The 56,130-nt window shown below is 44.8% G+C and carries 59 protein-coding genes, 1 rRNA gene and 5 riboswitches; of the genes, 48 read left to right on the top strand and 12 right to left on the bottom strand.

Annotation, left to right across the window (positions count from 1 at the left end; genetic code table 11):
* Positions 1–133: 133 nt before the first annotated feature.
* The 7 genes from rrf (at position 134) to SCJ97_10340 (ending at position 6,359) form a co-directional block, all read left to right on the top strand.
* Positions 134–250, top strand: a 5S ribosomal RNA gene (gene rrf / locus SCJ97_10370).
* Positions 251–444: 194 nt separating this feature from the next.
* Positions 445–1,095 (top strand): LysE family transporter, encoded by a 651-nt coding sequence (locus SCJ97_10365; GenBank protein MDW7740439.1) that lies wholly within the window; start codon positions 445–447, stop codon positions 1,093–1,095.
* Between the two features lie 279 nt (positions 1,096–1,374).
* Positions 1,375–2,649 (top strand): ABC transporter substrate-binding protein, encoded by a 1,275-nt coding sequence (locus SCJ97_10360; GenBank protein ID MDW7740438.1) that lies wholly within the window; start codon positions 1,375–1,377, stop codon positions 2,647–2,649.
* Positions 2,650–2,729: 80 nt separating this feature from the next.
* Complete coding sequence (locus SCJ97_10355; GenBank protein ID MDW7740437.1) at positions 2,730–3,491, top strand: ABC transporter ATP-binding protein; 762 nt, start codon at positions 2,730–2,732, stop codon at positions 3,489–3,491.
* Positions 3,485–4,249 carry an ABC transporter ATP-binding protein gene (locus tag SCJ97_10350; GenBank protein ID MDW7740436.1) on the top strand — a complete coding sequence of 255 codons (765 nt, stop codon included), beginning with the start codon at positions 3,485–3,487 and terminating at the stop codon, positions 4,247–4,249. The genes SCJ97_10355 and SCJ97_10350 overlap by 7 nt, the downstream gene beginning before the upstream one ends.
* Before the next feature lie 5 nt (positions 4,250–4,254).
* Positions 4,255–5,190 (top strand): branched-chain amino acid ABC transporter permease, encoded by a 936-nt coding sequence (locus SCJ97_10345; GenBank protein ID MDW7740435.1) that lies wholly within the window; start codon positions 4,255–4,257, stop codon positions 5,188–5,190.
* Entirely contained in the window at positions 5,187–6,359 is a 1,173-nt protein-coding gene (locus SCJ97_10340) for a branched-chain amino acid ABC transporter permease (GenBank protein ID MDW7740434.1), read from the top strand. The genes SCJ97_10345 and SCJ97_10340 overlap by 4 nt, the downstream gene beginning before the upstream one ends.
* A gap of 187 nt (positions 6,360–6,546) precedes the next feature.
* Here the strand turns inward: SCJ97_10340 and SCJ97_10335 are convergent, their stop codons facing one another.
* Positions 6,547–7,428: an EamA family transporter gene (locus SCJ97_10335; GenBank protein ID MDW7740433.1), complete on the bottom strand. Its 882-nt coding sequence runs from the start codon at positions 7,426–7,428 to the stop codon at positions 6,547–6,549.
* 118 nt (positions 7,429–7,546) lie between these two features.
* Here SCJ97_10335 and SCJ97_10330 point away from each other — a divergent pair, with 118 nt between their 5' ends.
* Positions 7,547–7,804 carry a hypothetical protein gene (locus tag SCJ97_10330; GenBank protein ID MDW7740432.1) on the top strand — a complete coding sequence of 86 codons (258 nt, stop codon included), beginning with the start codon at positions 7,547–7,549 and terminating at the stop codon, positions 7,802–7,804.
* A 2-nt stretch (positions 7,805–7,806) separates the two neighbouring features.
* Here SCJ97_10330 and yedF read toward each other — a convergent pair whose 3' ends face one another.
* The 5 genes from yedF to yedE all read right to left on the bottom strand — a co-directional run bounded on the left by yedF (position 7,807) and on the right by yedE (position 11,349).
* Positions 7,807–8,403: a sulfurtransferase-like selenium metabolism protein YedF gene (yedF, locus tag SCJ97_10325; protein ID MDW7740431.1), complete on the bottom strand. Its 597-nt coding sequence runs from the start codon at positions 8,401–8,403 to the stop codon at positions 7,807–7,809.
* A gap of 25 nt (positions 8,404–8,428) precedes the next feature.
* Complete coding sequence (locus tag SCJ97_10320; protein ID MDW7740430.1) at positions 8,429–9,598, bottom strand: aminotransferase class V-fold PLP-dependent enzyme; 1,170 nt, start codon at positions 9,596–9,598, stop codon at positions 8,429–8,431.
* A gap of 7 nt (positions 9,599–9,605) precedes the next feature.
* Positions 9,606–9,884: a DUF3343 domain-containing protein gene (locus tag SCJ97_10315; protein MDW7740429.1), complete on the bottom strand. Its 279-nt coding sequence runs from the start codon at positions 9,882–9,884 to the stop codon at positions 9,606–9,608.
* Positions 9,885–10,031: 147 nt separating this feature from the next.
* Positions 10,032–10,244, bottom strand: a complete 213-nt coding sequence (locus SCJ97_10310) for a sulfurtransferase TusA family protein (GenBank protein MDW7740428.1) — start codon at positions 10,242–10,244, stop codon at positions 10,032–10,034.
* A 52-nt stretch (positions 10,245–10,296) separates the two neighbouring features.
* The gene (gene yedE / locus SCJ97_10305; protein ID MDW7740427.1) at positions 10,297–11,349 is read right to left on the bottom strand and encodes a YedE family putative selenium transporter; all 1,053 of its coding nucleotides are present in this window, start codon (positions 11,347–11,349) and stop codon (positions 10,297–10,299) included.
* A gap of 225 nt (positions 11,350–11,574) precedes the next feature.
* On the opposite strand from yedE, the gene SCJ97_10300 reads away from it, so the two are divergent.
* The 24 genes from SCJ97_10300 to SCJ97_10185 all read left to right on the top strand — a co-directional run bounded on the left by SCJ97_10300 (position 11,575) and on the right by SCJ97_10185 (position 33,135).
* A complete protein-coding gene (locus SCJ97_10300; GenBank protein MDW7740426.1) occupies positions 11,575–12,483 on the top strand; it encodes a selenium metabolism-associated LysR family transcriptional regulator in 909 nt (302 codons plus the stop codon).
* A 97-nt stretch (positions 12,484–12,580) separates the two neighbouring features.
* A complete protein-coding gene (locus SCJ97_10295) occupies positions 12,581–13,057 on the top strand; it encodes a QueT transporter family protein (protein ID MDW7740425.1) in 477 nt (158 codons plus the stop codon).
* An 18-nt stretch (positions 13,058–13,075) separates the two neighbouring features.
* Positions 13,076–13,831, top strand: a complete 756-nt coding sequence (locus SCJ97_10290; protein MDW7740424.1) for a YebC/PmpR family DNA-binding transcriptional regulator — start codon at positions 13,076–13,078, stop codon at positions 13,829–13,831.
* Between the two features lie 28 nt (positions 13,832–13,859).
* Complete coding sequence (gene ruvC / locus SCJ97_10285) at positions 13,860–14,366, top strand: crossover junction endodeoxyribonuclease RuvC (GenBank protein ID MDW7740423.1); 507 nt, start codon at positions 13,860–13,862, stop codon at positions 14,364–14,366.
* A complete protein-coding gene (gene ruvA, locus SCJ97_10280; GenBank protein MDW7740422.1) occupies positions 14,363–14,968 on the top strand; it encodes a Holliday junction branch migration protein RuvA in 606 nt (201 codons plus the stop codon). The genes ruvC and ruvA overlap by 4 nt, the downstream gene beginning before the upstream one ends.
* A gap of 51 nt (positions 14,969–15,019) precedes the next feature.
* On the top strand, positions 15,020–16,042 hold the full coding sequence (gene ruvB, locus SCJ97_10275; GenBank protein MDW7740421.1) for a Holliday junction branch migration DNA helicase RuvB: 1,023 nt from the start codon (positions 15,020–15,022) through the stop codon (positions 16,040–16,042).
* 69 nt (positions 16,043–16,111) lie between these two features.
* Complete coding sequence (locus tag SCJ97_10270; protein MDW7740420.1) at positions 16,112–16,330, top strand: DUF2905 domain-containing protein; 219 nt, start codon at positions 16,112–16,114, stop codon at positions 16,328–16,330.
* A gap of 30 nt (positions 16,331–16,360) precedes the next feature.
* Positions 16,361–17,395 carry a tRNA preQ1(34) S-adenosylmethionine ribosyltransferase-isomerase QueA gene (gene queA / locus SCJ97_10265; GenBank protein ID MDW7740419.1) on the top strand — a complete coding sequence of 345 codons (1,035 nt, stop codon included), beginning with the start codon at positions 16,361–16,363 and terminating at the stop codon, positions 17,393–17,395.
* A 58-nt stretch (positions 17,396–17,453) separates the two neighbouring features.
* Positions 17,454–18,584 carry a tRNA guanosine(34) transglycosylase Tgt gene (gene tgt / locus SCJ97_10260; GenBank protein ID MDW7740418.1) on the top strand — a complete coding sequence of 377 codons (1,131 nt, stop codon included), beginning with the start codon at positions 17,454–17,456 and terminating at the stop codon, positions 18,582–18,584.
* Complete coding sequence (yajC, locus tag SCJ97_10255) at positions 18,581–18,856, top strand: preprotein translocase subunit YajC (protein MDW7740417.1); 276 nt, start codon at positions 18,581–18,583, stop codon at positions 18,854–18,856. Before tgt ends, yajC begins: the two co-directional genes overlap by 4 nt.
* 119 nt (positions 18,857–18,975) lie before the next feature.
* Positions 18,976–20,325 carry a replication-associated recombination protein A gene (locus SCJ97_10250; protein ID MDW7740416.1) on the top strand — a complete coding sequence of 450 codons (1,350 nt, stop codon included), beginning with the start codon at positions 18,976–18,978 and terminating at the stop codon, positions 20,323–20,325.
* Positions 20,318–20,950 (top strand): YigZ family protein, encoded by a 633-nt coding sequence (locus tag SCJ97_10245; protein ID MDW7740415.1) that lies wholly within the window; start codon positions 20,318–20,320, stop codon positions 20,948–20,950. Before SCJ97_10250 ends, SCJ97_10245 begins: the two co-directional genes overlap by 8 nt.
* A gap of 79 nt (positions 20,951–21,029) precedes the next feature.
* Complete coding sequence (gene alaS, locus SCJ97_10240; GenBank protein MDW7740414.1) at positions 21,030–23,648, top strand: alanine--tRNA ligase; 2,619 nt, start codon at positions 21,030–21,032, stop codon at positions 23,646–23,648.
* 39 nt (positions 23,649–23,687) lie between these two features.
* Entirely contained in the window at positions 23,688–23,963 is a 276-nt protein-coding gene (locus SCJ97_10235; protein ID MDW7740413.1) for an IreB family regulatory phosphoprotein, read from the top strand.
* A gap of 16 nt (positions 23,964–23,979) precedes the next feature.
* On the top strand, positions 23,980–24,390 hold the full coding sequence (gene ruvX, locus SCJ97_10230; GenBank protein ID MDW7740412.1) for a Holliday junction resolvase RuvX: 411 nt from the start codon (positions 23,980–23,982) through the stop codon (positions 24,388–24,390).
* A gap of 43 nt (positions 24,391–24,433) precedes the next feature.
* Positions 24,434–24,631, top strand: a complete 198-nt coding sequence (locus tag SCJ97_10225) for a DUF1292 domain-containing protein (protein ID MDW7740411.1) — start codon at positions 24,434–24,436, stop codon at positions 24,629–24,631.
* Positions 24,597–24,767 carry a hypothetical protein gene (locus SCJ97_10220; protein MDW7740410.1) on the top strand — a complete coding sequence of 57 codons (171 nt, stop codon included), beginning with the start codon at positions 24,597–24,599 and terminating at the stop codon, positions 24,765–24,767. The genes SCJ97_10225 and SCJ97_10220 overlap by 35 nt, the downstream gene beginning before the upstream one ends.
* Before the next feature lie 14 nt (positions 24,768–24,781).
* Entirely contained in the window at positions 24,782–25,837 is a 1,056-nt protein-coding gene (gene mltG / locus SCJ97_10215; protein ID MDW7740409.1) for an endolytic transglycosylase MltG, read from the top strand.
* 115 nt (positions 25,838–25,952) lie between these two features.
* The gene (locus tag SCJ97_10210; protein ID MDW7740408.1) at positions 25,953–27,200 is read left to right on the top strand and encodes a BTAD domain-containing putative transcriptional regulator; all 1,248 of its coding nucleotides are present in this window, start codon (positions 25,953–25,955) and stop codon (positions 27,198–27,200) included.
* Positions 27,201–27,300: 100 nt separating this feature from the next.
* The gene (locus SCJ97_10205) at positions 27,301–27,552 is read left to right on the top strand and encodes a hypothetical protein (protein MDW7740407.1); all 252 of its coding nucleotides are present in this window, start codon (positions 27,301–27,303) and stop codon (positions 27,550–27,552) included.
* 2 nt (positions 27,553–27,554) lie between these two features.
* On the top strand, positions 27,555–27,800 hold the full coding sequence (locus SCJ97_10200; protein MDW7740406.1) for a hypothetical protein: 246 nt from the start codon (positions 27,555–27,557) through the stop codon (positions 27,798–27,800).
* Positions 27,801–27,889: 89 nt separating this feature from the next.
* A riboswitch (cyclic di-GMP riboswitch) is annotated at positions 27,890–27,977 on the top strand.
* Positions 27,978–28,029: 52 nt separating this feature from the next.
* A complete protein-coding gene (locus SCJ97_10195) occupies positions 28,030–29,517 on the top strand; it encodes a response regulator (GenBank protein ID MDW7740405.1) in 1,488 nt (495 codons plus the stop codon).
* A 131-nt stretch (positions 29,518–29,648) separates the two neighbouring features.
* A riboswitch (cyclic di-GMP riboswitch) is annotated at positions 29,649–29,738 on the top strand.
* Between the two features lie 51 nt (positions 29,739–29,789).
* The gene (locus SCJ97_10190; protein ID MDW7740404.1) at positions 29,790–30,938 is read left to right on the top strand and encodes a transglutaminase domain-containing protein; all 1,149 of its coding nucleotides are present in this window, start codon (positions 29,790–29,792) and stop codon (positions 30,936–30,938) included.
* Positions 30,939–31,152: 214 nt separating this feature from the next.
* On the top strand, positions 31,153–33,135 hold the full coding sequence (locus tag SCJ97_10185) for a signal peptidase I (GenBank protein ID MDW7740403.1): 1,983 nt from the start codon (positions 31,153–31,155) through the stop codon (positions 33,133–33,135).
* 106 nt (positions 33,136–33,241) lie between these two features.
* On the opposite strand, the gene SCJ97_10180 is transcribed toward SCJ97_10185, so the two are convergent.
* From SCJ97_10180 to SCJ97_10160, 5 genes are read right to left on the bottom strand one after another with little or no spacing between them, the layout of a single operon-like run.
* Positions 33,242–33,721, bottom strand: a complete 480-nt coding sequence (locus SCJ97_10180; protein MDW7740402.1) for a Zn-ribbon domain-containing OB-fold protein — start codon at positions 33,719–33,721, stop codon at positions 33,242–33,244.
* A 12-nt stretch (positions 33,722–33,733) separates the two neighbouring features.
* Complete coding sequence (locus tag SCJ97_10175) at positions 33,734–34,249, bottom strand: Zn-ribbon domain-containing OB-fold protein (protein MDW7740401.1); 516 nt, start codon at positions 34,247–34,249, stop codon at positions 33,734–33,736.
* A gap of 44 nt (positions 34,250–34,293) precedes the next feature.
* Entirely contained in the window at positions 34,294–35,457 is a 1,164-nt protein-coding gene (locus SCJ97_10170) for a thiolase domain-containing protein (protein MDW7740400.1), read from the bottom strand.
* A gap of 20 nt (positions 35,458–35,477) precedes the next feature.
* Positions 35,478–36,641 (bottom strand): acetyl-CoA acetyltransferase, encoded by a 1,164-nt coding sequence (locus SCJ97_10165; GenBank protein ID MDW7740399.1) that lies wholly within the window; start codon positions 36,639–36,641, stop codon positions 35,478–35,480.
* 37 nt (positions 36,642–36,678) lie between these two features.
* Positions 36,679–37,818 carry an acyl-CoA dehydrogenase gene (locus tag SCJ97_10160; protein MDW7740398.1) on the bottom strand — a complete coding sequence of 380 codons (1,140 nt, stop codon included), beginning with the start codon at positions 37,816–37,818 and terminating at the stop codon, positions 36,679–36,681.
* Between the two features lie 286 nt (positions 37,819–38,104).
* Between SCJ97_10160 and SCJ97_10155 the strand changes: the two genes are divergently transcribed.
* Positions 38,105–38,992: a PhzF family phenazine biosynthesis protein gene (locus SCJ97_10155; GenBank protein ID MDW7740397.1), complete on the top strand. Its 888-nt coding sequence runs from the start codon at positions 38,105–38,107 to the stop codon at positions 38,990–38,992.
* A 3-nt stretch (positions 38,993–38,995) separates the two neighbouring features.
* Here the strand turns inward: SCJ97_10155 and SCJ97_10150 are convergent, their stop codons facing one another.
* Positions 38,996–40,045, bottom strand: coding sequence for a 3-isopropylmalate dehydrogenase (locus SCJ97_10150; GenBank protein MDW7740396.1), 1,050 nt, complete (start codon positions 40,043–40,045; stop codon positions 38,996–38,998).
* A 148-nt stretch (positions 40,046–40,193) separates the two neighbouring features.
* Between SCJ97_10150 and SCJ97_10145 the strand changes: the two genes are divergently transcribed.
* The 15 genes from SCJ97_10145 to SCJ97_10075 form a co-directional block, all read left to right on the top strand.
* Entirely contained in the window at positions 40,194–40,700 is a 507-nt protein-coding gene (locus tag SCJ97_10145) for a YqeG family HAD IIIA-type phosphatase (protein ID MDW7740395.1), read from the top strand.
* Positions 40,701–40,784: 84 nt separating this feature from the next.
* Positions 40,785–40,867, top strand: a riboswitch (cyclic di-GMP riboswitch).
* A gap of 114 nt (positions 40,868–40,981) precedes the next feature.
* On the top strand, positions 40,982–42,205 hold the full coding sequence (locus SCJ97_10140) for a hypothetical protein (GenBank protein ID MDW7740394.1): 1,224 nt from the start codon (positions 40,982–40,984) through the stop codon (positions 42,203–42,205).
* A 23-nt stretch (positions 42,206–42,228) separates the two neighbouring features.
* A complete protein-coding gene (locus tag SCJ97_10135; protein ID MDW7740393.1) occupies positions 42,229–43,956 on the top strand; it encodes a type II secretion system protein in 1,728 nt (575 codons plus the stop codon).
* The gene (locus SCJ97_10130; protein ID MDW7740392.1) at positions 43,941–44,558 is read left to right on the top strand and encodes a prepilin-type N-terminal cleavage/methylation domain-containing protein; all 618 of its coding nucleotides are present in this window, start codon (positions 43,941–43,943) and stop codon (positions 44,556–44,558) included. The genes SCJ97_10135 and SCJ97_10130 overlap by 16 nt, the downstream gene beginning before the upstream one ends.
* Before the next feature lie 373 nt (positions 44,559–44,931).
* Positions 44,932–45,501 carry a hypothetical protein gene (locus tag SCJ97_10125; GenBank protein MDW7740391.1) on the top strand — a complete coding sequence of 190 codons (570 nt, stop codon included), beginning with the start codon at positions 44,932–44,934 and terminating at the stop codon, positions 45,499–45,501.
* Complete coding sequence (locus SCJ97_10120; protein ID MDW7740390.1) at positions 45,498–46,913, top strand: hypothetical protein; 1,416 nt, start codon at positions 45,498–45,500, stop codon at positions 46,911–46,913. The genes SCJ97_10125 and SCJ97_10120 overlap by 4 nt, the downstream gene beginning before the upstream one ends.
* Before the next feature lie 33 nt (positions 46,914–46,946).
* Positions 46,947–48,041: a type IV pilus twitching motility protein PilT gene (locus tag SCJ97_10115; GenBank protein MDW7740389.1), complete on the top strand. Its 1,095-nt coding sequence runs from the start codon at positions 46,947–46,949 to the stop codon at positions 48,039–48,041.
* 38 nt (positions 48,042–48,079) lie between these two features.
* Positions 48,080–49,285: a type II secretion system F family protein gene (locus SCJ97_10110; GenBank protein MDW7740388.1), complete on the top strand. Its 1,206-nt coding sequence runs from the start codon at positions 48,080–48,082 to the stop codon at positions 49,283–49,285.
* An 18-nt stretch (positions 49,286–49,303) separates the two neighbouring features.
* Positions 49,304–50,323 (top strand): type IV pilus assembly protein PilM, encoded by a 1,020-nt coding sequence (gene pilM, locus SCJ97_10105; protein MDW7740387.1) that lies wholly within the window; start codon positions 49,304–49,306, stop codon positions 50,321–50,323.
* A 2-nt stretch (positions 50,324–50,325) separates the two neighbouring features.
* Positions 50,326–50,928 carry a hypothetical protein gene (locus tag SCJ97_10100; GenBank protein ID MDW7740386.1) on the top strand — a complete coding sequence of 201 codons (603 nt, stop codon included), beginning with the start codon at positions 50,326–50,328 and terminating at the stop codon, positions 50,926–50,928.
* Positions 50,918–51,460, top strand: coding sequence for a type 4a pilus biogenesis protein PilO (gene pilO / locus SCJ97_10095; GenBank protein ID MDW7740385.1), 543 nt, complete (start codon positions 50,918–50,920; stop codon positions 51,458–51,460). The genes SCJ97_10100 and pilO overlap by 11 nt, the downstream gene beginning before the upstream one ends.
* Positions 51,461–51,543: 83 nt before the next feature.
* On the top strand, positions 51,544–53,247 hold the full coding sequence (locus SCJ97_10090; protein MDW7740384.1) for an ATPase, T2SS/T4P/T4SS family: 1,704 nt from the start codon (positions 51,544–51,546) through the stop codon (positions 53,245–53,247).
* Positions 53,248–53,296: 49 nt separating this feature from the next.
* Entirely contained in the window at positions 53,297–54,358 is a 1,062-nt protein-coding gene (locus SCJ97_10085; GenBank protein ID MDW7740383.1) for a hypothetical protein, read from the top strand.
* 83 nt (positions 54,359–54,441) lie between these two features.
* Positions 54,442–54,530, top strand: a riboswitch (cyclic di-GMP riboswitch).
* Between the two features lie 78 nt (positions 54,531–54,608).
* Positions 54,609–55,319, top strand: coding sequence for a sigma-70 family RNA polymerase sigma factor (locus SCJ97_10080; protein ID MDW7740382.1), 711 nt, complete (start codon positions 54,609–54,611; stop codon positions 55,317–55,319).
* 163 nt (positions 55,320–55,482) lie between these two features.
* Positions 55,483–55,568: riboswitch (cyclic di-GMP riboswitch) on the top strand.
* 145 nt (positions 55,569–55,713) lie between these two features.
* Positions 55,714–56,130, top strand: a 417-nt coding sequence (locus tag SCJ97_10075) for a prepilin-type N-terminal cleavage/methylation domain-containing protein (GenBank protein ID MDW7740381.1), incomplete at its 3' end; no start/stop codon positions are given.

The following is a 56,130-nucleotide window of genomic DNA, read 5'->3' as shown; positions in this document are numbered from 1 at the left end:
GACTTGTTCCGAAATCTAAAAAGAGCCACTATGCAGTTTTGAAGGAATAGCGGTCAGATATCAGAGTGCCAGAGAAAAAAGGATGAAAAATCTTTATCGGGCACACCGACTTCTGACCTCTGACCTCCAGCTTTCTGGTGGGCATCGCGGAGGGGCAACACCCGTTCCCATCCCGAACACGGCAGTTAAGCCCTCCAGCGCCGATGGTACTCGGGGCGCAAGCCCCCGGGAGAGTAGGTCCCCGCCAGGAAATATTTTCACCAAAGGCCTCCCTCGAACACAGGGAGGCCTGCTTATATCCACCCACCCCAATAAATTAAGTGTACGTTTTAAAGCCTGTCCACTTTTCGTACACTTATTGTATTTAAATAATTGGTAGACAAGTGATACTGATAACAATAAAATATCTTCATTAATATAAATGTTTAAAATGAGGCTTACTATATGAGCTACATAAAAGGATTTTTGCTGGGAATGACTTTACAGCTATCGTTGGGACCGGTTTTTTTTGCAGTACTGCATAAAGCGATCACCGAAAACAGCAGGGAAGCTTTTAAAATGGTTTTAGGAGCGGCTATTATAGATGCATGTTACATTGGTTTATCCTTTACCGGTATAGTGCTTCTTCTGCAGATTAAAGCTTTAAACAGTGCAGTGCTTGCTATCGGAGCATCTGCCCTGGCTTATTTTGCTATTAAATATTTCCGAAGAGCTGCGGGGAGTCGAAACACAGGAAAAAACAAGGAAATCATAAATTCTGATCGTATAAACGAACAGAATAGAGGAGGATCCAGCTTGACCTACGGCTTAAAACTAACTGCCCTCAATCCGATGACAATCATATTCTGGTCAAGTACTTTTGGAGCTCTGATTACAACAGGGATTTTATCCGGAACTAGTGAATCTATCTTATTTGCAACCGGTTGCGTTACAGCTACAGTATTTTTCCTTGGTGGTGTAAGCTTTCTATCACCTTTCGTTCCTTTCCATAAATTAGGCAGGATAGAAAGCTATTTTGATTATTTCGTCGGCATAGTTCTGATTATATTTAGTATTTTGATGTTCTATCGGTTTTTGAACTCTTTAATCCATTAAATGCCGATAAATTCTAAAAAAACCTTATTTTTGGTTGACATCAGGTGCGGTTTACTATTATAATTTATTATCATCTTTCTAAGTGGCAATTTTACCCAAATAAGTTCTCTGCAACAAAATATCTCTGAAATGGATGTTATTGGGCAGCATGTTTAGATGTTAAGGGGGTGGGGAGCTAAACTTCAATATATGGAACAGCCTTAAGCAACATCAATTATCACTAATTCGGGCATTATTTTGTTTTATTAAGGTTAATAATTTATTAAGGGGGTTTGAAAATTGAAGAGTAAGTATTTTGTACTGCTAGTTTTAGTTCTTTTTGCCGCTGCGATGATAGCCGGTTGTGGCGGACCGAGTGACAGCGGTGATGATGGTGAACCGAGTGGAGATCTTACTACTCATACTATCGTCGGTATATTCCCGCTAACCGGTGTGTTAAGCACATTTGGTGAAAACAGCGCTGAAGTTGCAAGACTGGCTGCTGAAGACATCAATGCTTGGCTGGAAGCTGAAGGCAGGGACTGGCGTTTGCGGTTAGAGATTGACGATACCGCAACAGAAGGTCCGGTTGGTCTGCGTAAAATGCAGAGTTGGTATGGTGAAGGTGTTCATTTCTTCGCTGGTCCTCAGGCCAGTGGTGTTGCCCAGGAGTGCTTAGCTTTCGCTAACGCAAACCAGATCCTTTATGTTTCACCTTCTTCAACATCACCGGCGCTCTCTATTGCCGATGACTGGTTATTCCGTTTCTGCACCACTGATGAAGTGCAGGGCCCGGCTATTGCAGCTGCAGCCCAGGCTGCCGGTGTGGAGCACTTAATCTTCGGTTGGCGCACAGATACCTGGGGTGATGGCCTACAGGCTGCTGCAGAAGCATCAGCAAGAGAACTGGGAATCGCTGTAGACAGCAATAAACTTGGTTATGACGTGCTACAGGAAGCTTTTACTTCTGAAGCTGCTCTTCTTGATGGTTATGTGTCCGAAGCCGTAGCATCGGGAGTACCTCTAGAAAAAATAGGCTTTAACGTAATCGGGTTTGAAGAAGTAGTACCTTTCATGCTTGAAGCAGCAAAATATCCGCAGTTACGGGAAATTTACTGGATCGGCAGTGACGGAACTGCTTTTTCCGAAGCTCTTCTCCAGACTCAGGGTGCACCAGAGTTTGCACGCGATGTTAAGTTCATCAACTCCATGAACAAGCCTGCAGAACTGACAGTTGAGTCAAACTTCGATCGTGTCAGGGATCACATCCAGGAAAAATTGGGACGTGAAACTGATGCTTACTCATACAACACCTATGATATCGTATGGGTACTGGCAATGTGTATCGACCAGGTTGGATACGACTCTGAAGCAGTCAGAGAAATATTCCCTGACGTTACGAAAGAATGGACAGCAGTATACGGCGCAAGCGGATATATCGAATTGAATGAATACGGTGATCGCGCATTTGCTGATTACAACTATGTAATGCTTGATGAGAACTTCGAATGGTTCATTCCGGGCTATTTCGATGGTCTGACAAGAGAAATCGTCTGGGAAACTCCTGTCTACTAGATTGTTGATAATCTGAAATAAACAAACGGGGGTCGGGGTATGCTCCGGCCCCCATTTAAGGTGGTGAGCTAGTGAGTAACATGCTGGTTACAGAAAATGTTACAAAAGCGTTTGAAGGGTTAGTAGCAGTTAATAATGTAAATATCGTTGTTAAAGAAAATACGTTCACCATGTTGATTGGCCCGAATGGTTGTGGAAAAACCACACTAATCAACTGCTGCACCGGTATCCTGAAACCAACATCAGGCAGGGTGCTTTTTGGTGATATCGATATTACCGGGTGGAAACCTCATGAAATCTACAAGGTAGGATTTGTCAGAAGTTTTCAGATCCCACTGCCTTTTATCGGCTTGACAGTCCTTGATAATATACTCGGAACTATCAGAAATTCCGGTGAAGCTCCCTTTAGAGCTCCTTCAAAACGCAGTTGGGTTGAAGAGGAAGAAAAAAATATTTTATGGGCGATGGAAGTGCTTTCCAAGGTTGGGTTGGACAAGTATTGGAATCTGCCGAGCGGCGCTCTTGGTGCCGCACAGCTTAAACTTCTTGAAGTAGCAAAAGGGCTTGCTTCCGGAGCTAAATTAATTGCCCTGGATGAGCCAATCGGTGGTGTAGACCCGGCATCAGCTCATGAAATCCTTTCGCATGTGGCAGAGTTGAAAGAAAAGGAAAACCTTACCTTCCTGGTCGTTGAGCACCGGATTGATATTGCAGCTCCTTTTGCAGACTATGTATATGCAATGGATTTAGGTAACATCATTTCGGAAGGCACACCCGATAAAGTACTAACAGATCCCAAGGTTATTGAGGTCTACCTGGGTAAGGGGGTAGAGCAATGTTAACTGTTAAAAAACTTAATTCAGGCTATGGAAAACTGCAGGTACTTTTTGATCTTGATATAGAAGTTCCAGAAAAAGAACTTACCGTAGTGGTCGGACCAAACGGGGCCGGAAAGACCACCCTGCTCTGCAGCATTATGAATATTGCCTCTGTTTTTTCCGGAGAAATATTATTGGAAGGCTCTCCATTAAACAACATATCTACATACAATCTGGCTAAACGGGGCATTTCTTATGTTCCACAGATGGGTAATGTATTTGCTGAATTATCAGTTATGGACAACCTACACATGGCCGGTTACTTGATGCCTAAGGATGAAGTTAAGCGTAAAGCTGAAGAGATGACCGAGATATTTCCGGTACTCAAAAAATTTATTCGCCGCCACGCCGGAACACTGAGCGGTGGCGAAAGGCGTATGCTTGCCATAGCTATGGGCTTGATGAAAAATCCGAAATTAATGCTTTTAGATGAGTTGAGTACTGACCTTGCACCGATCATAGCTGAAAAAGTGATGATTGAAGTTGCCAGACTGAAAGACGAGATGGGTATCACCATCCTGATGGTGGAACAGATGGCAAAAAGGGCGCTGGAGATTGGTGACTCAGCCTACCTATTAGTCAGCGGTGAAGTCAGATATACCGGCAAGGCTAGTGACTTGCTAAACGAACCTGAACTTTGCTCGATGTATCTTGGAATCAAGCCTGCATCAGACAAAGAAGGCGGACTGGCTGCACCGAAGTTAGAGAAGGGGAGTGAGTAAATCCGATGGCGCCTTGGATGGCTAGTGGTTTAATTTATGCCAGCAGCCTAGCACTGCTGGCCGGAAGTGTCACATTGTTGTATATTTCTACACGGACTTTTAACTTTGCAGTTGCCAGCATGGCAACAATCGGCTTTTATGTTACATACACAGGGGTTACTCTATATGGAGGCCTGCCTTACCGATATTATCCCATAGTGCTTGTTATCGGAGCGATTGTAGGAGTAATCTGTTACTATACGCTAAACAAACATTTATTACGTCGGCAGGCTGCTGAAATAACCCTGATGATGTCCACACTGGGTTATGACCTCGTGTTACTCTCGTTTATCCAAATGTACGCCGATTACCTGACAAATGCTTACAGGTTGTTCCCCCGCAGAGTGACTATGAACCTCTTTGATTTTGAATTATTTGGAGAGAGGGCAGCAACCTTTATTTTACCAGTCATCGCTGTTACTTTTCTGATGGCGCTGCACTATTTCCTAACCAGAACTAAGTTTGGCGTGGCTATGCGCGCCACTATTGAGAATCCCGTTCTAGCCAGTGCTTCAGGGATCAACTCTGACCGGGTTTACCTGGTATCCTGGATTATTAGCGGATCCATGGCCGGCCTTGGTGGTTCATTTATGTCGATGGCGATGACAGGAACCCCGGTTATGGGTATGTTTACGATTCCCCTGATGTTTGCCGGTGCAATTCTTGGTGGGCTTGGCAGTATCTATGGCGGTATCCTGGGTGGATTTGTCATCGGTATGACGGAATATGCCGGTGTTTATCTACTATCTAAACAATTTGGAGCATGGGTTTTAGGATACAGGATGGGCATTCCGCTGTTCATCATGGCGGCAACCCTGATTATATTCCCCAGGGGCTTAACCGGTATACCGCTTCTTAAATTGCTTGGCTCTTTAGTTGGGAAGAGAGGTGATAGAGCATGACCAACGAAAATTATTTCCAAAAACTATTTAAAAATACAGCTTACCTTAATATCATTATTGTAGTTACGATAATTGTGGTGCTTCTTGCGGTTTTACTTCAAAGCCGCGGTATTTCCATTATCTGGACAATCTTTATTGACTTTGCTATATTCGCGATAATAACGATGAGTTTGAACCTTGAGGTTGGTTATGCCGGTGTTTCTCAGTTCGGACGTGTGGCGGCAGTTATTGCCGGCGCTTTTGCTGTAGGCGCTCTTCCCGGTCGTATAGTAGCCGGTTTTTTGGGCATGCCATCCGGTGCTAATTATGCTTCGGATACCGTTAACTTCAGGCTTGTACCTGAGATAACTGAACTTTTGGCCAATAGTTGGCTTTACTCGATAGGATTTCTACTGTTATGTATTGTAATCGCCGGCATTTCAGGAGCAACTCTTGGCTGGTTGATTTCACGACCGGCTATCCGCCTGAAGGAAGCTTACCTCGGTATTTCCCTTCTAGCATTCGGGGACTTTTTGATGTGGGTCGGTCATAACTGGAAAATAATAGTAGGTGGTAGCACTCCGGTGCACGTGCCTGATCCATTCAGACTTTTTGGCGGCGATCGTTTTGCAACAACCGTTATTGTGATCTTCGTAATTGCTTTCGTCGTATATGTTTATATACAAAGGTTAATAAAGTCTCCTTTTGGCCGAAACATGCGCATGATTCGTGATAATGACGTATCAGCTGCAGCTGCAGGATTGGATGTTGTAAAAGTAAGAACCCAAGTTCTTGTAATCGGTTCAACCCTGGCTGCTATAGCCGGAGGTCTTTATGTTATTTATACCGGTTCCGTTGCCGCTATCGGCTTCACGAGGTTGACATTTACATTCTGGCCCTGGGCATTTATGATGCTCGGTGGAATCGGAAGTAATGTCGGGGTTCTTCTAGGTGTATTTTTACTGACCATTTTGCGGACAATGATCGTAATTTTCCGTTCACAGTGGTTTGGTTTCCTGCTCGCGGTCGGAATTGATCCCCTCTGGTTGGAGTATACGCTAATGGGCCTGGTCATTATGGGTGTCATTCTTTTCTTACCACATGGACTGGTTCCCGAGAAAGTTGAACCAATGCTTCCGGCCAGCCAAGTAAGAAAAGTATTGGAGAAAAGGCAGGCAGCAGCAAGTTAATGTATAAGTAGTTTTATTAGTAATTCTGATTTCAGAAAAAGCAGAGCCACGATATTTGGCTCTGCTTTTTAGTTTAATTTTTCCTGTCATGTTTTTCGAAATATAATAAAGCCAGTTGTTAATTTAGAATTTATTAACAGATATCTTTTTTAAGTTTTCTGATATGAGGTTTATGAAATTTCATAAATCAGCTGGCTATTGGTGTTTCTTTGACTTCTTTTCTGCTGAAGAAAATGTTTCGGATGGTAACAGTTGAGATAACGACAATTCCTCCAAGTATCGCCCATTTCCCCGGGGCTTCACCAATAATTAAAAAAACCCATATGGGGTTCAGAAGCGGTTCGATAGTTTGGACCAAAACAGCGTCTAATGCTGTAACATATTTAATGGCGGTCGAATATAGCACAAAAGGCAGGCCAAGCTGAAAGATTCCGAGATAGAAAAGAGGCAACCAACTACTTCCGGTTGGTGGATCCTGAAAAATAAATGGAGCACAAATCAAGGCTGTAATTATATTGCCGAGAATAATAGTTTCAGTTGGAGATTCTTTTTTTTGCATACGGAGGAATATAATCATAAAGGCAAAGGTTCCTGCGCTGATAATAGCCAGAACATTGCCCCAGAAACCACCCGTAGTAAGTTTATCAAAGAAAAATAAAGCCATCCCACCCACAACAAGAGTGATAATTATCCAATCTATCCGTGATACAGCTTCACGAAGCAGCCAGGCGCCCAATAAAGCAGTAAAAACCGGTACTGTATATTGTAATAGAATTGCGTTTGCTGCAGTGGTTAGCTTGGTGGCGGTCACAAAGGTAATGACCGTTACAGAATAGGCAACCGCTCCGGCAATCTGGGGAAATGACCACCTGAAACGAAGTTTTTTATTGATCAGAGTAATCATCAGTAAAGCAGCGATCAGACTTCGTGTTCCCGCTATGGTTAAAGGGCTTAGATCGATCAACTTAATGAACAAACCACTTGTACTCCAGAAAGCTGCCGCAATAGCCACGGAAATTATTGCCCTGTTACGGGTTAAGAGCTTTCCTTCCAGCAGTGCTGTTACCAAAATATGCCTCCTGATAAAATGTATATTTGCTTGACTATAAAACAGGCCGTTACAAATATATCATTATCGTCCGGAGAGAGCAATTGCCGGTATTTCAGGACTATGATATGATCGCGATATGGCCCGAAATTCGGTAAAAATAGGAATAGTGATGCTGATTGGCTGGGTAATCCCCCTGGTTGGGCTAATTCTGGCCTGTATCGGTCTTTCAATGGGTATTTCCAGCTACCGGCTGGAGAGAAGCTCGATGGCAAAGTCGGGTATCTTCCTGAACGGACTGGGGCTTATACTTGCAGTGCTGAATATTGCAGTCAGTATCTACCTGTTGAGATCAGGAGTGTTTAATTCTCAGCTTCTAATGGAAACATTTAATTAGTATCAGATTGAAATTACTTTCCCTGCATTCAATAATAGATCGGAAATATCATACATATTGCTGACCTGTCCGGCCCGATGCTCCTCTTTAAGTTGATAATAGTCCAGACATGTTCCACAGACCAGGATGATTACCCCTTTAGCTTCGAGCTCTTTTAGCTCTTCTGATACAGGTGACGATTCTATACTGAGCCTGACACCGGAATTCATGAACACAATAGCCTGCGGCAGTTCTTCACGTTGGGTAAGGGTATATATGAAGTTTCGCATTAAAAGCTGACCGAGTTCGGTACTGCCGCTGCCCAGTTCATTTGTGCCGATGAAAAGAACCGGTTTTACATCAGTTTTCAAAATATCTTCGGGTTTGTCCGGTTTGGAATCTATGTTGGGATCCGACTGGATAGTGACTTCGTAATAACCGGATTTTTCCTGCCAGTCTGCTTTTTTACCCCGGTTGCGGGCATAACGCAGGACATTTTCCCTGGCTGTTTCATTGTCAACGAGAACGACTAGCCCTTTCAAAGGCTCCTCTGAGATTGCTTTTTTGGTTCTAATAACAGGTTCGGGACAATTAAGTCCCCTGCAGTCGATCGATTTCATCTTATAACCCCCAATTAAGAATAACTTATGATTTAGTAGACAAGCTGATAATATCTTTAAGTGCCCCGGCAAGATAATCCACATCTTCTTTGCTGGTAAAATATCCGGGGCTTAACCTGATTGTTCCCTCGGGAAAAGTACCGATCGCCTGGTGGGCAAGCGGTGCGCAGTGAAGGCCAGTGCGGCATAATATTCCGTAGCTTGATTCGAGGATAAAACCAACCTCGCCACAGTCAGCATTGTCGATGGTTATACTGAGCACCGGTGAGCATAAACCGGAATCTTCAGGGCCATAGATGTTCAGGCCATCAAGTTTTTTTAATTTTTCAACCATGTATGACCGGATCATAACTTCATGATCTCTAATTTTCTCTATCCCGATTTCGTCTATAAACCTGATTCCTTCTAGCAATCCTGAAAGACCAGAACTATTCAGTGTTCCCGCTTCCAATCGTTCCGGCATGCTTTCAGGGTGAAGATCAGATTCAGACTGGCTTCCCGTACCGCCCTCACGCAGTGGTTTCAGTTCGATTCCCTTTTTAACGTATAAGCCGCCTGTTCCAGTCGGTCCGAGCAGGCTTTTATGTCCGGTGAAAGCCAGTAAATCAATATCGTCGGCTGAAACATCTAAATTTAATGTACCTGCGCTCTGGGCTGCGTCAACGAGAACCGGTATATTTCTTTTATGCGCAGATTCAATCATTTCTTTCAGAGGGATGATTGTACCTGTAACATTGGATGCATGGTTAACGATCAAAAGTCTGGTATTACTCATGTATGAAGCTTCAAGGGAATTGAGATCCGGGTATCCTTCGGGAGAGCAGGGAACCATGGTAGTGGTAATTAACTGCTCATTTCGCAGTCTACCGAGCGGTCGTAAAACCGAGTTATGTTCCATGGCAGTGAATAAAACGTGATCTCCAGCCTCCAGTATTCCCTTGATAGCAATATTTAAAGCATCAGTTGCATTCAAAGCGAAGACGACCCTGGAGGGATCCGGAATTTTGAATAATTCGCAGATAGCCACCCTGGTATTGTAGATTAACCGGTCTGATTCGAGTGTCCGGGTATGCCCTGAACGTCCGGGGTTGCCGAAAGCATTACGCATGTAATTTTCCGCTGCCCGGTATACTGCTTCCGGTTTTGGCCATGATGTTGATGCATTATCAAAGTACAGGTTGTGATTATTAATCATCATTTTCTCAACTTTCGGTTCTATATGTTAACTTTTCGATAGTCGGTGTCTGAAGACCGAACTCCTCAAGCCTGTAGAACCCTTCCAGTTCAAGGCTGTTTTGAAGCAGATATTGCCTGATTTCCGATATGGCTTCACAGCTGCAACGTAAAGCTGTCCCGCAGCTGGAACTGATCACCCGCGGAACGGGGACCATTTTAAATGGAAATGTCCCATTTTTAAGTAAACTCTCGGCGCGGATAGCAAAATATGTTGTAGGAAATGTAATATAGCAGTTGGAAGCCATTTTATCTCCTTCTTAAAGCAATCTTTATGCATTATACCTTAAAGTTTCACCGGGAGCCATTATCCAAATTAACTTTTTGCATCAATCTGAGTTTTTGATTCAATGCAAAAAGATTAATGGCTCCCGGCTTACCTACATTTTCTATATCTATTTGGTTATTTTTAATATGAAATCGTCACCATCGGCATCAACAGTAACCTGCCAACCCATTGATTTTGCTGCTCTGCTTACATTGTCCCGGGCTACTGCGTTACTAACCACAACCGTAACCACTTCTCCTGAAGATTGCTGAAGAGCGCTCCTGGTCATCATAACTGGTTCGGGACATGAAAGTCCCCGGCAGTCAACCATATCTGACATTTTCAATCCTCCCCCGTAAGATAAGATTAATCCTGATCATGAAAACAAACTATCAGCTGACCTTGAACTTTATATTTCCAAAACTGATAAAAAATAAAACAGCCAGCGAGATAAATACGATCCACTGTCCTGCCGGGGGTACACCTGCAGGGCTTCCAGCTAAACCGAAATTATGCATGAAAGCTGCACCGGCAAACATTCCGAATACGGTGATCAGAGCATCGCTCTGGCCTTCTCCGGATAGGATCAACTGCCGAAAGGGACAACCACCAGCCAGAACTGCCGCCCATCCGACCACGGTCATACCTAGAAAATTCCACAGACTGGCCATATGAGCGACCGGTTGTCCTTCAAAACCGGGCATAAATTTACCGGTTACCAGGTTGCCGATCAAAGCAATGACGAATATAGCGGCGAAGCCGGAGAACAGGTGAAAATCCTTAAAAAGAATTAAATCCCTGATAGCACCCATAGTGCAGAGCCTGGTCCGCTGGGCCAATACCCCGACCAGTAAACCGGCCCCGAGGGATATTGCAACTGGCGCAGCCATCGATCCCGGACCTTCCTGGCTGAAAAAGATAAAGGCCGGTGCAGCAATCAGCAGAATGAGAAAAATAATAGCTACAAAAGGTGCCGCGAAACCGCCGATAGGAGCCTGTTCCTGGCTGCGGCCCAGGGTGTAGCCTTTGCGAAGCCACAGAGTGCCTATCCATATACCGAGAATGTAGCCCGGAAGCGCTACGAGAGCATTCCAGTCACCGCCAGCCAGGCGTAGAATCAATCGCAGGGGGCAGCCGAGAAAGATCAGGGCTCCAGCCATCATGAGCATACCGAGAAAGAAACGGATAACCGGACTGGAACCACCAGTAGCTTTGAACTCTTTTACAGAAAAAGCGGTAACAAAGGCGCCAAGAATCAAACCGATTATTTCCGGCCGGATATACTGGACCACGGCAGCTCTGTGCAGGCCCAATCCTCCTGTTATATCCCGGATAAAACAGGCGATACAGAAACCCATGTTTGCCGGATTGCCCATCAGAACGAGAATAACTGCCAGCAATCCTACGACAGCTCCGGCAATGATGATAAATAAACGATCGCGCATTTTGAACCTCCTTGAAATGATAATAAAATATTCAGACCACCCCAATTATATTAAATAGCCCACCCTGATTTAAATATGGATTAGTTATATGAAGCGCAACATCTATTAAGTTATTGAATTCACATTTCCTTATACATTAATCAGCATGATGAAATTATAGCCCTAATTGATAGACGTAACTTTAAAATACTCGTATAATGTAAAAAAAGGAAAAGGTTGTGACTGATGGACTTCGAACAGATCAGGGCATTTATAAATGTGGCTTCGCTGAAAAGTTTTTCCGAAGCAGGAGAGAAAATGTTTATCAGCCAGCCTTCCGTCAGCGTGAGAATAAAAGCGCTTGAGGAAGAATTAGGTGTGATTTTACTTGATCGTTCCCGGGCCCGTGAGCCTGTTCTGACCGAAGCAGGCAGGATTTTTCTTGATTACGCCCAGTCGATCATTAACTTGCAGGATGAATGCCGGATGAAGCTGTCCGGTCAGAGAGAAGATACCGGTGGGTTGGTTTATATCGGGTCAAGCACTGTTCCCGGTATATATTTACTGCCCGGCTTACTGGCAGGATTTACCAAAGATTCAACTTCAGTTGATTTTAACATTACGATACTCGACACCAGCGCTGTTTTGGAAGGATTGCTGAACTACAGTTACGATCTTGGTTTTGTTGGCCTGGTCAAACCGGAGGAGCGGTTAACGTTTATTCCCCTGGTGAATGATGAACTTGTCCTCTGCACCGGCAAAGGTCTGCTCGGTAATGAAATATACCCCGATGGAGTTCCTGTTAAGGAGCTGTTTCGACATCACCTGATCATGCGGGAAAAAGGTTCGGCTACCCGGCAGTTGATGGAGAAAGAAATGACTGATCACGGTCATAAGCTGAGTGATTTCAGGGGTATCACCTATATAAACAGCATGGAAGGTACCAAACAGGCGGTTAAGGAAGGCCTTGGTATAGCAATTCTCTCCAAGCTTTCGATTCAGGATATGCTGGAAGCAAACAGTATTGATATCTACAGGATAAAAGGCATAGAAATACATCGTCAACTTTACCTGGTTTATCACCACAGCAGGGTTCTGGGAAGTGCTGCTCAAAAATTTAAAGATTATGCAATGACAAGTTATTCATCGGAATGATTATACTTTAACACTTTGCTTTGTTTACCATTAAATGTATAATAGATAAGGCAGGTCGCAGACACCCTGCAATAAAAAAAACAAGGAATGAACTTATATGCTCTTTTACAGGAATAAAAAGACAGTCTTTTGGATCAGGGCAGCGATGATCGGCGCTATCTATGCCTTGCTCACCCTTATATTTGCACCGATCAGTTACGGGATGATTCAGGTCAGGATAGCGGAGATGTTGATGGTCCTGCCCTTTTTTACGCCGGCAGCCATACCCGGCTTATTCGTAGGATGTGTAATAGCCAATATATTTGGCGGTTACGGGATTTTTGATATCGTCTTCGGCAGTCTGGCAACTTTAATTTCGGCATACCTGGTATCTAAAATCAGCAACAAATACCTTGTACCCCTTCCCCCGGTGCTTATAAATGCTGTCGTAGTTGGTATGGTGCTGCACCTGGTGCTCGAATTACCGTTTTACTTAACTGCAGCATGGGTCGGGGCCGGGCAGCTGGTAGCCTGTTACGGACTCGGTTTACCGCTTTTACTGATTCTGGAAAAGAGAAGAGATATTTTCGTATAAAAGATAGGAGTGATATCGATGGCCGGTCATTCGAAGTGGGCCAATACAAAACACCGCAAAGCGCGGGTTGATGCACAAAAGGGAAAGATATTTACAAAACTGGCCAGAGAGATAGCTGTTGCGGCCCGCGAGGGCGGTGAAGATATCAATGCCAATTTCCGGCTGAGGCTGGCGGTGCAGAAAGCCCGGGAAAATAATATGCCCAGTGATAATATTCAGCGAGCGATCCAAAAAGGCGTCGGAGGCGGGGACGGAGCCAGCTACGAACAGTCAAATTACGAAGGATATGCTGCAGGCGGTGTTGCCGTATTATTGGAGGCGATGACCGACAACCGTAACCGAACCGTAGCAGAAATAAGGCATATCTTTTCCCGACACGGTGGCAGTCTGGGTGAGTCGGGCTGTGTCTCCTGGATGTTTAACCGGAAAGGTTTGATCGTGGTAGACAAGAATGAACTCTCCATCGACGAAGATGATATGATGCTCATTGCTCTTGAAGCGGGAGCCGATGATGTAAAAGTTGAATCGGATGGCACATACAGCATTATTACCGAAATTGAGAAATTCGAAGCAGTGAAGCAGCAGCTTGAAGACGAGGGTATTGCCATTGCTTCATCTGAAGTGACCATGCTGCCCAGCAATTCTATCGATATTACCGATGCTGATATGGCAGCCCGGATTTTAAAATTGATGGAAGCGCTCGATGAACATGATGATGTCCAGAATGTTTATGCCAATTTTGACATTCCTGAAGAACTGATGGCCAGCCTGTAATCATCGGTAAGAGGAAGGTCAGGGTGAAATGATGCGAATAATCGGAATAGATCCCGGAATAGCGATAACGGGATACGGCATAATTGAAGAAAGAGGCAGTGATTATTACTGCCTTGAATCAGGATGTATCCGGACCAGTAAAGACCTCGAATCATCGATGAGGCTTCAGTCAATTTTCGATCAGATTTGCGCTCTGGTCGATCACCATAGACCTGTAGCGCTGGCTATTGAAAAAATATTTTTCAGTAAAAATGTCCGCACAGCATTTCAGGTGGGTGAAGCCCGCGGGGTGATTATTCTCGCTGCAGCGCGCTGCAGCCTGGCAGTATATGAATATACACCTTTACAGGTTAAACAGGCTGTGGCCGGATATGGTAAAGCAGAAAAAAACCAGGTCCAGCGAATGGTTCAGATGCTGCTGAGGCTTAAGAAGATACCAGCAGTAGACGATGAAGCGGATGCAATGGCAGTAGCCCTCTGTCATCTGCAGAGCCACCGCTGGCGGGAAGCGGTAAAGGGAGGAAACCAACAGTGATTGATTCTTTAACAGGCCGATTGGTTGCAGCTGCAGTCGGAAAAGCAGTATTGGAAATCGGAGGAATCGGATTTTCACTTGATATGCCTCCAGCCGGCGATGATCTTCATTCATTCATCGGAAAAGAAATTACAATTTACACCCGGCTGCTGGTTAAAGATGATGAACTGCTGTTATATGGATTCCGGGCAGTTGAAGAGCGTAAACTATTTAACCTGATATTGGGAGTGAGCGGTTTCGGACCACGTCTGGCTCTATCCCTTTTGGGAATATTTAATGTTTCCCAGCTCTACGTGGCAGTTCTCGAAGAAAATATTGCCCAGCTCTGCCGGGCACCCGGTATCGGACGCAAAGCGGCCCAAAGGCTCATTCTGGAAATTAAAGAAAAACTGCCAAAGGTTCTTTCGGCGGAGGAACTGGCTGTTGATCATGAATTGGCTGCCGGGTTGTCTATCTATGATGAGATAACTGAAGCTCTGTGCGCCCTGGGCTATTCCCGGGGAGAAGCTGCAGCAGCTGTAAGCAGGGCAGTTGACCAAAATAAGGAAGCTTCGCGCGAAGAGCTGCTGAAACGCGCCCTGAAAAGTATGGGACAGAAATAAATTTTATTAGAAGATCTAATTTGGAAGTTTTAATATCGAAAGGAGAAATAGATGCAGGAGAGGATCGTATCAGCTCAAAGACAATCTGAAGACGACCCCCAGATCGAGATCGGTTTAAGGCCAAGGTCACTCAATGAATATGTGGGGCAGGAAAAAATCAAAGAGAAACTGGCCATCTATATTAAGGCTGCTCTTGACCGTAATGAAGCTCTCGACCATGTTCTCCTCTACGGCCCTCCGGGACTGGGTAAAACCACCCTGGCACATATCATCGCTGTTGAAATGGGGGTTAACATCAGGATAACTTCGGGACCTGCAATTGAAAGACCGGGAGACCTGGCGGCCATTTTGACCAACCTGGGTCACGGTGATGTACTCTTTATTGATGAAATCCACCGCCTCAGTCGTTCTGTCGAAGAAATTCTCTACCCGGCCATGGAAGACAATGCCTTAGATATTATTATCGGTAAGGGTCCGGGGGCTAGATCGCTTCGCCTTGAACTCCCGCCTTTCACCCTGATTGGTGCAACGGTCAGAGCAGGTTTACTTACTTCACCTCTACGCGATCGTTTTGGCGTTGTTGACCGGCTTGAATTCTACTCGCCGGAAGAACTGGAACAGATTATCATGCGTTCAGCAGGGATTCTTAATGTATCTACAGAAAAAGAGGGAGCGGCTTCGATAGCCCGGGCATCGCGCGGTACACCGCGTGTGGCCAATCGTTTACTGAAAAGGGTCCGGGACTACGCCCAGGTTAAAGCCGATAATGTGATAACCGGACCGGTGGCAGATGAAGCGCTTCAGATGCTACAGCTCGATCATCTCGGTCTTGATGAAATCGACCGAAGACTCTTGACTGCCTTGATCGACAAATACGAAGGCGGACCTGTAGGCCTGGACACTCTCGCCGCCTGCATCAGCGAAGAACCGGAAACCCTGGAAGATGTCTATGAGCCTTACCTGATGCAGCTGGGCTTTTTGAAACGAACTCCCCGCGGCCGTATGGTCACCGGCGAAGTGTACAAGTATCTTAACCTGCAACCCAAAGAAAATCCCCAACAAAAACTCTGGTAAATAATTTGGGGACACATTAGTTAATTATATTTTCTGATAATATAAAATGCAAATTACAAGGTGCTACCCATGTCAAATCTCGAATCCATCGGAAAACTGCTAATCATTGGTGGCGGCATAATAGTTGCTACAGGTCTGGTTATCTATTTACTGAGCAGACTAGGTCTGGGTCGTTTACCGGGGGATATCTTCATCCAGCGGGAGAACATAACTTTTTATTTTCCCCTGGCAACCATGCTTTTGATCAGCATAATCTTGACCATTCTTTTAAATATTTTCAGGCGTTAGCACGACCACTTTAAATCAAGCAGGTGTCTCTTGGATAAATACAGCCTCAGTTATTATGATTATTATCTGCCCCAGGATTTAATCGCTCAGAAACCTCTAAAAGATCGGGATCAATCCCGGATGCTTGTTTTGAACCGTAATAATGGTGAAATCGATCATTCCCATTTTAAACTCCTGCCTGAATACCTTGAAGAAGATAATCTTCTTGTCCTGAATGACACACGGGTTATTCCGGCCAGGTTAAACGGAATTATTGCTGAAAAAGAAATAGCTGTTGAACTTTTATTGCTTCATCCCACTAAGAGTGGTAAGTGGATGGCTATGGTCAAACCAGGACGAAAATTGAAGCCGGGAGTCAGGATTGAACTTGGCCTGGGATACGAAGCAGTAATCGAAGATTTTGGTCCGGACGGACTACGTATAATCAACTTTCCTTCCGCTGATCCGCTATCAGTTATCCTGCCGAAATTGGGCAAGGTACCGCTACCTCCTTATATAAAAGCCGAAGTTGATGATCCTGAACAGTACCAGACTATCTATGCCACAAGGGATGGCTCGGCCGCTGCACCTACAGCCGGTTTTCATTTTACCGAAGAGATGATTAATACTCTCCAGTTCAAGGGAGTTAATACCGCTTTTATTACCCTGCATATCGGACCAGGTACTTTTCAACCAGTCAAGACCGAAGATATCAGGAAACATGTGATGCACAGAGAATATTACAAAATCGACGATTCGACGGTAAATATTATCAGGACAACCCGTGAAAAGGGAAAGCGAATCATTGCTGTCGGTACGACGGTGTGCCGGGTGCTTGAAACTATCGCCGCACATAGTAACGGGAATCTGGAAAGATCGGAAGGATGGACCGATCTATTTATCTATCCCGGTTTTAAGTTTCAGCTGGTTGACGCTATGCTGACTAATTTTCATCTGCCGCGTTCTACCCTGCTCATGTTGATCAGCGCCTTTGCCGGACGCGACCACGTGATAAGGGCTTACGAAGATGCGGTAAAAGAATGCTACAGATTTTTCAGTTTCGGAGACTGTATGCTCATAATTTAGCTAAAGTCTAATTGACAGTAGGGGTTCCTTAAGATAAGCTATAGGATGGATGATCAGCATGCCGATTCAATTTCAAATAAATGAAAAGTGCCCTGATTCGTCAGCGCGCCTGGGGATTTTGAAAACTGCTCATGGCACGATTCAAACTCCTGTTTTTATGCCTGTCGGGACCCAGGGATCAGTCAAAGCGATAACTGTTCATGAACTGGAGAGAATGGGTACCGGCATTATACTTGGCAATTGCTATCATCTCTTTTTAAGACCGGGAGTTGAAATAATTGCCCGGCATGGCGGATTGCATCAATTCATGAACTGGAAAGGTTCAATCCTGACCGATAGCGGTGGGTTCCAGGTTTTTAGCCTGGGCGGATTACGCAAAATTGACGACCAGGGAGTAACCTTTACCTCCCATATCGACGGCTCAACGCACCACCTGACCCCAGAAAGGGTAACCCGCCTGCAGAATATGCTCGGGTCTGACATAGCAATGGTTCTCGACCAGTGCCCCCCATTTCCGGCAGAACGTTCAGAGGTCGAAACAGCAGTGAAGAGAACTACACTTTGGGCCCGTCGCTGTAAAGAGGCACACTTGAGGGAGGATCAGTCGCTCTTTGCCATAGTACAGGGTGGGATATACAGGGATTTACGCCGGAAATCTGCAGCTGAACTGACCGAAATGGACTTTCCGGGTTATGCAGTCGGCGGATTGAGTGTTGGCGAACCGAAAGAACTGATGTATGAATCCCTGGAGTGGATAGTACCCGAACTTCCGTCAGAAAAAATTCGCTACCTTATGGGGGTGGGTTCACCCGACGCCCTTCTGGAAGGTGTATATCGCGGTGTTGATATTTTTGATTGTGTTCTGCCGACCAGGATCGCCCGCAATGGCAGGGTAATGACCTCACAAGGGTATCTGCCGATTCGTAATGGTGCTTATTCCAGTGACCTATCGCCGTTAGATGAAAACTGCGGTTGTTCGGTCTGCAAAGAATATAGCCGGGCATATATCAGGCACCTGCTTAATGCAGGGGAAATACTCGGTTTACGATTAACGACATATCATAACCTTTATTACCTGGATAACCTGATGAAAAATATCAGAAATGCCCTGAAAGAGAAAAGGTTTAAAGAGTTTTACCGGGAAGCGAGCCCACAACTCGCAAATATTTATGGAGGTGTTGTTAAGTGAATTTCGAATCACTCGGACCATTTGTACCACTTATTTTACTGTTTGTTATTTTTTATTTTCTGCTGATCAGGCCCCAACAAAAACAGCAGAAGAAACGCCAGGAAATGCTAAAATCTCTTAAAAAAGGTGACCGTGTTGTCACGATCGGCGGTGTCCATGGTGTAATCAAAGAGATTGATGACACGGTAATGTCTCTGCGTGTTGCCGATAATCTGAACCTGAAATTTGCCAGAGCTGCAGTCGACAGAGTACTCGAAGAAGAAAACGAATAGGCATTAATGGCCAGCATTGAAGAGGCACTCCTTTTATGCACCGATCCGGTGTGAAAAGGGGTGTTTTTCTAAAGAGAAGTATTATTTAATTCCCTTTGCGGAAAGCAGGGCTGAACCCGATGGATCTCATTAAATACAACCTTGATAGGAAAATAAAGGAAGAAGGACCGCTCCCAATGCGGATGCGTCCGCAGACCCTTGAGAAGTTTGCCGGACAGGAAGATATTTTGGGAGAGAACAAGCCCCTCCGTAAAATCATTGAGACCGATCGCCTGGTATCGCTTCTATTCTACGGTCCCCCTGGGACAGGAAAAACAAGCCTGGCGAAAATTATAGCAACAGCTACCAGGGCCGAGTTTGTTCAGTTGAATGCAGTATCAGCCGGGGTGAAGGATGTTCGTGAAATAATCGAATCGGCAAGAGATAACTGGGCGCTTTACAACAAACGGACAATTCTCTTTATCGATGAAATTCACCGTTTTAACAAAGCTCAACAGGATGTACTCCTATCAGCTGTCGAGCAGGGGACCATTATCTTTATCGGAGCAACTACCGAAAACCCCTTTTTCTATTTAAACGGTCCTCTGCTGTCGCGAACCAGGCTATTTGTATTTGAATCTTTACAGAACGACACTATCATCGAACTGCTGCGCCAGGCGGTAAAGGATGCTGATAGAGGCCTGGGTAAACTTAATCTGGAGATTGCCCCCGGAGTTTTTGAGTATATTGCCGACAAGGCAAATGGTGATGCCCGGGCAGCGTTGAGTGTCATGGAGATGGCCACTCTTATTGGAGAGGAAAAAGACGGTATACTCATAATTACTGTTGAGACTGCTGCTGAGGCAATCCAAAAGCGCCTGCTTTCCTACGATCGCCAGGGAGATAACCATTACGATCTGGCGTCAGCCCTGATCAAGTCGATACGCGGTTCAGATCCCGATGCTGCCCTTTACTGGATGGCCCGGATGCTTCAGGGCGGTGAGGATCCGCTCTTTATTGCCCGCCGACTGATCATCAGTGCCTCCGAGGATATTGGCAATGCCGACCCATCAGCCCTGACCCTGGCAGTAGCTGCTGCCCATGCGATCCAGATGATCGGTTTACCAGAAGGGAGAATACCACTGGCCCAGGCTGTAACCTACCTTGCCGGAGCGCCCAAGAGCAATGCTGCTTACCTGGCAATTAATGAAGCTTTGCAGGTTGTTGAAAATGAAGCAAACCAGCCGGTGCCAGGACATTTAAAAGATAGCAGTTACCGGGGAGCAAAAAGAATGGGCCATGGAGAGGGTTACAGGTATCCACATGATTATCCGGGCCATTATGTAGAACAGGACTATCTTCCCGTACAGCTGAAAGCAAGAAGATTTTACACACCTACCGATCAGGGTAAAGAACGGGAAATACGCTGCTACCTTGACCAGATCAAAAGAGTTAAAAAAATTAAGAAAGATGATCATGAAAATGAGTGAAGAAATAACTGGGGATGATTTTTATTTAAGCCCCCGGACAAAAAAAGTCTCCCGCTTTACAGTGCAGGGTTCCAGGTTCATAGCTAAAATCGCTCCCTGTTCATCAGAAGAAGAAGCCCAAAGACTTCTTTCGGAAGTAGTCGATGAATACCCCGATGCCACCCATCATGCCTATGCTCTCAGAATTGGTATGAAGAGCACTTTAATAGAAAGAGCTAACGATGATGGCGAACCGGCTGGTACTGCCGGAGCTCCAATGCTGCAATTTTTAAAGGGTAAAAATATATCCGATGTTCTTATTGTCGGTACCCGTTATTTCGGCGGTATAAAACTTGGCATTGGTGGCCTGACCAGGGCTTACCGCGATTGTGCCCGTATTAGCCTTGAGCAGTCAGATCTGACCAGAAAAGAGTCTTTATCAGATTATATCCTGGAATTCAATTATGAAGATCTGGGAGCCGTTACGCGAATTGTTGAGAGTTCCGGAGGCACGATAATTGCTTCTGAATATAGCGATAAGGTATTGCTTAAAGCACGCATACCCAGCCGATCTGACCTCACATTTACTGAAGGTTTTGAGTCAGCCTGTCGCGGCCGGGGTACCCTGAAAAAATTTTCCGGATGAACCGGCAGCGCCTTTCCTTGATTGACATTGTTTCCTCAAAACAGATATAATTGCGTTAACCCAAATCGGAGGTTTAAGTATGCAGTCCAGCAAAATTCGTGAACTATTTCTAGACTATTTCAGCTCCAAGGAACACCTTGTTATGCCGAGTTTTTCACTGATACCCCAGAATGATCCCACCCTGCTGCTGATCGGAGCCGGTATGGCACCACTGAAGCCTTTTTTTACAGGGGAGAAAAAGCCACCGCATCCCAGGGTTGCGACCTGTCAAAAATGTGTGCGAACGCCCGACATCGACAGGGTCGGCCATACAGGGCGGCATGCAACTTTTTTTGAAATGCTCGGTAATTTTTCCTTTGGCGATTATTTTAAAGAAGAAGCGATCGCCTGGGCATGGGACCTGGTTTTGAATGGTTACAGGCTTCCGGTTGAAAAACTATGGGTAAGTGTATATGAAGAAGATGAAGAAGCCTTTAAAATATGGAACGAGAATATCGGTGTTCCCGTCGACCGGATCAAACGCATGGGTAAGGAAGATAACTTTTGGGAGATCGGCCTTGGCCCCTGCGGCCCCTGCTCTGAAATATATTTCGATCTAGGCAAAGAAGCGGGATGTGGTCGGCCGGAATGTGCCGTTGGCTGTGATTGCGATCGATTCCTGGAAATATGGAACCTTGTATTCACCCAGTTCAGCCGTGAGGCATCAGGTGAGCTGGTAGAATTGAAGCAGAAAAATATAGATACCGGTGCCGGGCTTGAGCGAGTTGCGATGGCCCTGCAGGGTGTCCATTCTCTCTACGATATTGATACGGTAAAACCGCTTTTTGAACATTTTTCAAATATTGCGGCAGCCGAACGTCGTGAGCAGAAAATTCCCTTGCGTATAGTTACCGAGCACAGCCGTGGTACAACATTTCTTATTGCTGACGGGGTAATCCCTTCCAATGAAGGACGGGGTTATGTTCTACGGCGTCTGCTCAGAAGGGCTGTCCGGCACGGCAAACTGCTCGGCATAGAAGGTAACTTTTTAACCGATGCTGTATCCCTGGTAGTCGAAACCATGGGAACCTCCTATCCTGAACTGGTCGATCGGGAGGATTATATCCGGCAGATTGTCAAACTGGAAGAACAGAAATTCCAGGATACCCTCTCCCAGGGCATGGAAATCCTCGACGGATACCTGGAGAAGATTAAAGAGAACGGGGATAAGATTCTCCCCGGAGATCTAACTTTTAAACTATATGATACATACGGTTTTCCACTTGACCTGACGGTTGAGATTCTTGGAGAAAAAGGTTTTGAGGTTGACCGGACCGGGTTTGAACAGAACCTTAAGGGTCAGCAGGAGAGAGCCCGTGCTGCGAGCCGTACTTCGATCGGAAATGGTGATAATGAAAGATATAAACCGGCAGAAAACCTGGAGACAGAGTTTACAGGATATGAAACTTTGGATCAGGACGCTACAATTCTACTGATGCTTAAAAAAGGAAAACCGACCGATCTTGTAGCTACAGGTGAAAGTGTGGAAGTCGTTCTCAATAAAACACCCTTCTATGCAGAGGCAGGAGGGCAGATCGGGGATACCGGTGAAATCTCCTCTGCAACAGGTATAGTAAAAGTAGAGAATACTTTATTTACCCCCTGGGGCCAGATAATTCACCAGGGGATTGTGGAAATGGGTACACTAAGTCCGGGTGTTCAGGTCTCTGCCAGGGTTGATGGTGGCCGCCGCCGCGGCATATGCCGCAGTCATACTTCAACACACTTGCTGCACCGCGCGCTGCGCAATATTCTTGGAGATCATATAAACCAGGCAGGCTCGCTGGTTGCTCCTGATCGCCTGCGATTTGATTTTAATCACTTCGCTGCACTTAACGAAGATGACCTGCAAAAAGTTGAGGAAGAGGTAAACAGAATGATCCTGGACAATGTGGCTGTCCAGGTGGGCATGATGACCCTTGAGGAAGCAAAAAAAATGGGAGCCACAGCTCTGTTTACCGATAAATACGAAGAGAATTCGGTCAGGATGGTTTCGGCCGGTGATTACACCAGGGAACTCTGTGGAGGAACCCATGTTTCTTCAACCGGGGAAATCGGTCTCTTTAAGATAATTTCAGAAGAGAGCATCGGTTCAGGTTTGAGGCGAATCGAAGGGTTGGTTGGTATGAGTGCCTACTACCAGACCAGGGAGCGCGAAAAAATGCTCAACAAGGTAGCAAGCGCTCTGAATATACCGGAGAAGTTGCTGGAACAGAAACTGAACGAACATTTGGCAGAATACAGGCAGGTAATGAAGATTGCCCAGGATATGAAGCAGCGAATAGCAGCTTATGAAGTTAAGAGACTGATTTCCGCTGTAAAAGAAGTTGATGATGTAAAGGTACTAAGCGCCGCGGTTACAGCCGACAGCATTGAAACGCTGCGGATGATAATGGATGAGATAAAGAATAACCTCAATTCGGTTGTCGTTGTTTTGGGTGCAGTTACAGACGGAAAAGTAATCCTGGTTGGTTCGGTAACTGCTGAATTGGTCAAACGTGGGATCCATGCCAACAAAATCATCCGCGAGGTCGCCGGACGAGTCGGTGGCGGAGGTGGAGGCAAACCGGAAATGGCCCAGGCCGGCGGTAAAGACCCCGATGCTCTGCCGGAGGCACTTGCAATGGTGGAAGAACTGGTCAGGAAAGAATTGAGCTGAACCTGGTTTTTAATATGTTATTACCTGGAGGAACAGATCATGCAGGACAATCATGAGGAAACTGTATTATTTCGCGTCGATGGAGAAGAGGTTGACAATAAAGCGCGAAAGGTGTTAACTACTGTTTATCAGGCTCTTAAGGAAAAAGGCTATAATCCCCTGAACCAGCTTGTTGGCTATCTGATTTCCGGTGACCCTGCTTACATTACAAGCCATCAAAATGCCAGGAGCCTGATCCGGCAGGTTGAACGGGATGAACTCCTGGAAGAGATCATGGGAACATACCTCGAACTGGCTGAAAAAAATAAGTTATAACAGGGAAAATGAAGAATTGCGTATACTTGGATTAGATCCCGGTGAAAAACGTATCGGTGTTGCCATTACCGATCCTCTGGGCTTAACTGCACAGGGGATCGATGTCATTACTTATGATAAAATAGATGAAGCGGTTGAGAAATTAAAAATGATCTGCCAAAAATATGAAGTGGAAACAATTGTTGTCGGTAACCCGCTGAATATGAACGGAACAGCTGGCACAGCTTCTGAACAGGCAGCCAACTTTGCAGATATTTTGCGAAATGAACTCGGTCTACCCGTCGTTATGATAGATGAACGATTGACCTCAGCCGGAGCAGAACGCACATTGATCTCTGGTGGAGTCAGCAGGAAAAATAGAAAGAAATTCAGAGATAAAATTGCCGCGGTATTGATCCTGGAAACATATCTTTCTTCAAGATCTTAGCTGCCGGAGTAAGTAAACATGCTAAAATAAAGAGGTGTTTGACATGAGTAATAATGGAGAAGAAAGACAAGATTTGCTTATCCTGGTCGATGATGATGGCAAAGAGCATGAATTTGCCCTGATCGACCGGATCCAGATTGATCTTAAAGAATATCTAATCATGGCCCCCGTGGTCACTCTTGATGATGAAGATGACAAGATGATCGATGTGGAAGACGAGGCTTACATTCTTCCGTGTTGAATTTAACCAGGGAGAAGAGACCCTGATTGAAGTTGACAATGATGCCGAATGGGACGCTGTTGCAGCAACCTGGCAGGATCGGGTCCAACAGATGGATTTTGGTGACGATCTTGAAGATGACGAAGACTACTTGTAGGTTGGTGGATATAAATGTTTAAAAAACTGGTTATCTTTATTGTCCTTCTGGTGGGACTGGCGATTGCAGGCCTGGTCGGTTTTTCATATTACTACAATGGCCTGCTTGAACCTGTTGATCCTGTCGCGGTAGATCAGTATCATCTGGTGGATATTCCTTCCGGTTCCAGTACTGAATATATTGCCGGGATATTATATCGTGAAGGGCTAATCAAGAATGAGCTGGCATTTCGATTTTATGTCCGCCAAAATAACCTGGGGCAGAGTTTTATGGCCGGGAGATATAACCTTTCACCCTCGATGAGCCTGGAAGAGATTATTGACAGGATTCAGCGTGGGGAAGTTTATACGGAAACGACCTGGTTTACCATCCCCGAAGGGCTGACTATAGAGGAAACGGCCAGAAGACTTGAAGAAACCGGCCTGGTTGACGGGGACGAATTTCTTTCCCTGGCCAAAGAACCCTCAGAAAATATTATTGAGATGTTCCCATTCCTGCAAGATATTGATAACCCGGATATCGATTATATACTACAGGGATATTTATTCCCCGATACATATGAGGTATTTACCGATGCAGACGAAGAAGATATTATGATCATCATGCTTCATCGATTGGACAGTATTTTCAATGATGAATTAATAAACAGAATGAATGAGTTGGGGCTTTCCATGCATGAAACGCTGACCCTTGCTTCAATTGTTGAAAGAGAGGCAGTTGTAGACCACGAGCGGGCTTTGATTGCCGGAGTATTCCATAACCGTATTCGCATCGGCCAGCGGTTGGAATCCTGTGCCACAATTCAGTATATACTCGGTGAAACTAAGGAATATCTAACCTTTCAGGATTTAGAAATACCTTCTCCTTATAACACTTACCAGAATGCCGGGTTGCCTCCCGGACCGATTGCCGGAGCGGGTGAAGCTTCTATATTGGCCACTCTTTTCCCGGAAACTACCGATTACTTCTTCTTTAACTATAAATATGATGGCAGTGGCGAACACTACTTTTCGAGAACCCTGGATGAGCATAACCAGAATGTTGCTCGTGCCGAGGCAAATCTGCCGTAAAACTATCTGCAAAAAATTCCAATATAGGCATGGACAAACCATAATTGGTAAAGTATACTGATTAATACGATAGTTGGTATATCCGTATATTTATTAAGGATTCTTGAGGATAATCATGAATAGACCCGCAGAAGCTACCTCCGAAAATCCAGCAAGTATCTACACACTCGGTAAATTTATTATACGCCAGGGTGATCTGGTTATCTCTGCGAGCAGTCACCGTTCCAAGCGAATGTGGGAATTATTCAAGTTTATTCTTTCAAATCGCAATAAAACCTTTTTCCCCGAAGCAATCCTCGAAAGTATCTGGCCGGAAAGAGAATATAGGGATCCCAGTACAGTTATGCGTGCCCAGATGTTCAGATTAAGGAAAAGCCTGAACATGGGTAATCACGGAGAATCCCTGTCAGACAATCTTGTTTTTGCCCAGGGCTGTTACCGGTGGGAAGATAATATTCCCTGCTGGATTGACACTGATATCTTTGAGGAGCTTGTCTCAAAAGCTCATTCTTTGATCGATAAAACCCCAGATGAGGCAATTTCTTTATATCAGTCGGCAATCAATCTCTATAAGGGAGAGTATCTCCCGGAAACATCATTTAGTGAATGGGTTATTGCTCCCCGTACATACTACCATAATCTTTTTCTAAATGCTGTATTTGAACTGGCCGATCTGCTCAAAGAAAGACGTGCCTTCGGCGAGATAATCAAACTCTGTGAACATGCTGCAGCGTTAGACTATTATGAAGATAAGATCCACATCCGTTTGATTGAAGCTCTGCTGGCAGAGGGGATGACGACAAGAGCCCGGTCTCACTACAATGAAGTGACCTCGGCCTATTACCAGGAAATGGGTGTTAAACCTTCTGATAGCATGAAAAGCTTATACCGTTTAATCGGCCTTGAATCAGGCAGTTTTGAACTCGATCTGGGAACAATTCAAGAGGGATTGAAAGGAAAAGATGTAGTTAAAGGAGCTTACCTCTGCGATGCAGAGCTTTTCAAATATTTTTATAAACTTGAACGCTTGCGCAGTGAACGGAGCGGCAAATCTGTCTTACTCTGCCTGATGACTCTTACCAGGGCTGATTTTTCCATGCCCCGTGGAGACCAGCTGAAAGATACGATGGACAACCTGCAGGAAGCGATTCTCGATTCCCTGCGCAAGGGAGATATTGCATGCCGTTGGAATGAAGCACAGTTTCTGCTTCTGTTACCCGGCTTGAATAAGGAACAGGCCATCACAGTTATGGAAAGAACAGAGAAAAATTTCTTGAAGAGAAATTCATTAAATGGATTGAAACTGCATAAAAAGGTTGAAACACTGCTTCCCCTGGAAGGTGACCTTCACTTCGCCCACTAAATTCGGCAATGAATTTACTTGTAACAAAGTTATAACAGAAGACAGGTATACTATTATTAAGAAATCTCTAAGCATTTATGGTAGCGAGGTATCAATTGAAATGAAAAGAAATACTGAATATATAAATCAACGCAACAGCTGTTTTTCCGACTTCATTATCCGCATAAAAAGCGGGCAGGGTTTTTCGGTAAGAGGCAAAATTGAACATATCCATAGCGGGCAGGTTCATTACTTTGATGACTTTTTGGAAATGCTTCTGCTAATGCAAAACAAACTGGATGAGAAAGATTTTCCACAGAGTGACACGCTTCTGAGATCTTTTACCGAAAAAGCTGTTATCCGGGAGGGGTAAAGATGAAAAATAACCCCGCTAGAAATCAACCGAAAGAACAGGATCTGGCTTTCTATATAAGAGTTCAATACAGGCAGAATGCAAGTATGCAGGGGACAATCCAGTGGATGGATGGCCGAAAGAGTTCTGTTTTTAGAAGCGCCCTGGAATTGGGACACCTGATCAATGAAGCTTTAAAAGAAGCGGCTGAAAAAAGAGGGGAAAGTTTGGAAACTCAGGGCTGGGAAAAGAAGCAAATTGTCTCGTAAATGTTTAAATATTTTAATTAAATAAAAAAAGTGTTGACAAATTTTAGATTATAAAATATAGTATAAATGCGAAAGAGTAAACTTATACCTGACCGATAAGGCAAACCTGTTGAAAAGCAGGGGCGCAAAGCCAAAGGGTCTAACGCTCCGAGGAGCTATGATAGCCTGGCCAGCCGAAGCAGGTATTTTGTTTACAAAATATCACGGATACGGACTGGGGTGGAGACAGTTGTATCTTCTACTTGTTGAAAACAACTACATCTCATCACGAGAGATTAAAAACCTCCTGGATAGAAACAAAATCGATTGTGAAGTTCTTAAATGCTCTTCCAGTGATTCACTTCTGGACATTGCCGGTAAGCTGAGTCCCGACATTGTGGTTATTGACTTTGATTTCTATATCAATGATTCAGAGATCATAGTTCAAAAGCTGCGTAAATTTAGTCCCGGGGCTTACATCCTCGCATTTGTCGATTCAGATCATTTTACAAAACTCTACAAAGCAATCGAAATAGGTATTGACGATTATATGGTCAAACCTCTTCAGCATGAGGATATAATCCTGCGTGTTAAGCTTGGGCTGCAGCGTAAAGGAATGCATAATCAGTCCAATGTAACCTCAGAAAAAGTAGTTAAACAGAAAGATCTCTTTATTGATCTGGCAGACGCCTTTTCCAGGAAAATCGAGGAAGAAGAAGCAGAAGTAGGGCAGATCTACAACATTTCTGACGAAAGTAATGACTATTTCGTCCGGCAAAAATTCAGTGTGGAAGATGAAATCGAAATAATCGAAGTACTGGATATCGATGATGATGAAGATCTCAACTCAGTTACTATAGGAGAGATTGAAGATAATATTGAAGAAACTCCGGCAGTACTGGAAGAACTGGAAGATCCGGAAGATATTGAGGATCTTGAAGAACTGAAGGGGCATGATGAAAAATCCGAATTAGAAGAAGATGTCGACGAGTTTGAAACTTTCCATGAACCGGTCCTGGACTATCCCGATGATTTAGCAGATGAAAGCGACAACATTGTAACCATTCCTGTAGAAGAGGAAATTGAAGAGGAAGTGGTGGAAGAACCGGAGCCTGAAGAAAAACCGGAAATAGTTCATTCACTAAGTGCAGATACTGATATAGTGATAACTGATGAAAAAACGGAAGAGATGAAAAGTAATGAAGGTTGGCCGGAAACAGCAGCAGCCAAAGATGAAGATTTAAGTCACTCTCAGACCTTTTTTGATGATTGGTCATACAGCCGCTCGGATGAGCAAGTGCTGGAAGAGAGCGAATCGGAAGATTTGAAAGAAGATTTTATTGAACCTGAAAATAAAAATAAGGAAAAACCTGAGGTCTTAGAGTCAAAAAGAGAAGAAGCTCTCTACATCTTCGATAACCCTCCGGAAAAGCTGGAAGATGCCGAGCTATTCGGGATGCATGCTGAGCAGAAAAAAGTTGACTCCAAAACTTTTGAGGAGATATTCGGAGCGAACGAATCAGAACCAACTGGTAATAAAACCGACAAGAGCGGGGAGGGCCGGGTAGAGTATTTCTTCAGAGCAAAAAAGTCCGATAAGCAGGATAAGCGGATCATATTGGAAAAAACTGATAAACCTTCCGGAAACGGACGGTCAAGGAAGATCACCGGCAGTATTTTAACCGCCTCACTCCTGATGATCCTGATTACCATATCGGTATATCTCTATGCGACATAATCATAGCTAATTCGTTGCAGAAAAGTTTTCGATGTGTTATCATATTAATAGGAACAATAAAAAGGAGTGATAAAGGAAACAAAAATTTAGCAGTAACCTTAAAAGTTTTAAATCTTAAATAATAAAAACCTGACCGACAATGGCAAACCAGTCGAAAGACTGCGACGCAAAGCAAAAGGGTCTAAGGCTCGTAAATGAGCTAAGACAGCCTGGCTACCGAAACCGGTTTTTTCGTTTCACTTTGTCGGTCCCTCTGAAGGAGGGACTTTTTAATGAAAAAGAAAATTGCATGGATAAAAAGTTTTTTGATCTGTCTTGTTGTAACATTGGTAATGCTGGGAGCAGGTTACCAGGTGTTTACAGTGGAAAACGAGAAAGTGCTCGCCGGCAGCATAGTGGAGGCTGCCTTATACGAGCAGATTTATCAGTCAGATAAGCAGTATTCTGCGGGTAGTGAAGTAAATACATCAGGCATTGACCAGAATGAATTGTATGAAGCAATCTATCTGGCCAAAAAGACTGAGCCGGGCCTATACAAGCCGGCAAAAGTTCAAATTGCTTTGACCCCGGACGAAGAACCGGAAGAGACCGCTGTAAAAGTTTCTGCAGCAGTTGAAACAACAAGTTCCCCGGTTACCCAGGGCAGTAATCAGAATAGCGAAAGTCAACCTGTCGAAACAGCAGGTGAAACTCCGGCTGCAACTCCCATGCCTTCTAGCGGTCAGGACACAAGTATTACCGTTCAGGCAGAAGCTCCGGTCGTAACTTCTTCACCTGTTACATACTCCTGGGGTTCTTCTAGAAATTACACCTACAGGATGGAAGTTAGGGTAACAAATAACGGCAGCGATACTTCAAGCAATGTAAGAGTATCTGTTCCGTTACTTGAGAACAATTCACCATATCAGACTACAAAATTAACGTCAGTTAACTATAGCGCTGTTTCAAACTCAGGGAGGGTAAGTACCTTTAATATCGGTGATCTTGCTCCCGGTGAAAGCAAAACGATCAGGGCTGACTTTGCCATAACCGTCAGAACCTTTTCGATCAACTCGACCAATGATACTGTCGAAAAAGCACGCCAGGCCTACAACCAGACGGCTGGAAGCGGAAACTGCCGCACCCTGGCCCTCGCCTTCATCAGCAAGAGCCGTGAATTGGGCGTGCAGGCCCGAGAAGTTGTAGGTTACGCCCGTGCCCAGCGGGGAGCCATGACTTCAGGATCGCTGCAGGGTTCAAGACACAGCTGGGCAGAGTTTTATGTCGATGGTTTGGGCTGGGTTCCGGTGGACCTTACATTTAAATATTTCGGAAACTTCCCCCACACATCGCATATCATTGAATCTTATGGTGATCAATCGCTGAAAGTTAACTTTACGGGAGGAAGCCTCAGCGCAAGTTGGAGCAATGCCATACTTTAGAAGCCAAATTTGAAATGCATCCCTCCTTCAAATGCTTTAAGAGATGCATTTTCTACCCCGAAAGAGCCGCGGTCTCCACTACCGGGGCTCTTTCACTATAGAAGAATTTGTTGCCTCTTTTATTCATTTTTTCGGGTCAAGATGGTAAAGGTGGAATTTTGTGAATAATTTCTGTTATAATAGGTGAAAGCATATAGTCGTAGGGGGGAAAATTATGTATCTTTTACTGGTAGATCAGAATTTTGTCTCATCTGCTGAACTTCAAAAAATGCTAGAGAAAACAACCAGCGATGCAGATATTGTAAGCTGCTTCTCCGTTGATACCCTTCGTAAGTTAGCGGGAAAAGTAGAACCGGATGTGATTATAATTGATTTTGATCTGGTTGATGAAGATCCTGCTGAACTGTTAAGCACCCTCAGAATTAAAAGCCATGGAGCCCATATTCTGGCCTTTATCGAACCTGATCATTTTGATGCTCTATTTTCTGTAATTGAAAAAGATGCCATCGATGACTACCTGGTTAAACCGATCCGCAAGGAAGACTTTATTGCCAGGGTTCATATTTTGGAAAAGAAAAAATCAACAGGTGTAGATATCTCGGCACCCTACTCAAATTTTGAAGAAGAGGAAAAATACGAGAAGATAGACTATTACGGACACGATATTGAGGAAATTATAGCTGATAGTGACCAGGCAGAAAAGGAGCTTGAAATCGAAGAGTTGCAGGACTATGCAGAAACAGAAGAACCTGAAATTATCAGGGGAATTGACGAGCCCGTAAAAGAGGAAGAAGCCGGAGAAGACATTGAGGAAGTTATAGAGATTGAAGAGATTGAATTTGAAGAAGAACTTGAACAGTTGGATACAGCAGGCTTCGATGATCTATACAAGCCGGCATTTACCGGAGAAACAGATGATGTGCCAGATAAGGAACAAACCGCGGAGGATATGATTCGCGAACAAAAGGCTACAGAGTTTCTGGGTGAAGATGAACCAGTTGGTGAAATGGTTCAGGAGCCGGTCAAAGAGGAAGATCTCAATTTCGGCCTGTTTGACGATAGCCCTCCTGAAGAACCGGCCAGTTCAGCCACCAGTGAATTCGATAATGTTTTCGGCACGAAGCCACCGATCAAGAACAGCGCTTTTGCCTCAACTTTTGATAACGGTAAATCTGTTGATGATCTGGAGCCGGACAGTTCAGTTCTTGAATCATTCAGAGAAAAAATGGTCGATACGCCGTATGGGAAGGCTGCAAAAGGAAGCTCCGAAAAAGTGCTGCCCGATGCCGGATCACCGGATATAGAATATAAACCGGTATTTGATTATGAAACAGAGGGAGAGCAGTATTTTGACGATCTTTTCGGCGATAAAGAACTAAAGGAAGAAAAACCATTTGTCCCACAGGCAGAGCAGCCTGAAATAAAAATTCAATCATCCCTGCCTGGCAAATCGGCCGATGATTTTCTATTCGGGGAAGATATTCTCAAAGAAGATCTGCACATCGATGAAGATATAAATAAACCCTTACTGGATCAATTTGCTCCACCGGAAGAAGTGCTCGAAGAACCGGTTCCTCACAAGATAAAAAAACCGACAAAAGTTAAAGGCGCCCCGAAGAGGGGAGTAACCAGAATTTTATCCATCTTTGGCAACCTGATCTTTATCCTGCTTCTCCTGATGATGGCTACACTATCATTCTTCCTGATTCAGAGCAGAATATCAGGAGGAGCCCCGCAGATAGCGGGACACGAAATGTATATAGTGATGAGTGACAGCATGAACCCAGAATTTTACAAGGGGAGCCTGGCCTTTGTCCGTGAAACCCCACCCCAGGAGATTTTTTCCAATGACATAATCACCTATCACAGTCCGGTTAACCCCGATTCACTGGTAACCCACCGGGTAGTGGAAGTACGCACCCAGGGCGGATACAGCTATATTACCCGCGGAGATGCCAACCCCGCAAACGATCCCAACCCTGTTCCTTCGGCAAATGTTGTTGGCAGGGTGGTTTATACTGTGCCCTATATCGGTTATCTTCTGGATTTTGTCCAGACCAGGGAAGGACTGATCCTGCTGATATTCGTCCCGGGCGCCCTGATTATCATTTACGAGTTGGTCAAAATAGTGAGGTACATGCGTGAAGACGACGATGGACGCCCCAGAAAGAAAAAAGGAAAAATATCTGAGCAATAACATAAAAAAAGTACTCTAAGTACATCTTTTTAACTTATTGAAAAAGCCCCGGAGCAAAACCCGGGGCTTATGTTTTAAAAAATACTCTGACTACTAACTTATTAACTTATTGTTTTGGTTTGAAGCAGGTGATGTCTTCAATGCTGCCTTTGCGCTCTGCAGTGGGTTTGAGTTCAGCAGAAACGGGCATGCCGATCCATAATTCTTCGGTGGAACAACCCTCAATCCGGTGAATTAACAGCCCGTCGGCTATCCTGACTGCCGCCATGATTGCCGGGGTCTCTTTTGGCTCACCGTTTTTCTTTTTATAGAGGACAGTAAAAGAGAAGAGAGTTCCTTCAAGACCGACATTAACCCAGTGATCAAGACGGTCAAAACACTGCTCACAGTATATACGGGCCGGTACGTAAGTGATACCACACCTTTCACAGTATGTGCCATATATTTTACCGTTGTTTTTTAGTTCTTCAAAAAAGCGCTGACCGGCAACCCCGGCAGTATACCTATTTTTAACCGGAAAGGAGTCTGTTCCGGGATTCCAGTAGCGAGTATCGATATTCCTTGTGATCCGTTCCAACAGAGACATCCTCATCCCTCCTTAGAGTGGTTTAAAGTATTTAATATCGGTGATAGCGCCGGTCCTTTCATCTTCAGGTTTCCAGACCGCTTTTACCTTCATGCCGATCTTTATAGCATCCGGCTCGACTTCACCCAAAAGATGCATGATTCCCATTCCCGAAGAAGCGCCGTCAATTTCTATCACTGCAGGCAGGTATGGTTTTTCACCTTCCTTGATTCTGCTGGCATCCCAGTGAACATGACAGATAGAAAAAGTATTGACTGTACCTGTATCCTGAACATAGACCCAATCTCCGCTTGGTCTGAAGCAGAGTTCGCAAAACATCCGCGGCGGCAGCATGATCCGGCTGCATTCCCGGCATTCTGAAGCGATTATTTTTCCTTTCTTCAGCTCATTCAGATAACGGGTGATCGCCACGCCGGTATCCCAGGCGAATGCGCAATCGAGGCTGTCTTCGGTTAAAAATATTTTACCCGAGCGGATATCCTCTTCCGAAAGTCCGGTTCCGCCGGAGACTTTTACTTTATCCTGCATTTGCGATTTACCTCCTTCACTTTATGTGAGATCTAAACCGAAAGTTATATTCCGACCACAACAACCGAGCTGACCTGCATCAGGTCTCCCCAGGCCTGGGCAACACCCAGCCGTGGATTTCCGGGAACCTGGCGTTCGTCAGCCTCACCCCTTAACTGCCAGAACAGTTCACAGACCTTCATTGTGCCGGCAGCAGCAATCGGGTTGCCCACACCCAGCAGACCGCCCGAAGGGCACATGGGCAGGTTTCCGTCACGGGCAAAGTGACCATCCCGCAGCAGTTCTACAGTTTTCCCCCGGGGAGAGAGCTGCAGACCTTCCATGTGGTGCAGTGCCTTGTAATCAAAGGGGTCGTAAGGTTCGGCAATGTTGATCTGTTTGGCCGGTTCGCGGATTCCGGCCATATCATAAGCCATTCTCGCCGCCGTATCGAGATAACGTGGATAGTAGAGGTCCCTGGTAGCCCAGTAGGCTGTATCAAGCGTCCAGCCAACCCCTTCGATCCAGACTGGTTTGTCGGTTATTCTCCGGGCAACCGGTTCTGCAGCCAGAACCACCGCGGCAGCACCATCGGAAACTGGGCTGACGTCAAGACGGCTGACCGGGTAAGCCATTATTTCAGAATTTAATACGTCTTCAACGGTTACCTCATCCCTGAACTGCGAAGCAGGGTGTTTTAATCCGTTCATCTTGTTATTGACCGCTGCCAGTGCCATATCTTCCTTGGTATAGCCGTAGCGGTTCATGTAACGATTCATCTCAAGGGCAAAGATCCAGAGCAGATTCGGATGTAAAGCCCTTTCGGTTATCGCATCAAAAATGGTCAGGAAAAAACCCTGGGCATGCGGCATGGCGCTCGACATCTTCTCCTCGCAGACTACCAGGCAGGTGTCGAACATGCCGGAAGCTACATGGTGCCAGCCGTGAACTATCGCATGTACTCCTGTTGCTCCACCGACATAGACACGCATGGTCGGCTTATTCCAGCCCCCGCAGCCGTCAACCATGTACTCTCCATTCTGATGTATTCCGTCGAAAGCATCGGGAGCGGTACCATGAGCAACACAATCTATATCTTCCAGCCGCAGGCCACAGCTGTCCAGGGCTGTTTTGGTGGCTTCATAGGAAAGCTCTTTCGGTGTTTCAAGAGCCCTACGCACAAACTTGGTCAGGCCTGCGCCAACAATTGCAACTTTTCTCATCTTCATCAACCCTCCAATTGTATTATTTATGGCCTGCGGCCCAGGATGACAGCAGTGCCGGTGGCAGTCGGTATACCGCGCCAGGCAAAGGCCAGCCCGGTTTCAACATCAGGCAGCTGTTTTTTTCCGGCCTCGCCGCGCAGCTGAAGCGCCGTTTCCAGAACCCGGTGCAGTCCGTTGGCTTCGTGAAGGTAACCCACACCAAGGCTCCCTCCGGAAATATTAACCGGCAGGTCGCCTGCTGCATCAAAACAGCCCAGTTCCAGAAGCTTGCCAGCCTCTCCGGGTCCGCAGATATTCAGGGCTTCCAGGTGCTGAAGCTGTTTATATGAAAAGGTATCGTCAACTTCGGCAATATCTAATTCGCTGTAAGGCGCTGTGATGCCGGCCATGGCATAGGCCTGCTTTGCCGCCAGCCGGGCATAGATGGCTGCACCGAAACCTTCAAGGCGCGAGTCGAGATTGGGAGTGTCGGTGCCCCAGCCGATTCCTTTTATCCAGATCGGCTTATCTGTCATCCTTAAAGCTTTCTCCTCGGTAGCAAGCAGGAGAACAACAGCTCCATCAAGGTGACCGCTCGCGTCGTGGATGCCGAGCGGACTGCTCAGGTCGGGAGCACCCAGAATGTCATCGATCGAAATTTTTGCGCCATAGGCGGCACGCGGATTATCCAGTGCGTTATATTTGTTTTTTACAACCACGGCTGCACATTGTTCCCTGGTTGTCCCGCTTTCATACAGATAACGGTTCATTTCCAGACCGGCCAGGTAAGCCGGATGCTCCTGAAACGGCCTGACATAAACCGGGTCGGTGGCGTATGCTTCAACATTTTCATAATGCGAAAGGTTGGAGACCTTGGAAAATGCGGATGTGGCGACCACATTAAGTTTTCCGGTTTTAATCTGCATCACCGCTGAAGCCAGTCCCTGAAGGCTGTCTCCGGCGATGCTCTGCACCGGTTTGAGCACTGCCCCTAGCTGGTCTGGAACATACTCATCAGCGATACTGATTCCTTCCATAAAATCTTCCGAAGATGCGACAAAAGAGTCAATATCATGAGGGTGTATCCCTCCGGCATCTTCATAACATTTGGTAGCGGCTTCAAAAATCATTTCACGGTATGAAATGTCCGATGAAGTAGTTCGGAAGCCGGCATAACCAATTCCCACAATGGCCACACGCTTGCTCATATTGAATCAAACCCTCCTTGTAGTTTTGGCATAGCTTTCAACAACCTAGCTGACGGGCAATAACCAGGCGCTGAATTTCCGATGTACCCTCGCCAATTTCCATCAGCTTGGCATCCCGCAGATAGCGTTCCACAGGATATTCCTTCGTATAGCCGTACCCGCCAAAAATCTGAATCGCTTCCAGCGCTGCCTGAACAGCGGTCTTCGAAGCATGCAGCTTCGCAATAGCAGATTCCCTGGTAAAGGGCAGTCCCCGGTCCTTGAGCCAGGCCGCCCTGTAGACACCGAGCCGGGATAGTTCGATGGCCATGGCCATGTCAGCCAGTTTGAACTGGATGGCCTGAAACTTGGAAATGGGTTGACCGAACTGCCGCCTTTCCCGGGCATATTCCAGGGAGGCATCGAGACAGGCTTGGGCGATACCGACCGAGAGCGCTCCGATGCTGATTCGGCCCCCGTCGAGAACCTTCATAAACTGTTTAAAGCCTTCACCCCGTTTGCCGAGAAGGTTTCCTTCGGGGATACGTACATCCTCAAGCACTATCTCCGCTGTGTCGGATGCTTTGAGGCCAAGTTTTTCGTAGGGAGCAGTGACCGAAAAACCGGGTGTATTGCCGGGCACAATAAATGAGCTGATTCCCCGTGTGCCCTGCCCCGGTTCGGTAACGGCAGTTATAATTACCACTCCGGCATGGGTGGCATTGGTGATAAAACACTTGGAGCCATTGATCACCCACTCTCCGTTGTCAAGCACGGCCGTGGTCTTTGTTCCTCCGGCGTCAGAACCGGCATCCGGCTCTGTTAAACCGAAAGCAGCCAGCATTTGACCACGGGCACACGGTGTGACCCATTTCTCTTTTTGTTCTTCAGTCCCGAAAAGATAGACCGGCCCGGTTCCAATCGAGCAGTGAGCGGCATAGGTTATCCCGGTTGATGCACAGGCTCGTGAGATCTCTTCTACAGCAATTACGTAGGCCAGGTAACCATCTCCGGTTCCACCGTAGTCTTCACTGAAAGGCAGGGCGAATAGATCCAGATCAGCCATTTTCTTGATGATATCGTGGGGAAATCGGCTTTCCCGGTCCAGGTCGGCAGCAATCGGGGCCAGTTCTTTTTGGGCAAAATCGCGGACCATCTGCTGGATCATCTGCTGGCTTTCAGATAGTGCAAAATCCATTATCTATACCTCCCTTCATCAGGTGTTTCGCTTGATCATTAATGTAGCAATGGTTGTGCCAAATAGCGCGCTGCCCGGAAAGGTCAAAACTGCTTTATATTAAGGGTTTTAGAAAGATGTGTATCTAATAGCGTTGACACTGGTGTCCGCTAAAGTGAACAGAGTGAGGACATATGTAGGCAAACGAGGACATAAATGTTACTCCTGCTAATCTTTGGGAACATTTATTGATTTTAATGTTGACAGCAGTTATCATTTAAACAGTTGAAAGAGGGAGGAGATCGAGGTGAGTTATCCGCTGTACCTGGTTGATGTCTTTGCCGAAATGAAATATGCCGGAAACCAGCTGGCTGTTGTCAGGAATGCCGAAAAACTTTCAGCTAATGAGATGCAGAAGATTGCTTTGGAGATGAATTATTCTGAAACAACTTTCATTCTGTCTGATGAAGAAAGAGGTGGTGGTTATGATGTTCGCATATTTTCCCTGGATGAAGAGCTACCCTTCGCCGGACATCCCACTCTTGGCACCGCTTATATAATTCAGCAGTTTGTTATAAAAAGAGAAGTTGAGGTAGTTAAACTGAACCTTACGGTGGGACAAATTCCGGTAAGCTTTAGTTATATTGATGAAAAGCCTGATGTGTTATGGATGAAACAGGTTGAGCCCGTGTTCGGACGGGTATTTGATTCTGCCGAAACTGCCACCGCGCTGAATATTACAGAGAGCCAGATTGACAGCAGGTTTCCCATCGAAGAAGTCTCCACCGGTCTGCCTTTTATCATCGTTCCCTTAAAAAACCTGGATGCTGTCCGCTCCTGCCGGATTGACCGGGCGGGCTGCCTGAAACTGATCGACAAGGCCGAGGCAAAATCGATCCTTGTATTCTCTTCCGAAACTTACTCACAGGATAATCAACTGAATGCCCGCATGTTTGATGATTATCACGGTATTGCCGAAGACCCTGCTACCGGAAGCGCCAACGGTTGTTTAGCGGCCTATCTGGTTAAGCACCGTTACTTTGGCACTACTGCTATTGATATCAGGGTGGAGCAGGGCTATGAAATAGGACGCCCCTCACTTCTCCTCCTGAAAGCGGAGGAAGAGGCAAAGGGCGTGATTTCGGTTAATGTTGGCGGAAAAGTAATTATGGTCGCCAGGGGTGAACTGGTTTGACCTTTACAGGTAATCGACAACCAGGTCTCCAACCTCGGAAGTGCTGTAGCCCATCTGGCCGGCATTCATCGATTTAACCTTTTCTTTGCATACAGCAGCCACGGCAGTTTCAATTGCTTCGGCTGCCTTTGTTTCATCCAGGTGATCAAGCATCATGGCTCCGGCACAGATTGAAGCCAGCGGATTAATCACTCCCTGCCCGGTATATTTCGGCGCGCTGCCTCCAATCGGTTCAAACATGGAGACCCTGCCGGGGTGAATATTGCCGCCGGCGGCAATACCCATTCCACCCTGAACCATGGCTCCCAGGTCAGTTATGATATCGCCGAACATGTTGTCGGTAACGATAACATCAAACCATTCGGGGTTTTTAACCATCCACATGCAGATGGCGTCGACATGGGCATAGTCGCGGGTAACGTCGGGATATTCGGCGCCGATTTCATGAAAAGCCCTTTCCCACAGGTCTGAAGAGTAGGTAAGGACGTTGGTTTTACCGCAGAGAGTCAGTTTCTTCTCACTGCGTTTAGTCTGGCTGTAATCGAAGGCATAGCGCAGGCAGCGTTCGACACCGAAGCGGGTGTTGACCGATACCTGGGTGGCGATTTCCTGGGGAGTTCCTTTGCGCAAAAACCCTCCGGCTCCGGCATATAAACCTTCGGTATTCTCCCTGACAACAACAAAGTCGACATCTTCCGGACCTTTATCTTTAATCGGAGTTGAGACTCCTGGAAATAACTTGACCGGGCGCAGGTTGATATATAGCTCCAGCTCGAAGCGCATTTTCAGGAGCAGACCCTGTTCAAGTATGCCCGGCTTTACATCCGGATGGCCGATTGCGCCCAGAAATATAGCATCAAATTGTTTCAACTCTTCACGCACGCTTTCCGGCAGTGTTTCGCCGGTACGCATGTAGCGTTCTCCGCCGAGATCATATTCAACTGTTTCAAGTTTGAATCCGAATTTCTCTTCCACTGCTTTTAAAACCTTCAATCCTTCCGTTACCTGCTCCCGGCCGGTTCCGTCACCGGGGATGACTGCGATTTTGTACATCAATAATGCCTCCTCTGTTTAGACTGGTTCCAGTTCATGGTGATTTTTATAATAATACATGATTTATTCCTGTTTTAAAAGGGTTAATGGGTGACTGTAAAAATATTACCTGTTATGATAGAGTTATAACATCAAGGGAGGATTTTCTTTGCGTGAACTTCTGGTGCCGAACCAACATCTGGACAATATATTTGAGATAGATATCGATCACCTCAAATCGCTGGGCATAAAAGGGATTATCACCGATATGGATAATACACTTGTCCCCTGGAGCGACCGGTCGGTTTACCCTAAACTTGCTGAGTGGTTTATTAATTTAAAAAAAAGAGGCTTCAGGCTCTATATCGTATCAAATAACAGCAGAGACAGGGGGGCACAGCTGGCTAAAGAACTCGATATTCCGGCTATCTGGTATGCGGTGAAGCCGCGGCGAAAGGCTTTCCGCCGGGCGATTGAAGATATGGCCCTCAAACCTGGAGAGGTAGCTGTTGTTGGCGACCAGATCTTTACAGATGTCCTTGGCGGCAATCGTCTTGGCTTGTACACCATTCATGTAACGCCCATTTCCGAGAAAGAATTCATCTGGACGAAACTGATGCGCTGTTTTGAAAATCTTGTTCTTGGAAGTACAAGGTATAAAAGTATAGAAAAATAAAATTAGTAAAAATTATATAAATGTGGGTATTGACATAAGATCTAATTTAATATAGAATTAATTACCAGATTGAATAGTTTACCTGACCGACAAAGGCAACTCTGCGTTTGGCAGGGGCGCAAAGCCGGGGACGCTCAGTCAAAAGCTGACGCAGCCTGGCTGCCGAAGCAGGTAGAATCAATACATAAACGTCGGTCTCTCAGGTATTGGGAGATCATTTTTGTATTTAAACATATTTTCACGAACGGCAAACTATGCTGGGTTCGAAGGTGGTTAAGAAAATGAGATTATTTATAAATGAACAGGGAATAGCAATGCCGCTGGTATTGATAATTCTGTTAGTTCTTGGTTTATTAGGGGCGGCTTTATGGCACTATAGTATGAGTGAATTAAACCAGTCGGTTCGAGACGAACAGCGAACCAGGGCATATTATCTTGCCAGAGCTGGTGCAGAATCTATAGCCCGGCATATTATGATTAATCCGGAAATTATTACAATGATCGAAATAGGAGAAACATTAACATCAGACGAACTTGGCTTTGACGTAAACGAAAAAAATGTTGGTGATATAGTTGTAAATGTTGAGCGATTGGATCGAAATATTATTGAAGTAACCGGTATTGGTACCGTTGAAGGAGTAAGTCACAGTGTAAGTATCGTTTTGGAAGCTGAAGAACGTTTTGACGGTGTTATCTATTCAGCCGGTGGAGTTAATTTCCAAAACAATGTAACAGTTAACGGTGATATCGTTTCCGGGAGCACTGTAACCTGGCAGGGTGAGGATTATCCGCTGCCGGCTGGTCATCCCAATGTAGATGGAACAAGGGGTACTATCAGGGAAAATGTAATTATCAACTTTCCACCTCCGGAATTTCCAGATCTACCCGAATCATATGATGGCGGGACCCTGACTATAGATGTAGGTAGCACTGAAACCCCGATCACGGCAACCCCCGCTTATGCCTATCAAAAAATTGAGATTTTAAATAATAAAGATGCTCAACTGGAGATTAAAGGTTCAGCTTCGGAGATTGTAAGCGTTGAAGCTCATACTTTTGAAATGGGTCAGAATAGTGACGGCCTTATTTTTAATACTTCAAATGGAGATGTCAATTTGATTGTCAGTGAGATCAATATTAAAAAAATTCGGGTTATTGGAGGCGGCACGGCGAGAATTTATGTTCGTAATACTGCGAATATACAGACGAAGATGGGCGATGTCCAGATTTCTGAAGACGGGATGATCATGATTCTGCTAGATCAGGGAGCGAAATTGGTTATGCAGGCCAAAGATGCATATTTTGAAGGACTGGTTTACGGTCCTGAGGCATTTTTTATATCAAACGGTAACGCAATATTTGAAGGTTCGATGATTGTCAATCATGTAACTGGTAATAACGACAGTGCCATTGGCTCCAGTAAGTCGGAATTTAACGAGAAATATAAATGGGATGATATCGGATCATTATATGGCGGATACCTGATGGTTCACTGGGTAAGATAATCTCCTTCTGGAGGGTTAATTATATGGGTCAGTTATTTCGAAAAAAGATTTTCAATCAAGTTAAAGCTGCCTGTAAAGCTGAATATGGATTTACCCTGGTTGAGATACTAATTGCCATTGTTATCTTAACAATGATAGTTTTTGCTTTTACGCCCTTGCTGGTAGGAAGTATAGAACGTATCCAATATGCCGGTGACAAAAGTGAGGCTTTGTATGAAAGTCAATCTGAAATAGAAGTAGCAATTGCTGAGAAAGATCCGCTGATATTATGGGCAGGTGAAGCATTAGAATTTATTTTTGAAGACGATGAAGGAAATTCCACAACTATTTCAGTAAAAGGTGATTATGCAGATGTTGAAAAATCAGTTAAAGAGGCCAGCGCATGGTTAAGCGGTTTTGTTCCATATATACCCTGGATGCAGATTGAACCATCGCTTATAGTTGAGGGGTATCGGAGCAATTTAGACGCAAATGGTATGGATATATTGATTACAATCCATGGGAAAGACGATTTAGAAGGTATTGCAATATCCGAAATAGATGGCATCTATATATATGATAAAAATAATTTTTTTGTAACTAAAATATTAGCCGAAGACAACATTCTGATTGGGGAAAGTGGTGCTGATTTTTCGTTTCAATTACCTCCAGGACTCAAAACAAATGATACTCCTCATATTATTAGCTTGGCCTGGGATGAAGAATCAGCGGAAACAACGATAACATATACAATAAGTACTCGATTGTATGTTGACTTACCAGAAGCTCTTGCAGTGAGTTCTGGACAGGATCTATTAATTTCAAGCGATATTATTGAAACATGGAAATTCAGAAATAAAATGACCGGTGCAGGTGAACTCAGAGGTGCCACCTGGACCGGATTTGAATACGTGTTTATCGGATCCAGCAGCAGTGGTAAAATTGGGATTTGGAGAGAACGTGAAGCTCCAAGGTTTATATCCGGAACATCCGGATATGGGAATTTGAACTCGGTTGTTTATGGTGGAGGTAGACTTGTTGCGGTTGGTGATGACGGCTTTATTGTTACCTCTACAAATGCAACTGATTGGAGCAGTGAAGTGGTTATTACAGCTGACGGCCTGAGCTTAAAAGCCGTAGAATGGGATAACAATGCAAATGAATTCATTACAGTTGGGACTGATGGAGCATTTTTCAGCTCTTCAAACGGTATTGACTGGGTAACAGAAGATATTGCAGACCCTACTGGGGTGAATCTTCACGGCGCTGCATATCATGGTTCAGATTGGATTGCTGTAGGAGAAAAATCAGGGGATGCTGTTATTTATAATAGTTCATTGAATGATTGGGACTATGTAACAATAGTTGAGAGTAATCTTAATCAGCAGTTGAATGATGTAATTTCAGTATCGGAATCGGATGAAACTTTAGGTATTAATAATATATTAATTGCTGTGGGGAATGGAGGAACTATTATTACTTCAATTGATGATGGGCAAACTTGGGAATCCCATACCCCCATCAATCCTGACACTAATTCTGAGAGCCCGATCACAGCAAATTTAAGAGCCATTGACTACGGGTATGTAACAACAACGACAGGCGAGGGTGAAAATGAGGTTGTAGACACGACCATTCACTTTATTATTGTCGGCGATAACGGGACTATCATAAGAGGTACAGGAAGTGACATTTCGAAGTGGTATTTATTAACCGGACATGGCATTACCAGTAATATTTCAGGAGTTGCGCCAAAATGGTTAAAAGAGTAGCAAGCAATAATCAAAATGGTTTTATGCTGGTAGAGTTATTAATTGCTCTTGCTCTACTGGGAGTTGTGCTGGCACTTGGATATATGTTTTTTAACTTTGGCACTCAAGCTTTTAATATCGGAGAACGCCGGGCGATTGCTCAACAGGCAGCGAGAATAACTTCGGATTTTATCACTTCAGAACTCCGGTTTGCCAAAGAGATTGAGATCAATCCTGATGAAGCAGAAATGGTTAATGGATATTGGTATTTTTATCTTTCAGAAGATAATTCGATCATTTATCGTGATCAAAACGAAAATGAGAGGATTATGGCTGATAGTTTAGCAGACGACATGCTTTATAGCATATATTTCACCAGTAATGTACCGGATGATGTGGTAATCTTTTTAACTGGCGCTGATGTTGATATGGACTCGATTATTGCAGTCGAGGATCTGGATAATATCAATGTTGAAGAAGTTGATGGGCTATATTTATTAATGACCAGGGTACAGGCGCTTAATCTTGAGCTATACAGGGCTTACGGACCAAATGAATCTATGATAAAACTTAATGGCGAAGGTGGAACTACCATCAAGTATTTAAAGTCTATCAGGGATTAATTACTTTATACTGTAAAAGAAACTAAAAATTAGCATATAATTATTAACCTGGCAGAATTTAGTAATTTAGTTGGTAACGAAATAGAAATTTAATAAGTAGATGGAATTTATTAAGAAATTTGTTTATGTTAGCAGGAATTTACATATCAGTGAAAGAAAATTAATTTAAAAGAAGCTAAAATATCCCTTGATCAGTTGACTTTAGGTTTAAAAGGAGGGGATAATTGTCTGATACTAGTAGTAATATTTAGATATATTTGACAAAACACTTGCATAAGTTATATAATGTGGGAAATTATAGCCTATATGTAAAAGGTTTAACATATATCCATCAGTCAATGATAGCAGTTTAAAGATAGAGAGGTGTCATTGCATGAAACAGGGAGAACGAGAAAGAGTTTTGAATTTTAATTTTCCCCATATACTCGAAAAGTTTAAGCAACAACCTATTTATCTTTTAATAGGTATTCTTTTATTTCTTCTCATAGTGGGTGGAGTATACAGCCTTATTCTACTTCGTGATAAAGCAGCAGCTTCTCCTGAAGATAACAGTCAACAGTCAGCACTGCCTGAGGTTGCCGATATCGCAGAAGTCCTCCCCCAGCAGATCCGCAGCAATGATACTTACAGCGACGAAAACTCAGCCTGGAAACCGGCTGTACCAATAAGCGATCCCTTTGCTGACCCGATGAAGTTGACCGGTACGGCATTAGGGGGCCGTGGTGGAGCGATGGCCATTATCGAATCAGGCGGTACTTCCTACATAGTCTCTGTCGGTGATTATGTTGACGATCTATGGGCAGTTAACGAGATAACCGGAAATTCGGTAATTCTGAGAGCACACAGTCAGGAAGTGGCGCTTTATCTGGGACAGCCTCCGGAAACTAGAAGCATAAGTGGCCTCTACGAACCAACTGTTGAAGATGAGGAGGATGCATCATGAGAAGTAAAAGAAATAAGGCATCCCAATATACAGTTAACCGGTATATACTCTTTGCCGCCCTCGGGCTGCTGCTGGCAGCGGCGATTACAATAAACTGTTCTTTAGCCGAGCCCGCGTTTCTTGAAGATGCCGTACTGCCCATTCAAGATAATCCGCAGCTTGCCGGAACGAATAACAATGCTTTTAACGCTTCCTTAGATGCATCAGATGGTGATTCAGCTGTTTTATCAGATCAACTTTGGGCAGATGTATCTGAAAGCATTAAAGCACCTCGCCCAGCTCATTCCAGTTCGTCAACTATATCACTTGATATACGTGATGCAAACCTCTTAGATGTGCTCTCATTGCTCGCCTACAAACTTGATGTCAACATAATTTACCTCGAAGAGCCAAGGACTATCACGATCAAAACGCGAAACCTCTCACCGATAACAACATTCCAGCTTATTCTACAAAAAGAAGGTCTGGATTATTTAACCGTAGGCAAAAATTATATTGTAGGTCAGCAGAGCAGGCTTTACAGCGATTTTGCCACCCGGATGCTTCTGACTAAATTTAATTTATTTTATGTATCCGCTTCGGCGATGGAAGGATATCTCTCAGATCTTGGAGTTTCAGTGCAGAGTTTAACTGTGGACTCAAACCAGCATTCCATCTGGATGCAGGGGACGCCTATGGCCTTGTGTAAAGCACGTGAGTTGATCAATGCACTCGATATCATGGATAATGCAGCCTTTGCCGAAGGCGGAGCCCGGAAAATCAGGATGCCCGTTGCTATTGCAACAGGTTCAAGGGCAGAAGAAGAACTTGAAGCACTGATAGATTTATTAAGTATTTTACTTGATGGTTTCAGGGATGGCCGGACTGATATGGGTTGGGTAACCTGGGATCATCCCGATCCTATCCCATATATTTACATGGATTGGGAAAACCCAATAATCAAACCTTACGATATTATGATGAAAATAACCCGTGATTTTGCTGCAGACTATGACAATCAGGTGCGCTACCTGATTGCCGAAGGTTCTCCGGCCAATATTGAGCTGGTCAATCAGATGATCTCGGCAATTTCTAGTACCCCATCTTCACCATTTACTTTTACCAGGGATAATAGAGAAAGCAGTGAAAATGTTCAGTATGTCCCACCTCCAACAGTTGAACCAGAATACTTCACGGTTTCTATCGCTCCAAATCCTCCTTTGGGAGGGACAACAACCGGATCAGGATCTTATATACAGGGGACGTCTGTTACCATTACAGCTGCGCCGGCTGAAGGTTTTCAGTTTGAGCGTTGGCTCGAAGGTGGGTTATTAGTATCGGAGAGCAGTTCTTATACTTTTACAATAAACTCAAACCGTAATTTTACAGCAGTTTTTAGCATTATTGAGGAGGAAGAAGAGGAAGAGGAGTAAATGATATTAAAGATAGTAGTGGAGATAATATAAATGAGTAATAATAGTAGTTATCCGATAAGTATGCTCGAAATATTAAAAAGGGCCAGTGAAATGAAGGCTTCGGACATTCATTTTGCACCGGGTGATCCCCCGATTTTCCGGATCAACCGGGAGATGACCCGGATGGATATGCCTGTCTTGAAACCGGATAATTTAAAGGAACTGCTGACCCAGATAGTAAAGCCGCACCAGATCGAAGCCTTAAAAAATGATCTGGAACTTGATTTTTCATATTCGATCCCGCATTTTGCCCGTTTCAGAGGTAATGCAATGTTCCAGCGGGGATCACTATCGATTGCATTGAGAATTGTGCCCATCGAAATACCACGGATCGAAGATTTGGGCGTACTGCCGGGAGTAAGGGAGTTATGTTTCCTGCCTCGTGGATTGGTTCTGGTTACCGGACCAACCGGAAGCGGAAAATCGACAACCCTGGCGGCAATGATCAATATTATCAACGAAGAACGACATTTAAATATAATAACGGTTGAGGACCCGATCGAATTTTTACATTCACACAAGAAATCATCGGTCAAACAGCGGGAAGTTGGATTTGACACAAAATCATTTCCAATAGCACTGAGACATATGCTGCGTCATGACCCTGATGTGATCCTGATCGGTGAGATGCGCGACCTGGAGAGCATCGGCATAGCACTGACCGCAGCAGAAACCGGACACCTGGTTTTTTCGACATTACATACTCAGACCGCGCCGCTGACCGTAAACAGGATTGTTGATGCCTTTGCCGAACACCAGCGGGACCAGGTGCGCCAGCAGTTAAGCAGTTCCCTGCAGGCAGTCCTTTCACAGCAGTTGATACCAAATGTTGCCGGTGACGGCAGAGTTTTGGCCATGGAATTTTTAAAGAACAGCGCAGCAGTGCGCAGTATGATCCGGGAAGGTAAAGAGCATCAGCTTTACTCGGTTATGCAGGCCAGTTATGCCAGTGGAATGAGAACAATGGACCATTCACTGGCGGATCTTTGTCTTAAAGGTAAAATTACCAGGCATGAAGCGCTCGAAAAATGTATTGATCATACAGAAGTTGAACGGCTGCTGCAGCATAAGGTATATAGTAAATAGAAAGAACGCTGCTTAATATCCAGGGAGATGAATGATTGATGGGATCCTTTCAGTATGAAGCGATCAATAAAACCGGAGATGTAGTCACCGGTAAGATTGAAGCCGATGCTCAGGATGCGGTAGCCAACCGGCTGCGCGGGATGGGCTTGATGGCTATGGATATAAAGGAGATCAAGCAATCCTCCCTTTTTGGATCTTTCAAAATATCTTCCAAGGTTAAGCTAGGTGATCTCAGCCTGTTCAGCCGCCAGATGGCAGCCATGCTCGATTCAGGAATTCCCCTGACCAGGGCACTGTTTACATTAAGTAAGCAGGTTACCAATTCTACGCTTAGTGTAGCGATCAATGATATTGCCCGCAATGTTGAGGGTGGAGTGAGCTTCAGCGATGCACTTAAAGCACATCCAAAAATATTTTCTACGCTTTATGTGAATATGATCAGCGCCGGTGAAGCTGGAGGATCTCTGGAAAAATCACTCACCAGGCTTGCTCACCAGCTTCAAAAGGAAAAAGAATTAAGGGATAATATAAAATCGGCGATGTTCTATCCCGCAGCAGTGCTAGCGTTTGCCGTAGTTATATTGTTCGGAATGCTGTTTTTCCTTGTTCCTATCTTCATCGGTTTTTTCCCCGATGATGTCGTTTTACCTTTACCGACACGAATAATTATCGGGCTTTCAGATTTACTGACAAACTATTGGTATATTATGCTTCCAATAATAGTTTTGATAATACTAATTTCCCGTGCTTATGCCCGCAGTGAAAGGGGCAAGAAGAAACTTGACAGGATTAAGTTTAACCTACCGATTTTTGGACAATTGGTTCAGAAAACATTAATTGCTAACTTTTCACGGACATTTTCTACGATGATTGCCACCGGAATACCGGTTGTCCAGGCACTCGATGCATCCGGCCAGGCTACCGGTCACACGATGATCATCGAGGCGACTGAAAGGGCAGGGGAAAGAATTCATGAAGGCAGCAATATTGCCGATCCCCTTGAGGAAAGTGGGGTCTTCCCTCCCATGGTAACTCATATGATCGCAGTGGGTGAAGAAACCGGCGATATACCGGAAATGATGGATAAAGTAGCCGAGTTTTTCGAAGAAGAGGTAGCTACCATGACCAAAGGTCTTACATCTTTAATCGAACCGTTGATGTTAATCGTAATCGGTATTGTAGTTGGGGGTATGCTTATTGCGCTCTACCTGCCAATATTTACCGCTATTACCCAAATATCATAATATTGGGAGTGCTCATTTATGGAACTAAGCAGCGCTAAAAGAGCAATTGGTCTGGAAATAGATTCCGGTTCAGCCCGTATTGTCGAACTGGTTGGCAAACCGAAATCGGCAAAGCTTACCAACATCGGCAGTATCGATCTTCCGAATGAAGCTGTCCGGGAAGGCCTTGTTATTGAGCCGGCACAGGTGGGATCAGCACTTAAAGAGTTATGGGCTTCGAGGGGAATTAAAGAGCGGGGTGTAATTCTTGGGGTATCCAACCAGGGGGTTTTAGTCCGCAATATCACTATTCCGAAAGTACCGAAGGATAAATTGAGGAATGTAGTGCAATTTCAGGCAGAAGAGCACTTGCCTATACCCCTGAATAATGTTGTTTTAGATTACTTGGTTTTGGGAGAAACAATTACTTCCGAGGAAGCACAGCCGGCGTTGGAAGTACTGTTGGTTGCCGCCCGTAGAGATATGTTAAACAAGTTTCTGGAAGCGCTCGAACTGGCCAACCTTGAACCCCTGGACATCGATGTTTCAAGTATGACGCAGATCGGTTTACTGCCTGAAAAAGCTCAAGCAATGACTATTGCTATGGTTAATGTAGCAAACGGGCTTAACAGTATTCTTATTTCCGATCAGGGCAAACCACGTTTGGCTCGTTTGGGGATGACCAAGATTATAGATCTTGCGGAAAAGCTTGACAGTTCTTTAAGTGATGTTTTTAATAGTGAAACTTTGGCAAAAACCGGTGCATCAGATGTAGTAATTGACTGGACGAACAGTTTGGCCGGAGAAATTCGCTCTTCCATAACCTATTATCAGGATCAACCTGATGCTTCACAGGTGGAAGGTGTACTGCTCAGCGGGAAGGGCGCAATGCTTAAAGGTATCGCCGCTTACCTGGAAAATAATATTAATTTGCCGGTCAGGATTTTTAATCCTCTTGAAGAATTTAACCCTGCCAAACGCCGGATGGCAAAAAATGATCTTGATGTGGTTGAATATACACTAAGTGCCGGATTGGCATCCCGGGGTCTGGAGGGATAATAGTGGAATATGTAAGCTTACTGCCCCCTGAAATAAAAGCAAGAAAAATTGCCCAGCTAAAGCTGAGGAAAATATTTCTGATCTTATTCGTGGTCCTGCTGATTACGGCCTGTGTATTTACCTTTTTTTTAGTCAGAAATATTTTAACCCAGAGACAGCTCAGTTCACTAATAGTAGAGAGGGAAATGGTCGAGAGAGATGCAGCAGCATTACAGGAATATGAGGATCTTTTCCAGCAGGTCAATGCCAGAGTGAGTTTGGTTAGCAACGCCATGGGAACTTTTCCTCCCTGGGGTAAGCTGCTTACTGATACAAGTAATACTTTGCTGGTGGGCACCTGGTTGTCTGATCTTACACTGAATTATTCAGATACTTCAGGTATTTTGAACATGCGCGGCTGGGCCTATAACCAGAGCGGTGTAGCGTCCATGCTGGAACAGCTATATAAACTTGATCAGCTTGACCAGGTCCGTTTAAGGTTATCTTCTGCTACCCAATTTGACGGAAGCGATGCTGTCGAGTTCCAGGTTGAAAGCCAGATCCTTACCGGTCCCGCATTTATCGATGACGATGACGATCAGGAAGGTGAAGAAAATGGCGATTAACTTCAAACAATCGAAAAAAGAAATAATTATGATCGTCCTGGTTGTCCTGGCTATTATCTTAGGGATTGTGATGACCGTTCTGCAGGTGATGAATTTAAATGAACTAAAAGCCGAAATTGAAGAAGAAGAAATGGCGCTGCAGCAGGCTCAGGCACTGTTAAACCGGAGATTACAGTACAAGGCCAATGAACCTTTATATCGTGAACAGCTTAGGGTTTATTCACTTCTTATTCCGGAAGAAGCCGGGCAGGAAGATATTCTGCGTTATTTCGAATATCTGGCTGATGAATATGATATTGACCTGGTTGATCTCCGTTTTGACAACCGGGTTGAAAATAGCGATCAGGGATTTGTGCGTATGCCCATGGTTGTTAATGTTGAGGGTCGTTTTCAAAACATGATCGGATTCCTGGATCATCTTTATCTCGGCCACCGGGCAGTGCGGGTAGATACGATCCGCATTACCCAGGTATCCGGCCAGGTACCCAACATCAGGGTTGTTATTAACGCAAACGCCTTTTATAGTATATAATATAGGTAAGATTATGTAACCGTGCAATGCTCGTTCAGCCTATGAGCAAGTTGTGCGGTCGATTTATCTAAGAGGTGTCCCGGATGGAAACAAGCCAAATGAGCAGCAGCGGTAAAAAAATAGGCCACTTACTGGTTGAAAGTGGTTCGATTACCCGTGAACAGCTTAAGAAAGCTCTTGAACTCCAGGAGTCGGCAAAGGGTAACGGGGAAAAGAAGCTGCTGGGTCAGACATTAATTGAGCTCGGTTTTACAACGGAGGAGCAGGTCACCAGGGCGATGGCTGCCCGGGCGGGAGTCGAGTATTATTCTCTGGAAACAAATAAGATCGACAGCGCTGCAGCCGCCCTTATTGACCCTGATTCAGCGAGACGTTACCGTGCCCTGCCGGTCGGTTTTGAAAATGATCGCCTGATCGTGGCCATGTTTGATCCCAACGATATTCTGGCCATTGATGATATACGCTTGATTACCGGGTATGAGGTCAAGCCGGTTTGTGTTCCCGGAAGTGAACTACGGGCCGCTATAGACCAGTTTGCGCGGGCTTCCACCACACTTGAAGCTGATGAGTACGAAGATGAAAAACCGGAATTGCACGAGGAAGTGCAGGCTGTATCGGTCGGGAAACCGGCTGTACAGCTGGCTAATATGATCTTCAGCCAGGCTGTCCGGGACGGAGCCAGCGACATTCATATTGAACCGCTGGAAAAAAGCATGCGTATCAGGTTCCGCATTGACGGGGTACTACATGAAGTGATGCATCCCCCATACCGGTTATATCCACCACTTGTTTCCAGGATAAAGGTAATGGGTAATATGGATATTGCCAACCGACGGATTCCACAGGACGGCAGGATTTCTCTGCGGATTGATCGTAAAACGATCGATTTCAGGGTAGCTTCTCTGCCTACTGCCTATGGGGAGAAGCTGACATTGCGTATACTTGACCGCAGTGCGCAGTTAATTACACTCTCGGAACTTGGCTTTCCGGAAAGCAAGCTGAAACTTTTCAGAAAGATGATCAATACGCCGCATGGTTGTGTTCTGGTTACAGGGCCTACCGGCAGCGGTAAAACAACAACCCTTTATGCTGCCCTGGCCGAGTTGAACCAGGTAGAAAAGCATATAATCACCGTGGAAGATCCGATAGAATACCGCCTTGACGGGATAAACCAGGTCAACGTTAATCCGGCTGCGGGTTTGACCTTTGCATCCGGGCTGCGCTCAATTCTGCGTAATGACCCGGACATTATAATGATCGGTGAGATCCGTGACCGTGAGACGGCAAAAATTGCTGTTGAATCTGCCCTGACCGGTCATCTGGTTCTATCAACTTTACATACCAATGATGCTGCCGGAGCAATATCCCGCCTGACAGAAATGGATGTGGAACCATATCTTACCGCATCATCAGTGATTGCTGTTCTGGCCCAGCGCCTGGTCAGGGTTTTATGCAAACTGTGCCGGGAAGAATATCGGATCAGTAAAAAAGAACTGCTTACATCAGTCCCTGACTTTCCTTTCTCACAGGGTGAAAATGAAGTCATCCTTTACAAACCTGTTGGATGTCTCCGCTGCAGTAAGACCGGCTATAAAGGCCGGGTTGGTGTATACGAGCTGTTGATTGTCAGCGACGAGATCAAAGCGCTTACACTGCAGAACCGTTCTTCCGGCGAGATTGCCAAGGACGCAGTTAAAGAAGGAATGATTACCCTGCGCCAGGATGGTTTTCTTAAGGTAAAGACGGGTATTACATCTATGGAAGAAGCACTCAGGGTGCTTATTTAAAAAACTAGGAGCTCTCCGAAGGTAAAAGAGTATTAATGAGGGGTTTACAATGGCTATAGATAATAAAAAAGACAGCCTTCCGGATCTTGAATCTGCTGTTCAGGAATATCTTGATAAGGGAAATCCGGAATCAAAAGAAAAACTATTGAAAATCGGACGAGATATTGCTACCTATTATGCCGGTATTTATAGCCATGATAAAAGTGATAATAAATTAATCCGGGCTGCCAATGAAGGTTTTATTCTCGCTTTGAAAAATTATGATTCGGAACGTGGAGTTCTCTTCAGTACTTATGCTATACACTGCATTATCAACGAAATAAGGCAGGAACTAAGATCACGGAATATATTTAAAATCCCCGACTGGTTGAAAAAACTACAGGATGATGTAATTAACGCTACAGAAGAGCTCGCTCAAAAAAAAGCGGCATTGCCTACACTAAAAGAGATAGCCGGCAAGGTAAATATAGCAGAGCAGGGGATCTTGGAAACAATGCAGGCGGGCAGTGTGCCGATGAAAGATGTAAACCTTTCATCGATTCGAAGCCTGAAACGCGAATCATTCAAACTGCCTATTGAAGATGTTATAACTATCCGGAAATCGATTGATCGCCTGAGTAACATTCAAAAGAAAGTCCTCTCTCTAATTTCAGTCAACTTAAGAGAGCTGAGTCTGGCCATTGAAGAAGAAGAGTCAGCTCTCACCAAGAGCCAGGTTGAATACCTTAGAGCGACTGAGGATTGCACAGGTGATCTGGATGCAATGGATCGCAACTGCCATATACCGATCAACAGTTTCAAGATCGCTTTCCCTGAAGAATATGAAGAGGCGGAGGTGTTACGCTATTTTGAAGTACTGTCGGATGAATTCGGACTCCGCCTTTCGGAAATAAGATGTAAGGGTAAGCCGGAAGAGAACGGCGAGATGGTAGAAGTACCACTTGATATTCTGCTTGAAGGGCGTTATAGGGGACTACTTCAACTGCTGGATCATTTACGTAATGCCGAAGAAAATGTCATTATTGAAAAGGTCCGGACTACACGAAATGAGCAGGTACCGGCCCGGATCAGCATCATGATTGAAGCGTTGACTCAATTCCAGAAAGCGTAATAATAGTAAATATATAATATTAATTGAAAATTTATAAAAATACTTGACTTCTTGATCTAATTGTGAAATAATGTAATAACTGAACTGAATAAAGGCAAAACCACCGAAAGGTGGTGACGCAAAACTAAAGGGGCTGAAGTGTTAAAAACACTGATGCCAGCCAGTTACCTGTTCGGAGTGAGATAAAAGTTTAAATTACCCCACCTCCGGGAGCAGGTGGGGTTTATTTGTATATCGGAGGAATTCGATCATGACACTTTGCACAAAAAAACAGAATGAAGAACTGGAGTCAGCAGTTCAAATGTACCTGCGGACCGGTAACGAAGAATGGAAAGAGGCGGCAGTAAGTTTCGCTGAACCTCTGGTGATGCATTTTGCTGCTCTTTACAGCCCCGGGCGGATCGACGAAGATCTTCGGCAGGCTGGATATCTCGGACTTCTTAAGGCTTTAAACCGATATGATCATAAACGCGGAATCATGTTTTCTACCTATGCATCACACTGTATTATCGGTGAAATCCGCCATGAACTTCGGGAAAGAAGGCCCTTTAAATTGCCCGAATGGATGAAGGGTTTGCAGGCGAAGGTGATCAATGCAACCGAAGAACTGGCTCAAAAGAATAAATCTATTCCAACTTTAAGAGAAATAGCCCAAAAAGTTAACGTTACAGAGGAAGGTATCGTCGAGGCCATGCAGGCCGGTGTGATTGCCCTGGATGAATTGGACCTTTCCAAGGTAAAACATATCCGTTATGAAAGTTTTAAATTACCTATAGAAGACACTATCACGGTCCAGATGTCCCTGGAAAAAATGGATAAACTTCAGCAGCAGGTTATTAAATTGATTTACTATGAAGGGATGACCCAGGAAGAGGCTGCAAAAAAACTGGGGATTAACCAGCGTAAGGTTTCCAGGGTCCTGAATAAAGGGTTAAACGAAATGCGCCTCAACATGGCTTAATCGATTTTATTGGAATAACATGGCAATTATAAGCTGCGTATTACGCAGTTTTTTTATTATTTCTAAAATATTTTTACAAAAAGTGTCTAAAAAATATAAATCCTGGTATAACTATTGATGAAGGGTAAAGAGAAAAGCCCTTAATAAGGTCTAAAGAAGAACCTGACGATAATGGCAAAGTTTCCGAAAGGAAGCGGCGCAAAGCTATGGGTCTAAACCTTAAGAAGGCATGACTGCCAGGCTACCGAATCGGGATTTATTTTTAAGAACATCACCCATTATCGTCAAATAAGTAATGGGGAGGGGATCGATTATAGAGAGCAAACGGTTTCGCAGTGGATAGGGTTGTGAAGAACAGCCCGAAAAAATATATAAATGAAGGAGTTTGATAAGGATGCAAAAATTGATGAAGGCAATGCACAGGAATGAAAAAGGTTTTACCCTGGTTGAATTGATGGTAGTTGTTGTAATTATTGGGATTTTGGTAGCAATCGCAATCCCGATATTTGGCGCTGTGCAAACCAATGCTGCAAATAGGGCTCATGCGTCAAATATTAGAATTTTAATCGGTGCAGCTCAGATGTTAATTTCCGAGGAGGGATTAACTGATGCAGCTGGTACTTATAATCCTGCAGGTCCAACAGTGGATGGGCGGACATTAACACTTATGGATTATGTAGCAGAATGGCCAGTAGTTCCTGATAGGGCAGATACAAATCCAACAGAATTAGGTGCAATGGTCACCGGTACACCACTTCAGGGTACTGCACAAACATATGAGGTTATAATTGATTCTACAGCACCAGGTCCT

This window comes from Bacillota bacterium (assembly GCA_033549065.1).
GTDB lineage: Bacteria > Bacillota > Dethiobacteria > DTU022 > DTU022 > JAWSUE01.
The sequence above is the reverse complement of the archived record's forward strand: the minus strand, read 5'-3'. Positions and strand labels throughout refer to the sequence as shown.

Bases quoted from the DNA above. Each gene is read 5' to 3' on its own strand.
- SCJ97_10365 (MDW7740439.1), top strand. From the start codon at position 445: ATGAGCTACATAAAAGGATTTTTGCTGGGAATGACTTTACAGCTATCG.
- SCJ97_10355 (MDW7740437.1), top strand. From the start codon at position 2,730: ATGCTGGTTACAGAAAATGTTACAAAAGCGTTTGAAGGGTTAGTAGCA.
- SCJ97_10350 (MDW7740436.1), top strand. From the start codon at position 3,485: ATGTTAACTGTTAAAAAACTTAATTCAGGCTATGGAAAACTGCAGGTA.
- SCJ97_10345 (MDW7740435.1), top strand. From the start codon at position 4,255: ATGGCGCCTTGGATGGCTAGTGGTTTAATTTATGCCAGCAGCCTAGCA.
- SCJ97_10340 (MDW7740434.1), top strand. From the start codon at position 5,187: ATGACCAACGAAAATTATTTCCAAAAACTATTTAAAAATACAGCTTAC.
- SCJ97_10330 (MDW7740432.1), top strand. From the start codon at position 7,547: ATGGCCCGAAATTCGGTAAAAATAGGAATAGTGATGCTGATTGGCTGG.
- yedF (MDW7740431.1), bottom strand. From the start codon at position 8,403: ATGAAATCGATCGACTGCAGGGGACTTAATTGTCCCGAACCTGTTATT.
- SCJ97_10320 (MDW7740430.1), bottom strand. From the start codon at position 9,598: ATGATTAATAATCACAACCTGTACTTTGATAATGCATCAACATCATGG.
- SCJ97_10315 (MDW7740429.1), bottom strand. From the start codon at position 9,884: ATGGCTTCCAACTGCTATATTACATTTCCTACAACATATTTTGCTATC.
- SCJ97_10310 (MDW7740428.1), bottom strand. From the start codon at position 10,244: ATGTCAGATATGGTTGACTGCCGGGGACTTTCATGTCCCGAACCAGTT.
- yedE (MDW7740427.1), bottom strand. From the start codon at position 11,349: ATGCGCGATCGTTTATTTATCATCATTGCCGGAGCTGTCGTAGGATTG.
- SCJ97_10300 (MDW7740426.1), top strand. From the start codon at position 11,575: ATGGACTTCGAACAGATCAGGGCATTTATAAATGTGGCTTCGCTGAAA.
- SCJ97_10295 (MDW7740425.1), top strand. From the start codon at position 12,581: ATGCTCTTTTACAGGAATAAAAAGACAGTCTTTTGGATCAGGGCAGCG.
- SCJ97_10290 (MDW7740424.1), top strand. From the start codon at position 13,076: ATGGCCGGTCATTCGAAGTGGGCCAATACAAAACACCGCAAAGCGCGG.
- ruvC (MDW7740423.1), top strand. From the start codon at position 13,860: ATGATGCGAATAATCGGAATAGATCCCGGAATAGCGATAACGGGATAC.
- ruvB (MDW7740421.1), top strand. From the start codon at position 15,020: ATGCAGGAGAGGATCGTATCAGCTCAAAGACAATCTGAAGACGACCCC.
- SCJ97_10270 (MDW7740420.1), top strand. From the start codon at position 16,112: ATGTCAAATCTCGAATCCATCGGAAAACTGCTAATCATTGGTGGCGGC.
- tgt (MDW7740418.1), top strand. From the start codon at position 17,454: ATGCCGATTCAATTTCAAATAAATGAAAAGTGCCCTGATTCGTCAGCG.
- SCJ97_10250 (MDW7740416.1), top strand. From the start codon at position 18,976: ATGGATCTCATTAAATACAACCTTGATAGGAAAATAAAGGAAGAAGGA.
- SCJ97_10245 (MDW7740415.1), top strand. From the start codon at position 20,318: ATGAGTGAAGAAATAACTGGGGATGATTTTTATTTAAGCCCCCGGACA.
- alaS (MDW7740414.1), top strand. From the start codon at position 21,030: ATGCAGTCCAGCAAAATTCGTGAACTATTTCTAGACTATTTCAGCTCC.
- SCJ97_10235 (MDW7740413.1), top strand. From the start codon at position 23,688: ATGCAGGACAATCATGAGGAAACTGTATTATTTCGCGTCGATGGAGAA.
- SCJ97_10225 (MDW7740411.1), top strand. From the start codon at position 24,434: ATGAGTAATAATGGAGAAGAAAGACAAGATTTGCTTATCCTGGTCGAT.
- SCJ97_10220 (MDW7740410.1), top strand. From the start codon at position 24,597: ATGTGGAAGACGAGGCTTACATTCTTCCGTGTTGAATTTAACCAGGGA.
- mltG (MDW7740409.1), top strand. From the start codon at position 24,782: ATGTTTAAAAAACTGGTTATCTTTATTGTCCTTCTGGTGGGACTGGCG.
- SCJ97_10210 (MDW7740408.1), top strand. From the start codon at position 25,953: ATGAATAGACCCGCAGAAGCTACCTCCGAAAATCCAGCAAGTATCTAC.
- SCJ97_10205 (MDW7740407.1), top strand. From the start codon at position 27,301: ATGAAAAGAAATACTGAATATATAAATCAACGCAACAGCTGTTTTTCC.
- SCJ97_10200 (MDW7740406.1), top strand. From the start codon at position 27,555: ATGAAAAATAACCCCGCTAGAAATCAACCGAAAGAACAGGATCTGGCT.
- SCJ97_10190 (MDW7740404.1), top strand. From the start codon at position 29,790: ATGAAAAAGAAAATTGCATGGATAAAAAGTTTTTTGATCTGTCTTGTT.
- SCJ97_10185 (MDW7740403.1), top strand. From the start codon at position 31,153: ATGTATCTTTTACTGGTAGATCAGAATTTTGTCTCATCTGCTGAACTT.
- SCJ97_10180 (MDW7740402.1), bottom strand. From the start codon at position 33,721: ATGTCTCTGTTGGAACGGATCACAAGGAATATCGATACTCGCTACTGG.
- SCJ97_10175 (MDW7740401.1), bottom strand. From the start codon at position 34,249: ATGCAGGATAAAGTAAAAGTCTCCGGCGGAACCGGACTTTCGGAAGAG.
- SCJ97_10170 (MDW7740400.1), bottom strand. From the start codon at position 35,457: ATGAAGATGAGAAAAGTTGCAATTGTTGGCGCAGGCCTGACCAAGTTT.
- SCJ97_10165 (MDW7740399.1), bottom strand. From the start codon at position 36,641: ATGAGCAAGCGTGTGGCCATTGTGGGAATTGGTTATGCCGGCTTCCGA.
- SCJ97_10160 (MDW7740398.1), bottom strand. From the start codon at position 37,818: ATGGATTTTGCACTATCTGAAAGCCAGCAGATGATCCAGCAGATGGTC.
- SCJ97_10150 (MDW7740396.1), bottom strand. From the start codon at position 40,045: ATGTACAAAATCGCAGTCATCCCCGGTGACGGAACCGGCCGGGAGCAG.
- SCJ97_10140 (MDW7740394.1), top strand. From the start codon at position 40,982: ATGAGATTATTTATAAATGAACAGGGAATAGCAATGCCGCTGGTATTG.
- SCJ97_10135 (MDW7740393.1), top strand. From the start codon at position 42,229: ATGGGTCAGTTATTTCGAAAAAAGATTTTCAATCAAGTTAAAGCTGCC.
- SCJ97_10130 (MDW7740392.1), top strand. From the start codon at position 43,941: ATGGTTAAAAGAGTAGCAAGCAATAATCAAAATGGTTTTATGCTGGTA.
- SCJ97_10125 (MDW7740391.1), top strand. From the start codon at position 44,932: ATGAAACAGGGAGAACGAGAAAGAGTTTTGAATTTTAATTTTCCCCAT.
- SCJ97_10120 (MDW7740390.1), top strand. From the start codon at position 45,498: ATGAGAAGTAAAAGAAATAAGGCATCCCAATATACAGTTAACCGGTAT.
- SCJ97_10115 (MDW7740389.1), top strand. From the start codon at position 46,947: ATGAGTAATAATAGTAGTTATCCGATAAGTATGCTCGAAATATTAAAA.
- SCJ97_10110 (MDW7740388.1), top strand. From the start codon at position 48,080: ATGGGATCCTTTCAGTATGAAGCGATCAATAAAACCGGAGATGTAGTC.
- pilM (MDW7740387.1), top strand. From the start codon at position 49,304: ATGGAACTAAGCAGCGCTAAAAGAGCAATTGGTCTGGAAATAGATTCC.
- pilO (MDW7740385.1), top strand. From the start codon at position 50,918: ATGGCGATTAACTTCAAACAATCGAAAAAAGAAATAATTATGATCGTC.
- SCJ97_10090 (MDW7740384.1), top strand. From the start codon at position 51,544: ATGGAAACAAGCCAAATGAGCAGCAGCGGTAAAAAAATAGGCCACTTA.
- SCJ97_10085 (MDW7740383.1), top strand. From the start codon at position 53,297: ATGGCTATAGATAATAAAAAAGACAGCCTTCCGGATCTTGAATCTGCT.
- SCJ97_10080 (MDW7740382.1), top strand. From the start codon at position 54,609: ATGACACTTTGCACAAAAAAACAGAATGAAGAACTGGAGTCAGCAGTT.